This window comes from Flavobacterium xueshanense (assembly GCF_900112975.1).
Taxonomy (GTDB): domain Bacteria; phylum Bacteroidota; class Bacteroidia; order Flavobacteriales; family Flavobacteriaceae; genus Flavobacterium; species Flavobacterium xueshanense.
Genome location: NZ_FONQ01000011.1, coordinates 1 through 57,671, shown reverse-complemented (window position 1 = coordinate 57,671; position 57,671 = coordinate 1). Strand labels below are relative to the sequence as shown.

Genomic DNA, 57,671 nt, shown 5'->3' with positions numbered 1-57,671 from the left:
TGATGCCAAAATTGACGGCATGATTTTATCCATGCAACAATTAGCGAGCCAGGAAGATCCTATTGGAGTGGAGCGTTTTAATTTCGATCATGAAAACGGAATGAAAATAATCAATAAAACAGCGGCTTTTGGAACCATAATGATTATTTATGAATCCAGACCTGATGTTACTGTTGAGGCTGGTGGAATCGCTTTTAAATCCGGAAACAAAATTCTACTAAAAGGCGGAAAAGAATCCTTACAATCCAACTTGAAAATTGTGAAATTGTGGCATCAAGCCTTAAAAGAAAACAATGTATTAACTAAATGGGTGGAATACTTGAATTACAATCGGGAGGAAACACAGGCATTTTTGGAGAAACCGACACAAAAAGTGGACTTAATCGTTCCTCGTGGTGGAGAGAAATTAATCGCTTTTGTAAAAAAACACGCCACTTGTCCCGTAATAATTAGTGGTCGCGGGAATAATTTTGTCTATGTGAATAAAGAAGCCGATTTAAAAAAAGCGCTTAACATTATTATTAACGGAAAGACCTCAAATATATCGGTTTGCAATGCTTTAGATAAAGTTTTAATTGATACTAATCTTGAAAATTGGAAAGGTTTTGTTATCAAAATAGTTGAGGAATTACAACAAAGAAACGTTACCATTTTAGGAGATGAAAATATTTCAAAAGTAACAAATGTTTCTCAGATCGAATCGGAGTTAATTTGGTACGAAGAGTTTTTAGATTATAAAATTGTTATTGGAACAACCAATTCGGATCAGGAAGCGATTGACAAAATAAATAAATATTGCGGTGGACATTCGGCTTCTATAATCACAAAAAGTGATGCAATTGCGCAGGAATTTATGGAAAATGTAGATACAGCAGCCGTTTATCAGAACGCCTCTACTCGATTCACTGATGGAGGACAATTTGGTTTAGGTGGAGAATTGGCGATCAGCACAGACAAATTACACCAGCGTGGACCCATTGGTTTGCAACATTTAGTTACTAATAAGTGGTATATTTACGGAAATGGACAAATCAGGTAAAAAAAGAATTTTATTAAAGTTAGGAAGCAATACTTTAACTAAGGAAACTAATCACATTTCAAGAGGAAAGATTGAAGATATTGGGATACAAATAGCCGCTTTACAAGACGATTACGAGTTTATTATTGTGAGTTCTGGTGCGATTGCCGCAGCCAAACAATTTGTAAAACTGGAAAATCAAGATAAAGATGTTTTTGTAAAACAAGCATTGGCCTCTATTGGTCAGCCCCATTTGATGCGGATTTATCATGAAAATTTTAGCGATTTAGGATTACTGATTTCGCAGTGTTTGCTTTCTTACTCTGATTTCGAAAAAGAGCAATCCAAAGTAAATATTGTGAACACCATCAATGTGTTAGTCAAAAATAATTACATTCCGATTATCAATGAAAATGATACTGTGGCTACGGATGAGATTCGGTTCGGTGATAATGATAAATTAGCCGCTTTAACGGCCGTTTTATTAAATGTTGACATTCTGATTATTGCAACCAACACGAACGGGATTTACACCAAAGCATCCATTTATAATGTGGTTCCTGAAACCATTTCTCTGGTAACCGATTTAAAAATATTGGAAAAAGAGATTGGAGATTCTAAATCTTCTCATGGAACTGGCGGAATGCAATCTAAAATTGAAGCATCGGCAATTGCCAAAGCCGCCAATATCGAAACCTGGATTGTCAATGGCCTGAAAGACAACTTTATTTTGAAAGCTTTAAAAAACGAAATACCTTTTACTAAAATAATTTAATTCGAATATTGGATTTTAGATTGTTAGATTTTTGGACAATTTATAATTCATAATTCATAATTCGCAACTACAATGAACTACATCTCCATACAAAACATAGATTCACTCGATAAATGGGTGAAACAAGCCTTGAAAATCAAGAAAAAACCACTTAAAAACAAAAAACTGGGTAAAAACAAAACCTTGGGAATGTTGTTTTTTAATTCTAGTTTGAGAACGCGTTTGAGTACTCAAAAAGCAGCTATAAATTTAGGAATGAACGTCATGGTAATGAATTTTACCAGCGAAGGTTGGACATTAGAATTTGAAGACGGAGCTATTATGAATTCCGGTGCTTCGGAACATATTAAAGAAGCGGCAGCAGTAGTTTCTCAATATTGCGATATTATTGCAATCAGGGCTTTTGCCGGATTGGTAGACAAAGAAAAAGATAATGCTGAAACCGTTCTTATGGGTTTCTTAAAATATGCCACTGTGCCAATTGTTAATATGGAAAGTGCTACCGGACATCCATTACAATCGCTAGCCGATGCAATAACTATGGCCGAACACAAAACAGAACACCGTCCAAAAGTAGTTTTGACTTGGGCTCCACATCCTAAAGCTTTACCTCAAGCGGTACCCAATTCCTTCGTGGAAATGATGCAGTTACAAGATGCAGACTTTATCATTACGCATCCTGAAGGCTACGAATTGAATCCTGAAATAACGAAAGACTCCAAGATTGAATACGACCAAGACAAAGCTTTCGAAAACGCCGATTTTATTTATGCCAAAAACTGGAGTAATTATACCGAGTATGGTCAGATAACAAATTCCGACCCAAATTGGACTGTAACTGCCGACAAAATGAAACTGACCAACAATGCTAAATTCATGCACTGTTTGCCGGTAAGACGTAATGTAATTGTTACGGATGAAGTGCTTGACAGTGAAAATTCAATTGTTATCGAACAAGCCAATAATAGAACCTATGCCGCACAATTAGTGTTGCAAAAAATATTGGAAAATGGAAAATAAAAAACCGGTAACCCTAATAAAAATTGGAGGAAACATTATTGATAATCCAACGGAATTAAAACAATTTTTATCTGATTTTTCTAAAATTAAAGGCTACAAAGTACTCGTTCACGGCGGTGGAAAATCAGCTACCAAAATGGCGGAAAGCATTGGTTTAGTTCCTCAAATGATTGAGGGAAGACGCATTACCGATGCCCCTATGCTTGATGTAGTTGTGATGATTTATGCAGGTCAAATCAACAAAAATATTGTTGCTCAATTACAAGCAAATTCGACAAATGCGATGGGGTTTTCTGGTGCTGATGGGAATTTAATTCAATCGGATAAAAGAAACCACCCAACTATCAATTACGGTTTTGTGGGCGATGTGAAAAAAGTGAACACCCAATTATTGGAAACATTGCTTTTAAACGGTATTGTTCCAGTATTTTGTGCGATAACACACGATGGAAAAGGACAATTATTAAATACGAATGCCGATACTATTGCCAGCGAATTAGCGATTGCTTTATCGGAAATTTTTGATGTAACTTTGAATTATTGCTTCGAAAAATCCGGTGTTCTGTATGATGCCGAAGACGATTCTTCGGTAATCGAGAACATCAATCAAGAATTATATTCCAAATTAAAAATCGAAAAAGCCATACATTCCGGTATGATTCCTAAATTAGACAACTGTTTCAATAGCTTATCAAAGGGAGTTCAAAAAATAAAAATTGGTCATCACAGGATGTTGCAAGACGCGAGGGCTATTTGCACTAGTATAGAACTATAGTTAATTTGCCACAAAGGCACGAAGACGCAAAGAAATAATTTAAAGTACACTTAAAACTTTCTTAATTTATGGCTTTGTGACAAAAAAGTAGATAACAAACTTCGTGACTTAGCGCCTTTGTGGCAAAAAAATAGTGCCATCGTGGCAAAACAAATAAAATATGAAGAGTATAGAAATCCTTACACAAGAAGCCATTGCGTTATTAAAAGCACTGATTGAAACGCCTTCATTTTCAAGTGAAGAAGATAAAACAGCTCTTTTAATCGAAAATTGGTTTACACAAAATAACATCCCTTTCAAAAGAGAGAATAATAATGTTTGGGCTTTCAATAAACATTTTGACAAGAATAAACCAACCCTATTACTAAATTCACACCACGATACCGTAAAACCAAACCAAGGTTACACAAACAATCCATTTGAAGCCATCGTAAAAGACGGGAAGTTATTTGGACTAGGAAGCAATGACGCGGGAGGTTGTTTGGTTTCACTTTTAGCCACTTTTGTATATTTTTATTCGAATGAAAATCTGCCTTACAACATTGTGATGGTCGCTTCAGCCGAAGAAGAAAGCAGCGGAAAAAATGGATTAAACAGCGTATTAAAACATTTACCGGAACTGGAATGTGCCATTGTTGGCGAACCGACTTTGATGCAATTGGCCGTAGCCGAAAAAGGGTTATTGATATTGGATGTCATCGTTAAAGGTACTGCCAGTCACGCCGCCCACAATAATCCAGACAATCCTATTTACAATGCGATACCCGTTATCGAATGGTTTAACAGCTATCGATTCGAAAAAATATCGGAGGTTTTAGGTCCCGTAAAAATGACAGTAACACAAGTCTCTGCGGGAAAACAACACAACGTAGTTCCTGCCGAATGTCATTTGGTTGTCGATATTAGAGTAAATGATTGCTATAACAATCCCGAAATTTTAGATATTGTAAAAAAACATCTGACTGCTGAAGTCAATCCGCGTTCGATGCATTTAAACGCGTCTTCGATTCTTGTTGCACACGGTTTAGTACAAGCTGGAATCGCACTGGGAAGAACCACTTACGGCTCGCCTACCCTTTCGGATCAATCCGTTTTGAGTTGTCAATCCTTGAAATTAGGACCTGGCGAAACCCTGCGGTCACACTCGGCGGACGAATTTATATTTATAAATGAAATAGAAGGAGGAATTCAATTGTATGTCAAAATACTAACTGATTTTTTCAAACAATAAAATAATTTGGAGCTAATCCCGCTATCCGCTATATCTTTTCCTGGCTAAAGAAGCCAGAAAAAGGATGTCGCTTCCATCGGGGCTAAAAATCGAACAGTCTAAAAATCTAATTATTCATATATGAAACTTTGGGAAAAAGGAATACCAACCGATAAACAAATAGAACATTTTACCGTTGGAAACGACAGAGAACTGGATTTAGTTCTTGCCAAATATGATGCTTTAGGTTCTATTGCACATGCAAAAATGTTGGGACAAATCGGGCTTTTAACAGACTCCGAAACCGTTTCTTTAGTTTTGGCTTTGGAAGAAATAATTGCAGCTGTTGAAAACGGAAAATTCGAAATCGAAGACAGCTTTGAAGACGTACATTCCAAAATCGAATATCTGTTAACTGTAAAATTAGGCGATGCTGGAAAAAAAATCCATACCGCTCGTTCCCGTAACGACCAAGTTTTGGTAGACGTTAATTTATACCTAAAAGATGTCGTTAAAGAATTGAAAGAGCAAGTAAAAAGCTTGTTCGATTTGCTAATGGAATCAGCCGAAAAATACCAAAATGTATTGTTGCCAGGATACACACACCTTCAAATTGCAATGCCATCTTCTTTCGGAATGTGGTTTTCTGCTTACGCTGAAACTTTGATTGATGACATTACAATGTTAAATGCTGCTTTAAAAATTGTGGATCAAAATCCATTAGGTTCGGCCGCAGGTTACGGAAGTTCTTTTCCTATCAACAGAACATTCACCACGTTGGAATTAGGTTTTGAAACCTTAAAATTCAATTCGGTAGCCGCTCAAATGAGCCGTGGAAAATCAGAAAAAACAGTTGCTTTTGCGATGAGTAGCGTGGCTGCTACCCTATCGAAATTCTCGATGGATGTTTGTTTGTACATGAGTCAGAATTTCGATTTTATCACTTTGCCTTCGCATCTTACAACAGGTTCGAGCATCATGCCTCACAAGAAAAACCCCGATGTTTTTGAGTTGATCCGTGGAAAATGCAACAAAATTCAAGCGTTACCTTATGAAATTACTTTAATCACCAACAACCTTCCAAGCGGTTATCACAGAGATTTACAATTGTTGAAAGAAGGATTGTTTCCAGCGATTCAAAACCTCAAAGCGTGTTTGGATATTGCGATTTTTGCGATTAAAGACATCAAGGTAAAAGAGCATATTTTAGACGATAAAAAATACGATTTTTTGTTTACGGTAGATTCCTTAAACGAAATGGTGGTTGCCGGAATACCTTTTAGAGATGCCTATAAAGCGGTTGCCGAACAACTGGAAAACGGTACATTTCAATCTCCGAAAGAAACTAAACATACGCACGAAGGAAGCATTAATAATTTGTGTTTAGATCAAATTAAGAAAAAAATGAGCGATTCTTATTAAATCAAAATAATTTGTTTAGTCCTGAAAAAATGCAGTAAGATTAATAAAAATAAAAAGTACAGTTAAAGCCATATTTAAAACACTTTATTAAATATCAAACTTGTTTCACAGGAGATACATTGCTTTAATTTAGATTCATTCTCTTATAACTTTCCTTATAATAAATACTAATAGCAAACAAGCGATTGTTGAATAGAATTACATCTATTCAACAATCGCTTGTTATTTAATCTTCAAAATATCTAATCTATACTTTTCCTCAACTATAATTAAAATATTTGTTCGCATACGGTAGATCAATGCTGCTCTTTTTCATAAAATACTGAATCTATCTCAGTACAAAACTTGTTTTAGAAACCAATATATCTCTATCAAAAATATTGATGTAATAAGTTCCTTTAGCAAAATCTTTTCCTCTTAAATCTTCAGATACTTGGATTGTTTTATTTTCATATTTTACATTAGTTAAAAAACTATATGTCAAAGTGTTTTCTCCAAAATTTTCTGATTTCTTATCTCCTAAAACATTGTTCTTACTGTCAATCACTTGAACGTAATATGTTTTATCACCTGATTTAGCAATAGCATTTTCAGCAATTGTAAAGTTTACTCTAAGTACATCAGCTCTGCTTGCTTTATCGGTTTCAATTTGTTTCCCTGAACTTCTTAATCTGAAAGCCGATCCTCTTGTGTTTAAAACAGTTAATTTTGAACCAATTTCGACTGCTTTTGCTAATTCTTCATTTTGACCTGTCAATGCTTCGACGTTCCTTTTGGTCTCTCCTAATACCACCACGGTACTGTCACGTTGCGTAGTTAAAGTTGTGTTTTGCTTTCTTAACCCATCATTTTCAGCCATTAATACTTTCATATTGCCCTGTAAAGCATTGAATTGCGTTCTGTATTTTGATAAAGAATTAACATCTCCTTTGGATTTACTTAGATCAGACATTAAATTAACTACTTTGTCTCTTTCCAAAATTAACTCATCGGACATGGAAGTATTCTCTGCGATGGCAGCATCATAAGTCGATTTTAGTTCTTGTAAATCTTTCATCACCGATTCTTTCTCGGTTAAAGTACTTTTTAATTCGGTTTTTACTACTTCAGCATCGGAGGTCATTTTAAAAATGTATATCAAACTACCTACTAATAAAATAGCTAATACAGCTATTACCGCTTTAAGACTCGAACTGCTTTTTTGATTTTCCATCTAGTTTTAATTTTTATTTATTTACAAATTTAACAATATATAACCATCTACTAACGTAAGTTGACACAATTATATTATTTTTGAAAAAAATATTTTTTTAATGGAAAAGATTATCCCGTTCACAATTAAAGATCTCTCAAAAATAACCAACCACAGAAATGGCGAAATAAAATTTGGAGAAAAAATGATAACTGTTCCAAAAGACGCTGATCCTGTTGAATTTTTAAAAACCTGCGATGCTAAATATGTACTGTTTGGGATTCCGGAAGATATTGGCGTAAGAGCCAACTACGGCAGACCGGGAACTGCATCAGCTTGGGATAGTGCCATAAAAAGTATTGCAAATATTCAACACAATCGTTTTTGTAAAGGCACTCAGCTTGTTGTTTTAGGTCAACTGGATGTAACTGAACTTATGAAAAATGTGGAGCATTTAGACTTTAATGACATTGATGATCGCTCAAAATTGAGTCAGCTCGTTGATAAAATTGACAAGGATGTTTCCCATATTATTTTTAACATCATAAAATTAGGCAAAATTCCAATTGTTATTGGTGGCGGACACAATAACTCCTACGGCAACATAAAAGGAACCGCTCTTGCAAAAGGCAAACCTATTAATGCAATTAATTTTGATGCCCATTCGGATTTTAGAATTCTGGAAGGACGTCATAGCGGTAATGGTTTTTCCTATGCTTTCGAAGAAGGTTTTTTGAAAAAATATTTCATTTTTGGCTTGCATGAAAATTACACTTCCAAAAGTGTTTTGGATATTATCAAAAAAATAGAAGACCGAGTGCGTTATACCACTTATGATAGTATCAGTATCCGCAGAGAAAAGGATTTTGAGAAGGAAATGTCACAAGCATTAGAATTTATAAATGATGACTTCTATGGAATTGAAATAGATTTAGATGCCATTCCAAACATAGCCTGCAGTGCGATGACAATGAGTGGTTTCTCCGTTGAACAACTCCGTCAATTTATTTCGTTTTTTGGAAAAAATAAAAATGCTTCCTATTTGCATATTTGCGAAGGCGCACCGGATTTAGCAGAAGAAAAAAACAATCATCTTATAGGTAAACTTATAGGTTATCTAGTGACTGATTTTATTAAATCCAACACTATTCAGCCCGTTCAAACTGTAATTCCCTCCCTTAAAACTTTCTAAATTTAGCTCCCAAATAACATAAAAAGAACCATCAAAAATATTAATACTATCTTTGCGATACTATCTATGTACTTAATACAAGATATTTAATATCCAAAATATGTTATTCGAAGATTTATCACTTTCAAAAAGTATACAAAAAGCCGTATTTGAACAAGGCTACCTTAACCCAACTCCTATTCAAGAACAATCTATTCCATTAGTATTAGCGGGACGAGATTTAATAGGTTGTGCGCAAACAGGAACAGGAAAAACAGGCGCATTTGCAATACCAATTATACATCAGTTACACCGAATTGTAGGTTCATCCAAAAAAGCCAAAGTAATTCGGTCCCTAATCGTAACTCCAACTCGAGAATTAGCCGTTCAAATTGGCCAAAGTTTCGACACATACGCAAAATATACAAACCTTACACAGCTTACCATTTTTGGTGGAGTTTCACAAAATCCACAAGTTGATACCTTAAAAAACGGTGTCGATATTTTGATCGCAACGCCAGGAAGACTTCTTGATTTACACAAACAAGGTTTTATCGATCTAGATCATCTGCATACATTAGTCCTTGACGAAGCCGATCAAATGCTGGACATGGGATTTGTAAATGATGTTAAAAAAATTGTAAAGCTTACGCCAAAAAACCGACAAACATTATTTTTCTCTGCAACAATGCCGATTGCGATCAGAGAATTAGCCGAAATTTTTCTGACAGATCCTGCAACAGTAACCGTTTCGCCTGTTTCGTCAACTGCTGAAAACGTAGAACAACGCGTTTATTTCGTTGAAAAAGGCGAAAAAAGAAACTTATTATACCATTTGATTAAAAATGAAAATTTAACAGATGTATTGGTTTTTTCCAGAACAAAGCACGGTGCCGATAATGTTGTTAAGGCATTACGAAAAAATAATATCGCCGCGGAAGCCATTCACGGTGACAAATCACAAAATGCAAGACAACGTGTTTTGGATGCTTTCAAAAACAAAGAAGTCGGCATTTTAGTAGCAACTGATATAGCAGCCAGAGGAATTGATATCGATCAATTACCGTTTGTAATTAATTTTGATTTACCCAATATTCCTGAAACCTACGTACATAGAATTGGTAGAACCGGTCGTGCCGGAAACGGTGGAATTGCTATTTCTTTTTGCAGTAAAGACGAGCATACTTATTGGAAAGACATACAAAAATTAATAAAAGTTGACGTTAAAACAGTAAATGATCACCCCTACCATTGGCACTCGGGCAGTCCGGAAACGGCTACAGCATCTGCAGTTCAAAAGAACTCTAACAGAAGTGGTGGTGCTCATAAATCAAGAAAATCAGAAGCATCAAAACTAAATAAAAAACGCTGGTACTAATTGTTTTGATGTAAATTATTAGCTTTAAGAATTGCCCTTTTAACAAAAATAAGAACAAGTAATTAAACATTAATGCATTGTTTTTCAATATTTTAAATTTTAAAAACTGTTTTTAAAATCATTAAATTTGATTTAAGATATTATAAACATCTTTAAACAAAAAATTACGAAAACCTTAGTTAAAAGAAACGGCTTTTTCCCATCAATGAATACTATGTGTGATGATCTTTTCACAAAAGATGTATTCGATTGGACTGACAAAAATTTTTCTGGTATTGGAACTAATTTACCTTCGGTGAACTTGAAAGAGACAGAAAATAAGCTAGAAGTTGAATTGGCTACACCTGGTATGAAAAAAGAAGATTTTAAAGTTGAAATTGACAACAACATGCTTATGATTTCTTCTGAAAAACAAGAAGAAAAAGAAGAAACAAGAAAAAAAAGACAATTACGTTCGAAAAGAGTTTAGTTATCAATCTTTCTACAGATCTTTCTATTTGCCTGAATATGTAGATGAGAGCAAAGTTGAAGCCAGTTATAAAGATGGAATTCTGCATATAACAATTGGTAAAAAAGAAAATGGAGAGAAAAAAGCACCTAAATCAATTGCCATTAAATAAAAAAATGTTTAGTATAACAGTATCGTAAACAAAACTTTAAAATTGTTAAATCATTGAGGCTTGCAAGAGGCTTAATGATTTAACGATTTTAAAGTTAGCAGCATACTGAAATCATAATGCAATCTAGTTTTTAGAAATCAAAATTGTAATAATACTAAACAATTTAACCGAATCAAAAGGTTTTATGATGATATCATTAATTCCGGCTGAGAGCGCCTCTTCAGTAATTTCAGCTTTATCGAACGCCGTAAGTGCGACAATTGGCGTTTTGATTCCCATTAACCGTATCTTTCTAGTAGTTTCAAAACCATTTATCAAAGGCATGTTGATATCCATTAATATGACATCAAAATATTCTTTATCAAGTATTTCCAGCGCTGCATATCCGTTATCAACTACACTGCACTTATAATTGTTCTTTTCTATTGTTTTTTTAGTAACCAATTGATTAATATGATTGTCCTCGACTACCAAAACATTTATGGTTTGAGGCGAAGTAATATCGACTTGAATATTATTGATAATCTCAATCGTTTTCTCCGGATTATATTCGAATGCAATTACAAATTTGAATGTTGTTCCTTCACCAATCGCGCTTTGGATTAAAATAGTACTGTTGAACAACCCCAACAATTGTTTCACGATCGAAAGTCCAAGACCTGTTCCCTGATAATCAGTTTCTTTTCTGCCAATTTGCACAAATTTATCGAAAATTTTTTCCTGATCATCCAACGCTATTCCTATTCCGTTATCTTGAATTTTAAACTTGATAAAATAAGACTTATCTTCTTTTTTTTCTAAATTTAAACTTATCGTTACTTTTCCATTTGTGGTAAATTTCAACGCGTTACTAACTAAATTCATAATGATTTGAGAAAGCCTCAACTTGTCACCAATTAAATATTCTGGAATTTTTGGGTCAATTTTGACTACAATAGAATTATTATTATTTTTTGCCAAAAACGATAGCGCATTTTTAACCATATTAATTTCATCTGAAATATTAAAAGTCAGATTCTCTAATATCATTCTGTTATCTTCAATCTTGTTGATTTGGAGAATATCATTCACGAGTGAAAGTAAATACCTAGCTGAGAATTTCAGTGAACTCAAATGTGGACTGTTAGCTAATTCTTTGTGCTCGTCAAGCAACATATTTGTAATTCCTACTACGCCGTACAAAGGAGTTCGCAATTCATGGCTGATGGTAGAGACAAATTGAGATTTCAATACCGAAGCTTCTTCGGCTTTTTCTTTTGCAAGTGTTAACTGTCTATTAGTTTTGGAAAGTTCTGCATTTAATTTTTTCCTAAAATTATTATTTTTGAATAAAGTGTAAAGCAACAGCAACATTACAAAAGATATTATCATAAACAAAAACACAATCGTTTTAGATTTCTGAACTATTTGAATCTGCGCTTCTTTTTCGCTTTCAAATTTATCAATTTCTCTTTTGTACTCATCTAATTCTACATTGATTCCGGCAACATTTGCTTTTTTAAGTTTGTCCTTATTATAAAGCACTTCTGTAATTTCATTATATTTGGAAAGATTCTCATACGCTTTTTTATAATCGCCTTTGCTCAATAAATATTTGGAATATTCCAAATGAGCAAATGATAAATCTGACTTTTCATTAGTTTCATTTACGGACTTAATTGCATTCAAAAAATAAGTAGTAGCTTTTTTATCATTCCCATGGTGTGCATAATACATTCCATTAAGCATGCTGATAGCAACTTCAGTTGATTTATCGCCATACTTTAGATTATTTCTGTTTATGAATTCCAGATTTGGATACCCTTTTTCGAAATGACCAACGTCAAAATACGCCCAGGCTATATTCAGTTTAATCATGAAAATCTGACTGGTATCCGCTATTTTACTACTGTATTTAAGAGCGTTTTCATAAAAGTTTATCCCTTTTAAATATTGCTTTTTTTCAAAACAATAAATATTGCCCAAATTGTTGAAAATCCTATTCTTTAATGTGTCGTTGTGCGTTTTATTGGCGTAGAGCAATCCTCTGTTATAGAAAAAAATAGCTTTGTCAAATTCAGCTAGTTCAGCGTAATTTGCAGCAATAGTAATGTAGGAAATTGTTGTTGAAGAACTGTCATTAGCTACAATTGCTTTATGCAAAGCTGATTTTGAAATTTTAAGTGATTTTTCAAAATTGGCTTCATTCAAATATTGAGAAGCCTGATTGGTTAGTTTGGTGAGTTCTTTTTTAGTGTAAAGCTTTGTCTGTGCAAATAAATTATTAAACGAATTTAACGTCAGAAATAACCAAAAAATTACACGTATCTGATACATACTCAATTATAGTTTATCAAATATACATTTTATTAATAAAAAAAAGAGGAAAAAAAGTGAATTTTGTATTAAAATAGGATAAAATATAGAAATAATTTAAAACAGGGAAAACTTTTTATTATTAAAATAAAAAAGACGTCTCAAGTTCTATTTTGGGACGGCTTCTTAATTATGTTAAAAACAAATAGTAATTTATTATTCGATACCAACATTTTCTGTTTCTTCATCACCTTCCCATTGTCCCACAACTGAAGTCGCTAAAGCATTTCCTAAAACATTTGTTGCACTACGAAACATATCACAAAAATGGTCAATTGGCAAGATCAAAGCAATTCCTTCAATTGGAATATCAAACATACCACATGTTGCAGCAACAACAACTAAACTCGCTCTAGGCACCCCTGCAATACCTTTACTGGTAAGCATTAAAACCAAAAGCATGGTCATTTGGGTTCCTAAATCTAAATCGATACCATAAGCTTGTGCGATGAAAATACTGGCAAAAGTCATGTACATCATACTTCCATCCAAGTTGAAAGAATATCCCAGCGGTAACATGAAAGAAACAATTCTGTCCTTTACACCAAAACGTTCTAATTCTTCTGTCAATTTTGGAAAAACAGCTTCACTACTGGTTGTTCCAAAAGCAATGATTAATGGACTGACAATTCTTTTAAGCAAAACAGTCATCCTGCTTTTTAGAAAAATATACCCTACAACAATCAATACTATCCAAAGTGACGAAATTCCGATCAAGAAAGAACCAAAAAACTTAAAATACGTAATGGCTAATTCCTGAAAGTCTCTAACAGCAAATACTCCCGCTATAGCCCCAAAAACTCCGATTGGTGCAAACTTCATCACGTAGTTTACCATTTTAAGAACAATGTGAGATGTTTTATCTAAAGCATTTATAACTGGCTTTACGTAATCTCCCAAAGCGGCAGCTGCCAAACCAAAGAAAATAGAAAAAATTACAATTTGTAAAATCTCATTGGTTGCCATAGCCTCAAAAATACTTTTCGGCACAATATGTTCGATAAAGTTTTCAAATGAAATGTTTTGTGTTTTTGCAGTAACTTCCGAAACTGAACCCATATCAACATTTGATAAATTAAGACCAACTCCAGGTTCCAATACGTTTACAAAAAACATTCCTAATAATAATGAGATAAATGAAGCCGTAAAAAACCACCCCATCGCCTTCCCGCCTATTCGCCCTACTGCCTTAATATCGCCAAGTTTTGCTATTCCAACAACTAAAGTTGTAAAAACTAATGGCGAAATAATCATTTGAACCAGTCGAATGAAAATTGTCGCGAGGATTTTAATTTTATTACTAAAATTTTGAGCCGCTTCCGGACTTATAGAGTTATGTATGATAATGCCCAAAGCGGCACCTAAAACCATAGCTATTAATATTTGTCCTGTTAATCCTGAAAAAAAAGATGGCTTTTTATTTGTATTGGTATTCATTAAAAGTGGTTATTAGGTTTAGTACCCGCGTAAATTAAAACAATATCTTTTTTTTGAGAGCAACCAAGTAAAAACTATATGTTGAAAAATACGAAAAGTGCCAAAATTAGTATTAATATGTTTTGTTTATTAAATAAAAATCAGCTAAAACAATGGCTGCCATTGCTTCAACGATAGGCACAGCACGCGGTACAACACAAGGATCATGACGTCCCTTTCCGGTCATTTCCGTAATATTACCTTCGTTGTCTAATGATTCTTGTTTCTGCATAATGGTTGCCACCGGTTTGAAAGCGACGCGAAAATAAATGTCCATTCCGTTACTGATGCCACCTTGTATTCCACCTGAAAGATTGGTTTTGGTTGTTCCGTCAGGATTGTATAAATCATTGTGATCGCTGCCTTTCATTTTTGCCCCGCAAAAACCACTTCCATATTCAAAACCTTTTACAGCATTTATAGAAAGCATTGCTTTACCAAGTTCAGCATGTAGTTTATCAAAAACAGGTTCTCCTAAACCTATAGGTACATTTTGAATCACGCAGGTTACGGTTCCACCTACGGTATCGCCTTGCTTGCGAATATCGCGTATGTACTTCTCCATGATTACAGCTGATTCCTCATCAGGACAACGAACCGGATTATTTTCTGTTTTCGAAAAATCCAAATCTTGGTATGGCTTTTCTAAAAAAATTGGCCCAACTGAAGAAACGTAAGCATTAATTTTTATTTCTGGCAACATTTGCTTTGCAATAGCTCCCGCCACTACTCTGCTGGCCGTTTCACGAGCTGAACTGCGCCCGCCTCCGCGATAATCACGAACGCCATATTTTTTTTCATACACATAATCTGCATGACTAGGTCTGTAATTATCTTTTATATGGGAGTAATCGTCAGATTTTTGATTCGTGTTGGGAATAATAAAACCGATTGGGGTTCCTGTGGTTTTACCTTCAAAAATCCCGGAAAGGAATTGAACAGCGTCCGGTTCTTTACGTTGGGTTACAATGGCTGATTGACCTGGCTTTCTGCGTGACATTTCGAATTGAATTGCATCGAAATCTATTGTGATTCCAGGAGGACAACCGTCTATTATTCCGCCCAAAGCGTCACCGTGAGATTCTCCAAAAGTTGTTATCCTAAATAGTGTTCCGTAGCTATTTCCTGCCATTATAATTAGTTTTGAACAAAAGTACCATTTTAGTTTAAAGTTCAAAATTTTAGCCTTTAAAGTTTTGACCAACATTCCACATTTATTGTTATTAAATTAATCTTGTGTTACATTTCTTAACCTTTTATTCGATTTCGTTAGTTAATATTTCGATTATTTTGGTAAACTTCAAATTCAAATACCTTGAAAAAAAGAAAAGTCGAATTAGTGGTGATTTCAGATGTGCATCTTGGAACTTTTGGTAGCCATGCCAAAGAACTTTACAATTATCTATCAGCCATAAAACCCAAGACTTTAGTTTTAAATGGGGATATTATTGATGTCTGGCAATTTAGAAAATCCTATTTTCCAAAAACGCATTTAAAAGTCATCCAAAAAATTATCAGTTTTGCTTCAAAGGGAACAAAAGTGTATTACATAACTGGAAATCACGATGAAATGCTCCGAAAATTTAGCGACATGCGCATGGGTAATTTTGAATTGGTGGATAAATTAGTGTTGCATTTAGATGATAAAAAAGCATGGATTTTTCACGGCGATGTTTTTGATGCTTCCGTACAACATTCTAAATGGATTGCGAAAATGGGTGGTTTGGGTTATGATTATCTGATTCTTTTAAACCGATTAGTAAATTGGTGTTTGTTAAAAATAAGAAAGGAACCCTACTCTTTTTCCAAAAGAATAAAGGCTAGCGTGAAAAAAGCCGTAAAACACATTTCTGATTTTGAAAAAACAGCCACTGAATTAGCTATCGAAAACAAATATGATTATGTTATTTGTGGTCATATTCACGAACCTAAAATGATTCAAAAAGAAACCAAAAATGGCAACACATTGTATTTAAATTCTGGAGATTGGGTAGAAAATCTAACAGCATTAGAATACAATAAAAAACGTTGGAAACTATTTCGCTATTCCGAAATGAATTACGTAGAAGAAGATAATTTTTTTGAAATGGAAGATATTTTGAGCAATCAAATCATAGCTTCTGTACTATTTTCAAAACAAAACATTTTAATGTAATTCTCTATTTTAAGCTTTCCAATTCCGAAATAAGTAAATTATATAACTTTTCATTGAAATTTTATAAAAATCATGTCCAACTAAATTATACATTTGTAACAATAAAAAACTTACTTATGAAAAAAATTATTTTATCGGCAATCATGTTAATTGGATTAGCATTTACCGCACAAGCTCAGGATATTTCAAAAAACGCATTAGGTCTTCGTTTTGGGGATAGCGGTGGTTTTGGTGCTGAACTTTCTTACCAAAGAGCATTAGGAAGCAACAATAGACTTGAACTTGATTTAGGTTGGAGAAACAGAACTAACTTCAACGACAATAACTACGATGATAGTGCTATCAAACTTACAGGTTTATACCAATGGGTATGGAACATTGATGGTGGTTTCAACTGGTATGCAGGTATTGGTGGTGGTGTAGGTAACTACAGCTATGATAACAACAATACTTCATACAATGATACTTTTGCATTTGCTGCTGGAGATATCGGTATTGAATACAACTTTGACTTTCCTTTATTAGTGTCTTTAGATTTCAGACCTGAATTTGGTGGAAGTGGATACTACAAAAATAACTATGGTTCTGATGTAGCTTTAGCGCTAAGATATCAATTCTAGTATTACCATGTAATACATTAAAAAAGCCACTAGAAATAGTGGCTTTTTTTTGTTTAATTAATCTTCTTATTATTTAATTATAATTTCTTTTTTAGAATTTATTTTTACTACACAAAAAGGAGTAGTAAACGCTTGTGTAACCATACTTCCCGGTTCAGGATTTGTTTCCTTCACCGTTATGATTATATTTTTATCGGTTTCAACTATATTATCAATACCTATATTGTAACCGCCGGTTGATTTCTCTCCCATATTCAAAACAATGAAATTAGATTTCTGAACATCATTAGCACTAATTTTATTTTTTAAATTTTCATCATTCTGCAACATTTTAATTTCGTTTGGTTCCGAAAGAATCTCAAAAAAGCGAATATTAGCACCGCCAGTCGTTTGTTGTGTCAAAACTTCATACAACTTATTTGTACCTGAACTTTTCGAAGAAGTAGCACCGCAAGATGCCAGAGCTATAGCAAATACTGATAGAATTACTTTTTTCATTTTTTATATTTTTTAATTAAATGGAATAGATTCTAAAACTCATTCTCATTTAAATTTACAAATTCTAAAATTTATAAAAATTTATTAAGGGCTTTTTTATACAACTCTTCGTAAAGTGGCAAAATGTTTTTAATATCAAATTGTTTTGCAACTGTCAAAGCGTTTTCTTTAAATTGTTGAAGAACCGCATCATCCTTCAGGATTTTCAGGGCATTTTGAGCCATTTCTTCTATGTTTCCAACATCACTTAAGTAACCGGAAATACCATCATGATTCACCTCTGGCAAACCTCCGGAATTACTGGAAATAACTGGAACTTTACAAGCCATAGCTTCCAAAGCAGCAAGTCCAAAACTTTCTGTTTCTGAAGGAAGCAAAAACAAATCTGTCAAGCACAGTATTTTATCAATTTCATTACTGTTACCAAAGAAAATCACCTTGTCTAAAATCCCCAATTCCTGACATAAATATTCCGCTTTTTCTTTTTCAGGACCATCTCCGACCATCATCAATTTCGCAGGAATCTCCTTCTGAATGTTATAGAAAATTTTAATGACATCAGGAATTCGTTTTACTTTTCTAAAATTACTGATGTGCGTTATGATTCGCTCATTTTCCTTCGCCATAACCGAACGTTGACAAGGAATACTCGGGTCGTTACTATTTTTATTCAATTCGATAAAATTTGGAATCACCTCAATTTCATTTTTTATATTAAATAATTTTAAGGTATCGTCTTTCAAACTTTGGGAAACCGAAGTAACAAAATCTGATTTGTTGATACTAAAAGTTACCGCTGGTTTATAAAAAGGGTGATTTCCTACCAATGTAATATCAGTTCCATGCAGCGTTGTGACCATTGGTATATTAATTCCTTCATCTTTCAACATTTGTTTTGCCATATATCCCGCATACGCATGTGGAATAGCATAATGAACGTGAAGCAATTCTATTTTATATAATTTTACCATATCGACCAATTTGCTCGATAAAGCCAATTCATACGGTTGATAATGGAACAATGGATATTCTGGAACATTCACTTCATGGTAATGCACATTGGGGTTCAAAAGCGCCAAACGCACAGGCTGACTGTAGGTTATAAAATGTATTTCATGACCTCGACGAGCCAATTCCAGTCCCAGTTCTGTAGCGACAACACCACTACCTCCAAAGGTAGGATAACAAACTATTGCAATTTTCATGTATGTAATTTAATAAAACGAAATTAAGAAAAATAGGAATGGGTTTTATGGAATTTTAAGTTAAATACCATCGGATTTTAAAATTTCATCCGCTGGATTCGTACCGCATTCAATATTGCTAACAAGGCAACGCCCACATCTGCAAAAACAGCCTCCCACATCGATGCCAGTCCGCCAGCTCCCAGAATCAGAACTATTAGTTTTACTGAAAAAGCCAATCCGATATTTTGCCAAACGATTTGTTTTGTTTTTCTCCCAATGGTGACAGCGGTGAAAATTTTAGTGGGTTGGTCATTTTGAATTACAACATCAGCGGTTTCAATAGTAGCATCGCTTCCTAAGCCACCCATTGCAATTCCGACATCCGCCAAAGCGACTACCGGAGCATCATTGACTCCATCTCCAGCAAATGCAACTTTTAACTTTTGTCGCAATAGCGCTTCCACTTTTTCGACTTTATTTTCCGGCAATAAATTCCCAAATGCTTCATCGATATTCAATTCTTTGGCTACAGCCATAACTACAGCTTCATTATCTCCGGAAAGCAATATTGTTTTAATATTTATTTTATGTAAACTTTCAATGGCCGATTTTGCATCTTCTTTTATTTCGTCAGCTATTAGAAAATAACCTGCATATTTTTGATTGATGGCAACGACAATAATAGTGTACGGAATCGAATCAAGTTTCGTGTCATAATCGATATTGAATTTTTTCATCAATTTAGGGCTTCCTACCAAGATTTCGTTTCCATTTACAAAACCTTTTATTCCGTGACCAGCGATTTCGGTAACTCCGGTAACAACAGTTTCGTTTTTAGCATTATTGGCGAATTCTACTATTGCTGAACCCACAGGATGTGTAGATTTAGCTTCAATCGCTGCGGTATAATTAACTAAATCGGTCTCTGAAATCTCTATAGCAACTACTTTTTGAACTCTAAAAACTCCTTTGGTCAGCGTTCCTGTTTTGTCCAAAACTACAACTTGAATAGCTGCCATAGTATCTAAAAATGTAGATCCTTTAAATAAGATTCCGTTTTTACTAGCTGCCCCAATTCCGCCAAAATAACCCAACGGTATAGAAATAACTAAAGCACATGGACATGAAATTACCAAAAATATCAGAGCACGGTACAGCCACTCTTTAAAAACATAATTATCGACAAATAACAGTGGAATCAAACAAATTCCGATAGCCAAATAAACAACTATTGGCGTGTAAATTTTAGCAAACTTTCTGATAAACAACTCTGTTGGTGCTTTCTTGGCCGTAGCTTCTTGCACCATTTCAAGAATTTTAGATAATTTACTGTCGGTAAATGCGGTAGTTACTTCTATTTGCGCAATAGAATTCAGATTAATCATTCCGGCAAGAATAATATCCCCTTTTAATTTAGAATCTGGTTTGCTCTCTCCGGTTAATGCGGCAGTATTGAAAGTCGCATGATCCGAAAGTAATTTTCCATCTAATGCTAACTTCTCTCCCGGTTTTAATTCTATTATTTCTCCAATAGTTACTTCCGAAGCTTTTTTGGAAACAACATTCGCGCCGTATAATACATTTGCTGTATCAGGTCTTTGGTCTAATAATGATTTGATATTTGATTTGGCTTTTTGTACAGCCATCATTTGAAACAGTTCTCCAATTGCGTAAAAAAGCATTACAGTAACGCCCTCCGCGTATTGACCAATTCCAAAAGCACCAATTGTAGCAACACTCATTAAAAAAAATTCGGAAAAAAAAGCTCCTTTTATGATACTTTGAAAAGCATCTTTCAGAACTGGAAAACCTACGGGAAGATAGGCTACAACATACCATGCAATTCGAACCCAGCCGTTGAACCACGATTGCGGAAAGTAATTATCAAATAACAACGCCACTATTAATAATACAAAACTGATTAAAGAGGGCGAAAATAATCTGAAGACACTTTCGCTTCCGTTTCTATCATCATCATCGTGTCCGTCGTAATTTTCAGCATCATTATCTGCGGTACAACATCCATTTTGATCATTATCTGATTCCTGTTTGTTTTGTTCCATTGCGCAACAAGCAGTTTGATGATTAGCGTTATTTTTATGTTTGTGTGCCATGATTAGAATAGATTAAGAATTCTAAAAGTACAAAATTTACTTCCAGAAAGAGAGAAGTTCAACTGTTTCTTAACCTGGATAATGCTAAACTAATGTGTCTTTTAATCTGTAATCGCTTCATAAATTATCTTCTGGATGTCTTCCCGAATGTTTGCTTTGGATAATCTATTTTCAGCAGCTACCGGAAAAGTTCTATTGGATAAAAACACATAAACAATCTGTGTTTCAGGATCGGCCCAAGCCATCGTTCCTGTGTAGCCGGTATGTCCAAAACTGGTCATAGAAGCACAACCGCATGTTGGGCCTTCGGAACCCAATTGAGGTTTATCAAAGCCAACACCTCTCCTATTTCCTACCGCACAAAAATAGCAGGTATTGAAATCTTCAAATGTCTTTTCAGAAAAATACTGCTGATTGCCATAATTTCCTTTTTGTAAATAAAGTTCCATTATTTTAGCCACATCCATTGCATTCGAAAAAACACCTGCATGACCCGAAACTCCACCTTCTAAAGCAGCTGACAAATCATTGACATAGCCTTGTAGAAGTTGACGACGGAAATAAGTATCCGTTTCTGTTGGAGGAATTCTGTTTTTATCAAATTTCGTCAACGGATTAAAACTTGAATTATTCATACCAAGCGAACGATAAAAATTCTCTTGAATTAAAACATCTAATGTTTTACCTGTAGTTTTTTCCAAATAATCCTTCAAGATCATGAAAGTAAGATCACTGTATTTGTATTCTTTTTTTACTGCAATTTTACTTTCAACAATCATTTTCATAATCGTATCACTAAAATTATTTCTGATAAAAAGACTGTCGCCCAGTTTTTTAGAAAACTCCTGTTCAGCTACTTTTCTAAAATAAATATCCGAAGGTAATTTGGATTTATCCATTGCCGCTTTGTAAAATGGAATCCCGGCAGCAAGTCCCGCATAATGAGACAATAAATCCTTAAAATTAATATTTGCCTTATTCGAATTTTTGAAAATTGGAGACATTGTTCCTAATGCTGTTTCCAAATTTATATTTTGCTGATCGTACTGCAACATAACATTGGGCAATGTTGCTAAAATTTTTGTTAAAGATGCTACGTCGTATATATCTGAATCTTGAACTTTAATCGTTTCATCATAGGTATGATGTCCGAATGATTTTTGATAAATGACTTTCCCTTTTCGGGCTACAAGAACCTGAATTCCCGGTGTCATTTTTGCGCTAATAGCTTTGTTAACAATAGCATCAATTTTTGATAAAATAGCTGAATTCATACCAACATTCTCCGGAATCGTGAATCCTAAACGATTCAATTTTTCCGTAGACAAACCGTCATTTATCTTAAAACTGTTATTAATAGAAACCGGCAATTTCCCTTTGGCTGCAATCGAACCAAAAATTAGTTCCGCCGAAACGATTTGAGCAATGGTACTATTTTGATAAGAAACGACCAATCCTTCGACATCATCGAAATTTGTAATAGGTAATAAAGCGTATGGTTTTGCAAAAATATTGAGAATTACATTATTATTCTTGACTAAAAAATTGATTTTAAATACTTCATCCGATTTTAAATCGTCGTTTTTGAAAGCTACATCCGATTTGTGATAGCCAATAATCACTGTTGTAAAAGCTTGCAACTTTACCTGAAGACTGTCCAGATTCGTGTCTGAAATCACCGTAACTTCGGCATATTTTTTCAAAGTCGAAACAAATGCATCATTATTGTCTTCTCCTATTTTGACATAAGCGATTTTTTGTTTGTCCAAATTTTTAATTGGTAAAACAGTTCCCGTATTTTTTAGAACAGTAATCGCATTTTCATACAATTCATACTCTAAAGCATTATTTTCAACTGAATTTAAATCTTTGTATAAACTTTCAGTCACAATTGGTTTGTAACTGTTCAAACCAGCTTTGTACTTAAACTTTAGAATTTTCTTTACGGAAAAAGCCAATCGTTCATCAGTAAATAAATTCAGAGAATACGCGAGTTTAAATTTATCAATCGCAGCTGGAACATTTTCAGGAAACAACAGCACGTCATTTCCGGCCATAAAAGCTTCAAAGTTTATTTCGCTTGGTAAATTGAAATCACTTACACTTCTCATATTTAGGGCATCTGTAAAAATAAGCCCTTTGAAACCCAATTTTTTTTGGAGAATATTAGTAACTATATTATAAGAAATCGAAGAAGGAAAATTAGGTCTTGATTCTAAACTGGGAACGTTTAAATGTGCCACCATAACAGACGAGAGTCCTTCATGAAACATTTTTTTATAGGGATAAAACTCTACATCCGATAATTTTTCTTTTGAGGAATTTATAGTTGGTAATCTTTTATGAGAATCCGTTTCCGTATCTCCATGACCCGGAAAATGTTTACCGGTAGAAAACACACCTTGGCTCTGAACGCCTTTCATTATGGCAATGGCGCGCTCGGTAACTTTAAATTTATCTTCGCCAAAAGAACGAAAACCTATAATCGGATTATCGGGATTTGAATTGATATCCAACACTGGGGCAAAGTTAAATTGCAATCCCATTCGTTTGCTTTGTTGTCCCATTTGAACACCTACTTTCTCCAAAAGTTGCATATTTTGGATGGCTCCAAGTGTCATATTCCAAGGATAACTGTAGGTCGAATCCAGTCGCATACCCAAGCCCCATTCTGCATCATTACCAATAAATAATGGAATTTTTGATTTGGATTGATAACGATTGGTCAATTTTGCTTGGCGTTGCGGACCGCCTTGAAAGAAAATTAATCCGCCAATTTTATGATCTAATATAAGTTTATCAATAGCTTTAATATGCGCTGAATCTTTATTGGAATAAGCAGCAACCATAAATAATTGCCCTAATTTTTCCTCTAAAGTCATTGCATTGTAAACACTATCCACCCATCTGTTGCCTTGCGGAGATAATTCAAAAAGATGCGGAATATTAGTAGAATTTATACTGTCGAAATTTTCTATTTTGGACGGAATATTGGTTACAATTGTTTTATTCTTATTCACTTTTGTACCAACACAACCCGCAGCAACAAAAATAAATAAGACATAAAAAAAAACAATTTTAATTCCTATTTTTTTCATTGAACTATTTTGTTTAAAAAAAGCGGCTATGCCAGCTATCAATAGCCGGAACTTCCCAAGATTCATTATATTCTTCTATATTATTAACTAAATTATTGAAAACTATAGTATTTTCAGTAACAGCTTTATCTTTCACCATTTTCTTGAAATCAATCAATGGCTTGTGTGCAATATGCTCCCCAAGTTTGAAAGTGACATTCATTTTATCCAATAAATCAACGGTATATTTTTGTTCCAGGCTTTGAATAAATTCTACTGAGGAATCAATCGAGCACCCTGTTGCAGCTTGAACATCTTGATTAACGGCAATAATTATAAATCGGTTGTATTTCAATTGATACGATGATTCTAAACTGGTACCATGCGCAGCCCAACTTTCCAGAAAGCTTTGTAAAGCAGTTTCTATTTCAGAAAATTCCGCATCCGAAAACTTTCTGTTCGATTGATAAATCCAGATTTTAGATTCTTCGGGTAAATTTTCAAAAGGAACGTACATCTTAAGTATGAGTTATGAGTTATAAATTTTGATTTAGAAAATCAAAATTCGTAATTTTTAATTGATTATAAATCTTGAGCATTGGCGATCAATTCCGCAATATCCATGACTTTCACTTCGCCTTCCTTTTCTTTATTTTTAATACCGTCAGTCATCATAGTGTTACAAAAAGGACAACCCGCGGCAATTATTTCTGGTTTTGTTTCTAATGCGTCTTCGGTTCTTTCAACGTTGATTTCCTTGTTCCCTGGCTCAGCATCTTTAAACATTTGTGCACCACCGGCACCACAGCACAAACCGTTTGCTTTGGAACGTTTCATTTCCACTAATTCAGCATCCAACTTTAGAATCAAATCTCTAGGTGCTTCATAGACATTATTGGCTCTGCCTAAATAACAAGGATCGTGAAAAGTAATTCGCTTTCCTTTGAATTGTCCTCCTTCAATAGTCAATCTTCCATCATCTAACAACGATTTTAGAAATTCCGTATGGTGAACTACTTCATATTTCCCGCCTAATTCCGGATATTCATTTTTTAAAGTATTGAAACAATGCGGACAAGCTGTAACAATTTTTTTTGCCTCGTATGCATTCAAAACCTCAATATTCATCATGGCCTGCATTTGAAATAAAAACTCATTTCCAGCTCTTTTTGCAGGATCACCGGTACAACTTTCTTCAGTCCCTAAAACGGCAAAAGAAACGTTGGCACGATTCAAAATACGAACAAATGCCTTAGTTATTTTCTTTGCTCTATCGTCAAAACTTCCTGCACAACCTACCCAAAATAAAACTTCTGGCTGTTTCCCTTGAGCTAACATTTCGGCCATTGTTGGCACTATTAAATTCTCTGACATACTATTTGTGATTCGGTTATTCGTTAATTTGATTATTCGAGCAAACGGAAAATTGTTATTTCACTTTACTAAATGAAATTTAAACAAATAAACAATTATTCATTTTTCCAATTCAATCGATCTTGTTGATTGTATTGCCAAGGTGCTCCATTATTTTCTATATTGGTCATCATGGCATTCAAAGGCATTGGAGCCGCACTTTTTTCCATAACTAAATAGCGACGCATATCCATAATGATAGAAAGCGGACTAATGTTTACAGGGCATTCCTCCACACAAGCATTACAGGAGGTACAAGCCCAAAGTTCTTCTGGTGTGATATAATCGTTTAATAATGTTTTGTTGTCCGGAATAAAAATACCTTTATTAGCATCTATATTTCTACCCACTTCTTCCATCCTATCTCTGGTATCCATCATGATTTTACGCGGAGACAATTTTTTACCTGTAATATTCGCCGGACAAGATGAAGTACAACGACCACATTCTGTACAAGTGTAAGCGTTCAATAATTGTACCCAGTTTAAATCCTGAATATCACTGGCGCCAAACTTGCTTGGAACCGCATTTTCATCCACTGGTGCTGCGGCGAAAGGATCAGCATTAGGATCCATCATTAACTTCACTTCTTTAGTGACTGACTCCAAATTATCAAATTGACCTTGAGGATTCAGATTTGCAAAATAGGTATTTGGAAAAGCTAACAGTATGTGTAGGTGTTTTGAAAAATAAAGGTAATTCATAAAAATCAAAATCCCCACAATGTGCAACCACCAAAATATTTCTGAAAGCAACATTACCAACTCATTTGACATTCCATTGAAAATGGGTTCAATAAATTGACTTACCGGAAAAAAACCTGCTTTTATAAAATGAGAAAAACCTCCAGATACATTTTGCAAATGCAAATCAGATGCATTCATCAATAAAAATAAAGTCATCAAAACTACCTCGAAATACAAGATATAATTTGCATCACTTTTTGGCCAACCTTTTAAGTCCGAACTTACAAATCTTTTTAATTTGATTGCATTTCTTCGGCTCCAAAAAGCAACAACAGCAACTAAAACTAAGAGTGCTAAAATTTCGAAAGAAGCAATCAGCACATCATACGTAGTTCCTAAAAAAGCAAAAACACGATGTGTACCAAAAAGTCCGTCAATTATAATTTCTAGTAATTCAATGTTTATAATTACAAAACCAACATAAACTATAATATGAAGCATTCCCGCAATAGGCCGTTTTACCATTTTTGACTGACCAAGAGCAATCATGGCCATATTGGTCCAGCGGGCTTTTGGATTGTCGGAACGATTTACATCAGTTCCAAGATTGATGTTTCGTCTGATTTTTTTAACACTTGTAAAAAAATATCCAAAACCAATTACCAGTAGAATGGCAAATAAAATATTGTCTAAGTAGCTCATATTTGCTATTTAATTTGATTAGATACAGAATCATTTACAGGACCCGTATACGGTTTATTTTTTTTTCCAAACACAGAAATGTTAACATATCTAGTTGGATAAAGTCTAATATCTTGCAATAATAATTCTAATTCTTTTGTAGAACTTCTAATGTTTTGGTAGAAAGCTTCATCGTTTAACAATTTGCCCATAGAACCTTTACCAGATTCCAAACCGCTCACAATACCATCGACTCTGGCTAAAGATGCATTCAAATTTCTGGCTGTTTTGCCTAAATCAGCTTTATCCAACGAATCTGAAATTTTAGAAAAATTTCCTGATATTTTATTAAAATTAGTAACCACTCCGTTTATTTGACTTTTATTGGTACTCAATAAATCGTTAACGCTCATGGATACTTTATGGAATTGCTCAACAGTCCTACTTAATTCAAACAATGTGAGTTTTAAATCCTGTTGCCCCTTTTGATCCAAAACATTGTTAAATCCTGAAATTAATTTTTCAGTACTTCCCAATAATTTTTCCAATTTCTCTTGAAGAGGTGCCAATTGGTCTCCTACTTTATCCGTTAGACCCATTTTTATACCACCTTGCAATTTCTGACCGTCAACAGCTAAGGTTTTATCATTGAAATTAGGGATAATCGCAATTTGTTTTCCTCCAATAAATCCTGGCTCATAAATAGAAGCGATACTGGATTTAGAAATTGGAAAATCAGTTTTTAATTGCAATTCAACTAACAATACGCCCGTATTTTCATTTATGGCAATACTACTCACCTTACCTATAACTAAACCGTTAAGGGTTACTGGCGCTGATGTTGCTAAACCTTCAACACTTTTATACTCTACAAAAAAAGTTTTGTAATTGGTAAAAAGATCTCTTCCTTTTAAAAAACTGTAGCCCCAAATAAATAATAAAATAGATGCAATTACTAAGATGGCAGTTTTAATTTCTCGTGTTATTTTCAAAATTTAAGTATTTTGTACAAATTTAATATAAAATATTTGACTTGTTATAATTATTTCACCGCTTCTTTAACACTAATGTTTTTTACGTGTCTAAATTCGATTATTTACGCAAAAGAATATCCTTTGGATTTAACCTCTTTCAAATCTTCTTTTGCACTATTATAATCTAATGTTGAACTATATGGATATTTGTAAAAATAACCATCATTTATCTCAAGAGCAACATTTTTTAATCCTCTAAAATTAGGTGGATTTAGTTTATTGTTTTTATTCCCGGCTTCAAATTGAACTTTGAAAACCACATCGGAATTTTGTCTTCTCAGCTCGCCTTTTTGGGCAGGTTGTTTTTCAACAATACGTTTTAATTTAGAGTTCTTTGAAGAATCTTTTATTCCATTTTCAGTTGTTTTTCTTGATGGTAGCTCATCAGAATTCCATTGGATTGTGTTCTAAAATATTCCTTTTTGTAAACAATAATAGCTGATGAAATAGCTGATGCCATATTGTTTTGTCCGTCTTTTCAATTGAGATAAAGTCCTTCTTCGTTATTAGATAAAAAACACATTCAATCAAGACACTGGACATATAAGCAGCATCCAAAACCCATAATGTAGTCTGCTTAAAACCCCTAGATTTTCGATGTAATTTATTTCTAAAATTATTTTCAATTTTTGCAGCCATATTTATACTTTTATCCAAATAATCTTCTTGTAGGATTTTTAAACCTCTCAAAGTTTCAGGATTTTTTGGGTCAAATCCTTTGTAGGTTTGATTGTAATGTTTTTCGAGTTGTAGTACTGATTTTTCTCATTTAACAATTTCTAAGTTTCCTTTACTTCTTGCCAAACACACTACAAAAGTTTCTGTGTCGCAGGAAACTGAATTTTTATTGAATTACAATGTACAGAAACAAATAAATTAGAATCGATAGAATTTGCTTTTTTAGGTCTGTCTTTTAATTCTCTAAAAACATCTGATTTTCTGGTGTAAACCACTTTAATATCATTGTCTTTAGACAGATATTTTTCTAATGTTAACGTCGTTTTTAATGCAATTTCCTTTTTGACAAAACCATGATACAAATTACCGGGCTCTCTACCTTCATGAACTGCATCTAAAATAACAGTAATTTTTTGATTAGATTTAGAAAAAGTATTCCATCAAAATAATAAAAATGAAGCAATAATAGTGGTTTTTAATTTTTTGGAAATATTCAAAATATGAGTTTTTTTTTAATTTAATAGCAAACGGATGTCTTAATACTATTTAATAACGTCTTGAATATTGATTTTCGTTCCATTTTTAAATGCTATCAAAAATGCAGAATTATAACCTTTTTCTTTTGCCTCTCTTAATTGCTTTTTTGCTTCATCATAATCAGCGGTTTCTCCATACATATATTTGTAAACTCTATTTTCATAAGCTACAGAAATATTTTTAAGTCCATTAAAATTTTTTGGAAGTAATTCTAATCTTTTACTACTGGCTGAAAGTTGCACTTTGAAAACAGGTTTAGAATTCTCAACCACTTTTTTTGACTGAATTGATTCTGCTGATTGAGAAATCATCTTTGGTTTCGCAGGAATAACAGTATCACGTAATGGTTTTTCATTAATTTTTTGGGAAGGTCTTTCCTCAAAAAGCTCCACTTCGCCACTGCCATAATATTCTTTTTTATAACTGATGACAGCATCGGCAATCGCTTTAGCAATTTCGTCTTGGCCTTCTTCGGTATTTAATTTATTCCCTTCGATTGTATTAGATATAAAACCCATTTCTATCAGCACTCTGGGCATATATGCTTTGTGAAGTACCATAAACGGAGCTTGTTTCACTCCGCCTCCTCTTATTTTTTTACCCAAGTCTTCAAAAGCATCTTCTACTTTACTGGCCAGCGAAATACTGTTATCCAAATATTCTTCCTGCATCAGCGTCATTCCAATCATCGTTTCCGGAGAGTTAGGATCAAATCCTTCGTATTTTTGTTTGTAATCTTTCTCCAAAGTAATTACGGAGTTCTCTTTTTTGGCCGCTTCTAAGTTTGAAGCCACTTTGCTCAAACCCATTACATAGGTTTCGGTTCCATCTGCAGCAGTATTTCTGTTGGCATTGCAATGAATGGAAACAAAAATATTTGCGTTAAATCTGTTGGCGATATTAGCTCTTTCAATTAAATCTATAAATACATCTGTTTTTCGAGTGTAATTGACTTCCATTTGTGGTGTTGCCGCAAGTATTTTTCCAACTTTCAAAACTACAGCTAAAGCAATATTCTTTTCTATACGTCCTTCATAAACAGCACCAAAATCATGTGCGCCGTGGCCCGCATCTAAAGTTACCTTAAAGTTATTGGACTGACTGTATCCAGCCAATGAATTGAGCATCAAAATAAAAGTTACAATTATTTTAATTTTACTTGTACTACGCATAAAGCTATAAGTTAATTTAATTAAAAGACTACCGCTATAAAATTATTTATTTGCCTATTTTTGACAAATAATAATATGTAAGTTTGACATGTCAAAAAACAGGCCATAATTTTACAAAAATAGCATTTAAACCTTTGCATACAAACTTATTTAATATCGTTTTATTATCAATTTTCCTTTCTCTGGGTTCTGGTAAATTATATTCTCAAGATATAACAAAAAAAAAGGCTGCGGTATCCGTTAAGAGTCAAACAGATAGCGCTAAACCAAACTTAAACAGAGTCAAAACTCCCGTCTTAACGGTTGAAAAAGAAACTGACACCATCAAAATGGACAGTATTAAACCTAAAAAAGCATTTCTGGACGGGAAAGTAAGATACAAAGCAGATAATTATGCTAAAATTGACCAGAATAAAAAAATTATTACTCTTTACGACCAAGCGGAATTATACTATCAGGACGTTGAACTGAAGGCTGGCATAATTGTCATGGATTATGAAAAAAATGAAGTCTATGCCGGACGTATCAAGGATTCAACGGGCACTTATACTCAATATCCAAATTTCAAGCAAGGTGCAAATGTAATTGAACCTGACTCTATTCGTTTTAATTTTAAAACGAAAAAGGCTTTGATTTGGAATTCAAGATCCGATCAAGGAGAATTTAAAATAAAAGCGGCGATCACCAAAAAAGAAAATGATTCAGTTTATTTCTTAAAAGGAGCTCGTTTTACTACTTCAAAAGACGTAGATAATCCCGAATATTATTTTCAGACTAACAAAGTAAAATTTATTCCCGGTAAAAAAGTAGTGACCGGATTAACTAATATGGTTATCGCTAACGTGCCAACGCCGATAGCTTTACCGTTTGCTTTTTTTCCAATGAGTAAAGAAACCAGCATCTCCGGTTTGATATTACCCAGCTATAACGATTCCAATAACAGAGGATTTTCACTTCAAAATTTAGGTTATTATTTTGCGCTGAGCGATAATTATGATTTAACCGTTTTGGGGGATTATTACACCAATGGGAGTTATGGATTGCGTTTTGAATCCAGTTATGCTAAACGGTATTCGTATAGAGGAAACCTAAACGTTCGATTTGAAAATTTAATAAGCAGCGAAAGAGGTTATCCGGATTATTTAAAACAAAACATTTATAACATCCAATGGTCACATTCCAAAGACTCTAAATCAAATCCGAATTCCAGTTTTTCAGCATCCGTGAATCTTGGAAGCAGTAAATATTTCCAGCAATCCATCAATCAGGTGAATATTGGTTCAAATCTTAATAACACATTAAGCTCATCGGTTTCGTATTCTAAGACATTCACTTCCGTGCCGCAAGTTAGAATGTCGCTGACGGCAACTCACTCACAAAATACACAAACTGAGGAAATCAACATGACTTTGCCAACTTTACAATTGAGCGTTGACCGGATTTATCCATTTGTTGGGAAAGACGGAGTTAAAAAAGGATTTTTCAAGAACATCAACTTACAATATAATTTAAACGGAAGAAACAGCATTGTTACCTCTGATTCTTTATTTTTCAAACCGCAAATGTTCAGAGATGCAAAAGTTGGTTTCCAACATAGCATTCCATTAAGTACCAATTTTAAAATATTCAAATATTTCAGTGCTTCATCATCTATGAATTATGAGGAAATTTGGTATACGAAAACAATCGAAAGAAGTTATGATGTTGACCAAAGCAAAGTAGTTGATAAAACCATTAACGGATTTGACGCTTTTAGAACCTATTCCTTCTCCTCTAGCGTAGGAACAACTATTTATGGAACTTTTAATTTTGGTGATGATAAAAAAATAAAATCGATAAGACACGTCATGAGGCCTTCTGCATCATACGGTTACACGCCTAGTTTCGAAAAATATTATGATACATACGCAGCTGACGCCAGCGGATCGATGATTAAACAATATTCCCGATTTGAAAATGGAATTTTTGGTGCTCCGGGTTTAAATAATTCCAATACGTTAGGCTTTCTTTTGAGTAATACTTTTGAAGCCAAAGTAACCGATAAGGACAGTACGAAAGTAGAGCCTAAAAAAATAATGCTGCTTAATAATTTAAACCTTTCCACTTCCTATAATCTGGATGCGGACGGTGTCACTACTCTTGCGTTTTCTCCTATTAGAGTTAGCGGTGGGACAACATTGTTGGATAATAAAATGAATGTCAATTTTGGAGCTACCTTAGATCCGTATGCGATTGACAATTCCGGAAACCGAATTAATGTTTTTAATATTGATAATGGCGGAAGTCTTTTTAGAATGACCAGTTCTAATATGACGTTAAATTATTCTATTTCGAGCCAAGGAAAAGACGACGATAAAAAAGATAAAAATGTTCAAAGTCAACGAAATGGTGGTCGTGAAGATGATTTATTTGGAACAAATACTGACTTAGGCGACAGCAGAAGAAGCCAGTTTGAAGATGAAGAAGAGACTGAAGACGAAGATAAAATTTCAGAGTTTTTCAACTCAAAATTACCGTGGGACATGACTTTTGCCTATTCATTAACGTACGGGAACAATAATAGAGAAAATAAAATCATAGGCAATTCGATTATGATATCTGCTAATGCGGACATAACTCCAAAATGGAAAGCGGGGGTTTCTACCGGTTACGATTTTGTTCAAAAAGGGGTAACTTTCACACAACTTCGTTTTGAAAGAGATTTGTTAAGCTGGAGAATGGATTTTAACTGGTCTCCTTTTGGTACCAATGCCAACTGGGGTTTCTTCATTGGAATAAAATCTGGTGTATTGAGCGACATCAAATGGGACAAAAGAAGCACCATTAACCGATAATTCTAAATATTAAATAATAATTTCCTACCTTATTAGTTCTAAAAAAAACTCCTTCATATGAAAAAGATAATTTTCACAGAAAATGCTCCAGCACCAATAGGACCATACAATCAAGCGGTTCTTTATGGAAATACACTTTATACTTCGGGACAGATTGCTATTAATCCCACAACGGGAGAATTAGTTACAACTACTATTGAAACCGAAACGAAACAAGTGATGCAAAACATGAAAGCGGTACTAGAAGCAGCTGGAATGACATTTGATAATGTGGTAAAAACAACAATCTTTATAATGGATATGAACGATTTTGCCAAAATAAACACTGTTTACGGTTCTTATTTTAATGAAACAATTGCTCCGGCGCGAGAAACGGTTCAAGTTGCTTGTTTGCCAAAAAACGTAAATGTCGAAATTTCGATGATCGCAATTCTGTAGCAAACAATATTCGTCATTACAATATAAAAGTAAAAGCTACTTTTTTTTCCATAAAAAAAATCACTGCTAATTTACTTGCTTAAAGTAAACTGGTAGTGATTTTTAATTTAAAGTAAGCTTTAAAAAACTATTTATTGGCAATATGATAAGCAATCAAACCGTCAATAGGTCTTCTTAAAACATTCCCTAATTGTAATTCGTATTTTTCGAATGTTTCTTGTAGTTCTTCTTTTAGATAAAAAGCAATAGAACCTACAAAATGTACAGGAACCTCTTTACAATTATCGTATTGTTTGATATAATTTTTTACAAAAGATTTCATTCCTTTGAAAATAATTTTTCTGCAAAACTCTGTTTCTTTATGTTGAATCAAGAACTTGGCAAAAGTTGCTAAATAAGCATTTGGATTTGGTTCTTTATACAATTTGCTTTTAATAGCATCCGGATCTAAATCGTATTGTTTTTCAAATTCAACGGCCAGTTCTTTTGGCATTTTATTAAAATAATACTTTCTGATTAATTCTTTTCCAAAAACATTTCCACTGCAATCATCCATGGCGATGTAACCTAAAGATTGTACTTTTTGGTGCAACTCTTTACCGTCAAAATAGCTACAGTTTGATCCTGTTCCTAAAATGGATACAATTGCTTTCTCACCTTTTGGAGTTGTTGCATAAACTGCTGCATACGTATCTTCTTTCACGTCAATAATCGCATTAGGAAAATACGTTTGAAAAACTTGTGAAAGTGTAATTTTCATTCTATCGGTACCACAACCTGCTCCATAAAAAAATAAATGGGTTGCATTTTTTTTATTTTGTAAAATATCAAAACGATCGTTTAGACGTTCAATAATTTCATCTGCTTCAAGAACTTCAGGATTTAATCCTAAAGTTTGTGTTGTAAATAATACTTTGCCATTGTCATCTATTGAAATCCAATCAGCTTTTGTAGAACCACTGTCAACTATTAATCTCATCTTTTTTTGGTTTTTTGGTTTCGGGGTTAACTGAATTTAAATGGAGTTTAACAGAAAACATCTATTTTAAAAAAGTAACAAAAAATAAGATCCCGTTAAAACAAAGATAACGGGATCTGTAAATGTAAAAAATTATTTTAAACCTGCAATGTGCACAGATAAATCAATTAATTTGCTGGAATACCCATATTCATTGTCATACCAAGAGATGATTTTGAAAAAAGTAGAGTTCAAACCAATTCCAGCATGAACATCAACAATTGAAGTTCTTGAATCAGAAATAAAGTCTTGAGATACAACTAAATCTTCAGTATATCCTAAAATACCTTTCATTGTAGTTTCAGAAGCATTTTTCAAAACTGCCATAATTTCTTCATAAGAAGTTTCTTTCGCCACTTTTACAGTTAAATCGACTACAGAAACGTCAGCTGTAGGAACACGCATTGACATACCTGTTAATTTTCCGTTCAATGATGGTATCACTTTTCCTACTGCTTTTGCAGCACCAGTTGATGATGGAATAATATTTAAGTTTGCTGCACGCCCACCTCTCCAGTCCTTTTTAGAAGGACCATCAGTAGTCATTTGCGTTGAAGTTGTTGCGTGAACAGTGGTCATTAAAGCTTCAACAATTTCAAAATTATCGTGAATAACTTTTGCCAAAGGAGCTAAACAGTTTGTTGTACAAGAAGCATTAGAAACTACAATATCCGAAGCTTTTGCTGTTTCATGGTTTACTCCCATTACAAACATAGGCGCATCAGCAGAAGGAGCAGAAATAATTACTTTTTTAGCACCACCTTTGATGTGTTCGTTTGCAGTTTCGATAGTTGTAAAGAAACCAGTACATTCTGCAACTACATCAACATCAACTTCATTCCATTTTAAATCTGCTGGATTTTTTTCAGCTGTGATACGGATATTTCTTCCGTTTACAAAAAGTTGTCCTTCTTTTACTTCTACGGTTCCGTTGAAACGTCCGTGAACTGAATCATATTTTAATAAGTATGCCAAGTGATCTACATCTAATAAATCATTGATTGCTACTACTTCTACGTTATCTCTGTTGATAGATTCTCTGAAAACGATTCTTCCAATTCTACCAAATCCGTTTATTCCTAATTTTACTTTTGACATTTTACTTTAATTTTTTTGTTTATTTTATATTAACTCAATATAAAGTCTAATTTCCTCACAATAAACTTTAACCATTTATGTAGACATAATGTCTGAAACTCTTAATAATTCTCTGTCAATTTCCGTTTTTCCTTTGATTGCTTGTTCCAAAGGAGTTAACGTTACTTTATCATTTTGCAATCCAACCATATAATTTGATTTTCCTTCTATCAATGACTCAACGGCTTTCACACCTAATCTACTGGCTAAAACTCGATCAAAACAGGAAGGTGAACCGCCACGTTGCATGTGACCTAAAACCGAAACTCGCACGTCATATTCAGGCAAATTCGCTTCTACATAATCTTTCAATTCGAATACATTTTTACCTATTTTATCGCCTTCCGCTATGACTACTATGCTGGATGATTTACCAGAAGCCTTACTCTTTTGTAAAGATTCTAATAATCGGTCTAAACCTAAATTTTCTTCAGGGATTAGGATTTCCTCTGCTCCTGCTCCAATACCTGCATTTAATGCAATATGACCGGCATCTCTACCCATAACCTCTACAAAGAACAATCTGTTGTGCGAACTGGCAGTATCTCTAATTTTATCAATTACATCCACGACAGTATTCAATGCGGTATCGTACCCTAAAGTATGACTTGTTCCAAAAATATCATTGTCTATAGTTCCCGGAATTCCCATTACTGGAAAATTAAATTCAGTATTGAATAACAAACCACCGGTAAAAGTTCCGTCGCCTCCTATTACCACTAAAGCATCAATTCCTGCTTTAGTAAGGTTTTCGTATGCTTTTTTTCTTCCTTCTGGAGTTTTAAACTCTAAAGATCGAGCCGATTTTAAAATGGTCCCTCCTTTATTTACAATGTTGTTTACACTTCGAGGCCCCATTTCTTTAAAGTCACCTTCAATCATTCCCTGATACCCTCTGTAAATTCCTATACATTCTATGTTATGATAAGCACAAGTACGAACAACTGATCGAATTGCTGCGTTCATTCCCGGCGAGTCTCCGCCCGAAGTCAGAACACCAACTTTTTTTATTGTTTTTGGCATTATTTAAGTATTAAAGTGTAAAATTAACAAACATTAACCACTTTCAAGACTGTGTTTTCAATAAATTAGTATAACTATATGAATTCAAACGTTTTCGTTGATAAGTTTTTGGAAAACAAAAATAAATTGAGTTTTATTTAACAAAATTAAAAAATAAGCAACTTTTATTTAACAATTAACAATTTGGTTGTTTTTTAATTGTTAAAAAAGTGCATTCACTGTATTATTTCTGGATACTAAATCAGGTAAAGAACAACAGGAAACAACATAATAAAAAAAGCTTTGGAATAAAATTAATTCCAAAGCTTTTTTCTAAATAAACCTTTTTCTAAATGCCTTTAGGTAAACAAAATTGTAAAGACTTAATTATAATAAGTATTGTAATTAGTTTTCTTCAGGAGGTAATCCTTCCTGATTTTTTTTGATTTTTTCAGTATTTGTTTTTTTTGATTTAGAAAAATTAATATACGCCGGAGATAAATTCGAATCTTGATCTTCAGAAACACGAGCGGGAAGATCATCAAATTTAAGATTTTTGAAAATCTTATTGACAAACTCTTTAAAAGTTTCAAAATCAACCTCGTATGAAACCCCTAAACCTTGTGTATATCCAATTCCTTGACCAACGTAATTAATGTCATTTTCTTTATTAAACAGGCGTAAATTAAGTGTTCCGTCCGCGTTCACTCTATATAAAACTTCAACATCGCCCACAATAGCCGATTCATTTATCCCTCCAAAAGGAACTCCCAGCTTACCATTAATAGTAACTCTTTCATTAATTTTTGACGAAATTGTGGCAATAAATCGTCCATCAGTTTCTTTTCCTATTCTTCTATCAGCGCCAATAAAATTAAGTCCTACTTTAAATTTCTCATCATCTGATTGAATGATTCCACCTAAAATACTCGAAGCAGTTTCAAATAAACTTCCGGAAAAATCAGACTGACTAACTCCTTCCGGACTTAAAAATCCACCAGAAGAGAGCAAATATAATGCCTGCGTTTGACGAACATCTTTATCATTTAATTTATATTGAATTTCCGATTTTAATACATTACTGACGGTTGGGAATTCAATATTAAAATCAGGTTCCGGACTAGTCAAATCGCCTCGAAGGCCTATCACAACTTCAACTGGGACTTTAGTATTAAAAGAAGAATTATCTAATAAAACCGCTGGATTTGCCGATGTTTTGTATATCGCTTCTAGGTTGAGCTGCGCTTTCATAGGGTTACCTTCCCATGTGATTGAACCTCCTTTTTTAACCTCAAATTTCTTATCAATAAGTCCACCGTATTTGAAATTATAAGTTCCTTCATACGCCTGGAAATCACCCCACATGTTGAATCGTCCTAAAGTGTTGATTTTAAACAATAACGATCCAAACCCTTTTCCTTTCATTCCGTGACCAGTATTTCGATCCAAAATAACCTCCACTTCGGCATCCGGTGTAATATCAAAATCAAATTCTAATTCCAGTCCGTTATAATTCCTTGCATTTCCAACGATACCATTCTTTACGTTATATTTTTCCTGAGCTGTGACAAAATGAATGAAGATATTATCACTCACACTCTCGGCATTATTAATTGGTATTTTAACAGCAGTTCCTTTCTCGGATTTAGCCTCTACTTTTATAAACAAGGCATTAGTTGGACCTTTAATTGTTGCTCTACCATCAATAAATGCAGTACCATAATAGGCTGCATCTTCGCTATCTTTAGTATCTAACGCTAATAATCTTTTTGAACTAATCGCTAAATCTAATTTCCAATCCGTAAAATTATTGTGTTCAATACTACCGTTTAAGTTTCCTACTGTTCCGTACTTTGTATCCTTCAACGTATTGTTTCTGAATAGAAATTTCTCATCTGTTAAATCAATAATGGTGTTGTCACTTAATTCATAATCAACATTTAGATACGGAATTGTAATACCTGCATTGTCTAAATAAAGTCGTCCGTTAATATTTGGTTTTTTAAGATTACCTTCAATGGTAGAATTCCCTGAAATAGAACCTCTAATATTAGACAATACTTCTCCACCAAGCGAGTTTAATGTGGCGATATTAAATTTGTCAAATTTAAGTTTCAAATCAAGAATAGTTTCTTTGTTAACGATTTCAAAACTTCCGTCAGCATTAAATGATTCTAGATTTTCATTTTCTAAATCCGAATTTATAGTAAACTTTCTCAGGCTTTCATCTCCTTCAATATCAAAATTCAAAGTCCCCAAATCGGTTTTATTCACGTTTAGCTTATCAATTATTATTGAAGCTGTAGGTTGATAAACGTCCTTATTTTGCTTGAAATTGACTTCTCCATTTATATTTCCATGTACGACAAACTTGTTATTGGCAGGCGTAATCTGATTTAAATCAACATCCTTAAAACTCAGCTTTATATCCTTAATGGTTGTGTCCTTAAAAATTCCATCTAACGAAATCGACTGATCTTCATGCGATAATATGATATTATCGATGTCAAAATTCTTAAATGATTTATCAAAAACAATCTGGTTGTCTGGTGTTTCAATTTCGTTTAAAAACCAAAGATAATCCTTGAATTTCACCTCCGATTTACTAATTCCTACCACATTGTTATTATCCTTATTTATAGTATGGTATAAATTCAGATTAAAATAATCCTCTGCGTTTGGACCTCCTTTAAATTCTGATCGAAAGAATAAGGTATCTTTCATCGTAACATTTATCAAACTAAAGTCACGTATTTTATAGTATTTTGTTTTGATGCTATCCAATTCTATAAAAGCATTATAAAGTGGATTTTTATTATCAACCGAAATTCTGATATTGTCAAATGTATTGCTGGAAGCCACAATTTGCGGAGAATTAAAGTTGAGTTTAAACTCCTGATTATCGGAACTGATATTTCCTTTGACAATAGTATTGGAACCAATTGAAATTTCCGGATAAAATATTTCAATAATTTTATTGTAAATAGAAAAATTAAATTTCAAAAACTGTCCTTTCTTTACCTTACTCGGTTTGAAATTGGTGTAAAGACTTCCCAGAGAATTCTTAACCAAATTCTCCAATTGATTAAATTCATATTTACCCACAATTTCACCCTGAACAATATCTGGCGAATTTACAGTTATCGTTCGAATTCTGTTATTATCAAAAGTTGAATTTATGGCAAAATCATCAAAATTATAAGTGTCTTTCGCATTTTGATAAGACGTTTTATTGATATACACATTTCCTTGAAAATTCTCAATATTATTTCCTGAAGCCTGAACCACAACATCTCCTCTAAATACAGAAACGGAATCTTTTATCAGTTTCAATTTATTCAAATCGGCATTTTCAACATTAATATGAAAATCGTAACGACTGTCTTTCTTGCTTAAATCCAATAAACCGTCAAAAATCATACTCAAATTGGGGTCATTAACAGAAATTTGACCTTTGTAATGAGGACTTTTAAGCGTACCGTCGACAACAATATTGGTGTAATTATAACTTTTATACTCTATTTGACTAATGTCTCCTTTGATAGCTGTGTTTAAATATTTTTGTTTAAAACCTTTTCCGTCCACATCAATATTCAAACTTACCCTGCCCAATGCTTTTTGATCTAATAAAGTCGCAATGTCAAAATTTTCTAGAATTACATTTCCTAAATAAGAAGCCTTATCAATTTCATTGATGTTTTGTATCTCTAAATTTGAAGTGACTCTTCCAAGTGCAGTAATCATAGAAAAATCAGCTTCTACGGCAGTGGTTGAAACAGTCGCAGTTCCCGATGCTGAAAATCGTCCTAATTTTTTTAATGAAGTAGGTAATTTAGTTCCCAGAATATTCGGCAGAATAACCACTAAATCTCCGTAAGTGGACGTTAACTTATCAAACTTAGCATACATGGAGAATTTTTGACCTTTTTTGGCAAACAGATTCTTAAAATTAATATCTCCGTTGATTTGTGTTTTGCGGTCATCAACTAACTCCAAGTTTTTAAATTTCAAGTCGTTTAGTGTACCTTTAATAATTGCCTTTGTGTAAAAATGTTGGTTTTTACCAATTTCTTTATAAAAATAACGAATATCATTTGATGCTACAGAAGCCGAATTCAATTGGATATCAAACAGTACTTTATCAGTAAAATTAGAAAAATCTTCAATTTTATAATTCAATAAAACAGTTCCAACCAGCGTTGATTCCTTGGTCAATAAATCAAGATTTTCAAGCTTTAAATTTTTCTTGGAATATGTGAATTTTGATTTCAAATTTTTAACATATAATCCGCGAAAGTCAAGAAAAGACATTTTATTTATATTGGTAGTCACGTCCGGACCATATATCAAAAAATCGGTTACGGAGGCATTCAGTTTCGTAAAATCTAAGTCTTTTGGATTTTCGCGATTTTGGTCCGTTACAATAAAACGTCCATTGTAAATTTGCAACTTATTTGCTTTGAGCAAGAATTTTCTAGTGGAAGTTTTACCGGTTTCAAAAGCTTTAATAAATTTATCAAGATTAGATTCTTTTTCGTTTTTATACGTTTTCAAATCTAAAAGCAATCCATGCAAATCTAATCCATCAAAAATCAAATCGCCATCAAGTAATTTTGTACTTTCTAAAATTGTGGTAGCAATTCTCTCTGAATAAATTAAAGTGTCTTGGTGATGATCACGAATCAAGACTTTCTTAAATTTCACGCCTCCAAAAACGGAAACGGCAACTCCGTCAATAGCAATATTAGTTCCAAAATCTTTATTGATGCTGTTCATGAAGTAGTGTGCAATTTTCGTCTGAACAACTGGCATAGTAAGCGCAATAGCAAGTACCAACAAAAGCAGGATTAGTCCCAGCAACAAGCGCAGCGCTATTTTTATAACTTTTTTGATACCTATTTACTATTTAATGTTCGAAAATTTGATTTTGCCATGAGAAACTGGGTGCTTTTGATAAAAATTTTTTAATTTTGGTTTTTGACAAAAAAATTTTTCTATAATTGACCCGTCAAATGTAATTCAAAATTTGTGCCTTTTTATGCAAAATCCTGAGGTTTTTATTCTTGCTATCGAAAGTTCCTGTGACGATACTGCTGCTGCCATTTTACAAAACGACAAAGTGTTGTCAAATGTTGTGGCAAACCAGCTCATTCATAGTCAATATGGAGGCGTGGTCCCGGAACTCGCCTCTCGTGCGCACCAACAAAATATAGTTCCCGTAGTCGATGCAGCGTTACGTAAAGCAAAGATACAAAAAGAACAACTCTCCGCAATTGCATTCACGCAAGGTCCAGGACTTATGGGTTCGCTTTTGGTGGGAAGTTCTTTTGCTAAATCAATGGCTGTTGCGCTACAAATTCCACTGATTGCCGTAAACCACATGCAAGCCCATGTTTTAGCTCATTTTATCGATGAAGATGGTTTTGAAAAGCCTAGTTTTCCGTTTTTGGCGCTGACCATAAGTGGTGGACATACTCAAATTATTAAAGTGGACGACTTTTTTGATATGACGGTGATTGGCGAAACTACTGATGATGCGGTTGGAGAAGCATTTGATAAAAGCGCAAAAATTTTAGGTCTTCCTTATCCCGGAGGTCCTTTGATTGATAAATATGCGCAACTGGGAAATCCAAAAGCATTTGCATTTACAAAACCTAAAGTTCCCGGTTTGGATTTTAGTTTTTCGGGCCTAAAAACAGCTATTTTATATTTTATTCAAAAGAAAAAATTAGAAAATCCAAGTTTCGTTGAAGAAAACCTAAATGATATTTGCGCCTCAATTCAACATACAATTATTGAAATTTTAATGGACAAGTTAAAATTAGCTGTAAAAGAAACGGGAATAAAACAAATTGCCATTGGCGGCGGCGTTTCCGCCAATTCCGGAATTAGAAGTACATTGAAAGAAACGGAGAACAAATACGGTTGGAAAACCTTTATCCCAAAATTTGAATATACAACTGATAATGCTGCAATGATTGGGATTGTGGGTTATCAAAAATTTTTAACACAAACATTTGAAACTTCCGCTGTAGTTTCTAAAGCAAGAATACAATTATAAATTATGCAATTATTTTACAATCCAACTATTACGGAATCCACTGAAGTTTTTTCTTTCGATAAAGAAGAAAGCAAACATATCATCAAAGTATTGCGCAAAAAAGATACTGACCTCTTATATGTGACCAATGGTTTAGGCCTTTTATTTAAAACTGAAATCACATTAGCTTCCGACAGTAAATGCACGGTTAGAATTATTTCTTTTGAAAAAGCAGCTCCTTCAAAATTCAAGTTGCATCTGGCTGTTGCGCCAACTAAAATGAATGATCGTTACGAATGGTTTTTGGAGAAAGCAACCGAAATAGGTGTACATGAAATCACACCAATTATCTGCGATCACTCGGAACGAAAAGTCATTAATAACGAGCGTTTTGATAAAATTCTATTGACCGCCATGAAGCAATCCAATGAATTATATCTTCCTAAATTGAATCCGGCCACTACTTTTAAAGAATTTATAAAACTAAAGAATGAAGGCGTTAAATTGATTGCTCATTGTGAAGAAATGGATAAAATAACACTGAAATCAATTTTGAAACCAAATGAAGATATTACAATATTGATAGGTCCTGAAGGGGATTTTTCCGAAAAAGAAATTGCATTGGCTCTAGAAAATAACTTCACAGCAGTTTCATTGGGGAACACAAGATTACGAACAGAAACTGCTGCAATAGTTGCCTGTCACAGTGTAGTATTTGTCAATGAGGAATAACTGATTCAATTATGAGGCAACTATTTTATCTTTTGTTAATCCTTTCAACACACTTGTTTTCTCAAGAGATTGCATTGGTAAAATACAGTGGCGGTGGCGATTGGTATGCAAATCCGACATCACTGCCAAACTTAATAAAATATTGTAATGCTAATATCAACACCCGAATAAAAACCAAGCCAGCAACAGTTGAACCAGGAAGTCCTGATTTATTTTCATACCCTTACGTTCACATGACAGGACATGGAAATGTTGTTTTTAATGATACGGAAGTAAGTAATCTTAAAAACTATTTACTGGCCGGAGGATTTCTCCATATTGACGATAATTATGGTATGGATCAATACATACAAAAAGAAATAAAAAAAATATTCCCAAAAAATAACTTAGTAGAAATTCCTGCCAGTCATGCGATTTTTCAAAAACCGTATTCTTTTCCAAATGGCTTACCCAAAATACATGAACATGATGGCAAACGACCACAAGCTTTCGGAATTTTTATAGAAAACAAATTAGTCTTGCTTTACACGTACGAATGCGATTTAGGTGACGGCTGGGAAGATCCAGAAGTCAACAATGATCCGATTGAAGTTCGTGAAAAAGCACTAAAAATGGGTGCCAATATCCTAAATTATATTTTTAATAATTAAAGAGTTGCATTTTCAGGGTTTCAATTTAAAACGGCCTATTCAATTTAAATTTGAATAGGCCGTTTCCATTTAAATATTTTCGTATTTGTTCAATATAAATAATTTAAGAAAAAGAAGAATTCGGATGAAAATTAAAACATTTCAATAAGCAGATTTTACACTTGTAAATACTTAAAAATAGAAACAACAACTTACTGAAGTTTGTGTCCGGCAAAATCAAAAAAATTAATTTGATAGATATTTATGACACCTATTTATTTGATGATAAAATATATCTTAATTGACCTCATTATAACTATCATTTCCAGCAAGAGGATTTGCATTAAATTTTTTGTATGAAAGTACTTGTAAATTAAAGATGCCAGCAATTAATTAAAAGCAGTTAAACCACTAAAATGATTTTTTTTGTTTTTTTTTATAATATAAATTTTTTTTTTGAAAAAATTGTTATAGAATTGTGAAATAATTAACCATATCTATTAATTTATAACAAAACTTTTATGAAAAAAATTCTTTTATCTGCTGCCGCATTACTAATGCTTTTTTCTTGTCAAAATGACACTACAGAAACAGCACCAGAAACTAATGCTTTAACTCAACGTGGTTGTGCCTCTCAAGACGTTCTTGTAGCACAAATGAAAGCTGACCCTACTTTAGCCTTAAGAATGAACGAAATAGAAGCATTTACTCAAAAAGCAATGCTAACTGGTCGTTTAGTAAATGGGAAAGTTGAAATTCCTGTTGTAGTGAATGTACTGTACAAAACAGCGGCAGAAAACATATCTGATGCTCAAATTCAATCTCAAATCGATGTATTAAACAACGATTTTAATGCTACTAATTCAGATTTTAGCAGTACACCAGCTTTATTCTCCGGAGTTGCTGCAAATGTTGGAATTACTTTCGTTTTGGAAACAATAAACAGAAAATCTACTACTAAAACTTCATGGGGCACAAGAGATGCTATGAAAAAAACAAAACAAGGCGGTTTAGACCCCACTTCACCAACAACAACGCTTAATATGTGGGCTTGTACTATTGGTGGCGGAATCTTAGGTTATGCGCAATTTCCTGGAGGATCAACAACTACTGATGGTGTTGTAGTTGATTCAAAATATTTTGGATTATCCGGATCAGGTGCTTATCCTTATAACTTAGGAAGAACAGCTACTCATGAAGTTGGTCACTGGATGAATTTACGTCATATTTGGGGTGATGCAACTTGTGGAAGTGATTTAGTTTCTGACACTCCTACACACAATACTGCAAACTATGGTGTTCCAGCATACCCACATTACAGCACTTGTACTGGAACTCCAGTAGAAATGACTATGAATTACATGGATTACACAGATGATAGAGGTATGTACATGTTCTCTAACGGCCAAAAATCAAGAATGGCTGCAATTTTTGTTGCAGGTGGAGCAAGAGCAGGTTTTGGAGTATAATTCCTAAATAAACTTATAATATAGGCGACCTAAAAAGTCGCCTATTTTTATTTATAAGAACAATGACTTTATTTTTCTTCATTACGATAAATAACCTATTAACAGCACAAATTTTTTTTAAACATATATACTGTTCTTATCCAAAAAGCATAATTTAAACTATTTTATAAATAAGTAATAATAAAATTTTTTTTTAAGAAAAATTGTTATAAAATTGTAACATAATTAACCAAAACTATTAATTTATAACAAATTCATTATGAAAAAAATTTTTTTATCTGCCGCTGCATTTTTAATGCTTTTCTCTTGTCAAAATGATGCGACAGAAACTGCTCCGGAAGCAAGTGCAACATTACGTCGCGGTTGTGCTTCTCATGAAGTATTGACTGCTCAAATGAAAGCTGATCCATCATTAGTTTTAAGAATGAATAAAATTGAAGCTTTTACTGAAAAAGCAATGTTATCTGGACGTTTAGTGAACGGTAAAGTAGAAATTCCAGTTGTAGTAAATGTATTGTATAGAACTACAGCTGAAAATATTTCGCTGGCACAAATCCAATCCCAAATTGACGTATTGAATAAAGATTTTAATGCTGCAAATTCTGATTATAATTCAGTTCCAGCAGCATTTTCAGGAGTAAAAGCAAATGTTGGAATTACATTTGTATTACAAAGTGTAAAGAGAAGATCTACTACTACAACATCTTGGTCCACAGACGATTCGATGAAAAAATCAGCACTTGGAATCGTTCCTACTACACCAACAACTGTATTAAACATGTGGTCTTGTAATATGGGTGGTGGTATTCTTGGCTACGCACAATTTCCCGGAGGTGCATCGTCGACCGATGGGGTAGTAATGGATAGCAATGCATTCGGGACTACCGGGACGGTAACAGCGCCATTTAATCTAGGAAGAACAGCTACTCACGAAGTAGGTCACTGGATGAATTTACGTCACATTTGGGGTGATGCAACTTGTGGAAGTGATTATGTTTCTGATACACCTACGCACAACACTTCGAACTATGGTGTTCCAGCTTATCCTCACTACAGCACTTGTACTGGAACTCCGGTAGAAATGACAATGAACTACATGGATTACACGGATGATAGAGGAATGTATATGTTCTCTAACGGACAAAAATCAAGAATGGCTGCTATATTTGTTTCAGGTGGAGCAAGAGCAAGTTTCGGAATATAATTTTTTTTTAGTTTTTTAGAATTTAAAACTCGCTACTTGTTAGCGAGTTTTTTTATATTTACAATCTAAAATAGAAACATGATTACATCAAAAACCATTTCAAATGGGATTCTTAGAGCATTAATGACACTAACTTTATGTGGTATAATCTTGTTCTTTTTTTATCAAATTCAATCCGTATTGATTTACCTTGTTGTATCGTTCATACTTACATTAGTAGGAAATCCTATTTTAGACTTTTTTAAAAAGCGGTTAAAGTTCAATCATATTTTTGCGACCATAGCAACTTTGATTATTTTCGTATTAATCATATCCGGGTTTATAATGATGTTCGTTCCTTTGATTTTATCTCAAGGGCAAAACCTGTCACTTCTTAACACTGCTGAAATTGAAAAAAACATAGTCCAGTTAATCAATCAAATCACTGTGTTTTTAGACAATCACCAAATTGATTCTGCACAGGTTTTAAAAGATGCCAACATTACCTCTAAAATAAATTTTAATTTCATTCCTAACTTCTTAAATACAATTTTAGGCACAATTAGTAGTTTGGGTGTAGGATTAGGTTCCGTACTATTTATTACTTTTTTCTTTTTAAAAGACCGACTAATGTTCATTTTAGGAGTAAAAAAACTAATTCCAAACAGCCATGAAGAACAAATATTACATTCTTTGGGAAAAATAAACCGCTTGTTATCGCGTTATTTCATTGGATTATTACTTCAATTATTCATTGTATTCCTATTATACCTAATTGTATTATTCATTTTTGGAGTTCCTAATTCCCTTGTGATAGCATTTTTATGTGCAGTACTAAACATTATCCCATACATTGGTCCACTTATAGCATCTTTTTTAGCTGCAATTCTAACCATGTTGAGCAATTTAGGAAGTGATTTCCAATCTGAAATTTTGCCGACCACCATTTATGTTTTAATAGGTTTTTGGATTGTTCAAATAATTGATAACAATTTATCTCAGCCATTTATTTTTTCTCAAAGCGTAAGATCACATCCGCTGGAAATATTTCTTGTAATCTTAATTGCAGGTTTCCTTTTTGGAATATTAGGAATGATAGTGGCAGTGCCGCTTTACACAATAATAAAAGTTATGGGTAAAGAATTCTTCCCGGAAAACAAAATTATCATGCTATTAACTAAAGATATTTAATTTTGGATTCAAGGATTTTAAATGCCAAAATACAGGCGTATATCAATGACAATATTGGAAAAAGTATATCGAAGCTAGCACTTCAAAAAAATCCCTTTGAAGATTTGGATTGGATTTCTGTTTTGAATCAAATAGAAGCCAAAACAAAAGCAAAAGATAAATTGCCAAATTGGTTTTCGACTAAAAATATTATTTATCCAAGTAAAATTTCGATAGAACAAACATCATCCGAAAAAACAGCTTCATACAAAACTTCCATAATATCCGGTGAATCTCTAATCGATTTAACGGGAGGTTTTGGTGTCGACGATTATTATTTTGCAAAAAAAATAAAAAAGGTAGCCCATTGCGAAATTAATCCAGTTCTTTCTAATCTTGTAAAACACAATTTTGAACAATTAAATGTTACAAATATCACTTGTTATTCAGGAGATAGTTTAGATACTTTAAACACTTTAAATACAAAATGGGATTGGATTTATATTGATCCTTCCAGACGAAATGATGCCAAAGGGAAAGTATTCATATTGAAGGATTGTTTACCAAATGTTCCTGAAAATCTTGATTTTTATTTTCGAAATTCAGATGCCATTCTAATAAAAACTGCACCACTTCTTGATATTACCGCGGGTTTATCCGAATTGAAACACGTTAAAACGATTCACATAGTAGCTTTAGAAAATGAAGTAAAAGAATTAATGTGGGAATTGCACAAAGATTATTTTGGAAATGTAAACATCAAAACCGTTAATATTGTAAAAGATAAAATGGAAACATTTCATTTTAATTTGAACGATAATTTTACGTTACCAAACTTCAGTTTACCTCAAAAATATCTTTACGAGCCTAACAGCTCCATTATGAAATCAGGTGGATTTGATGAAGTAGGTTCCTTTTACAACTTAAATAAACTACACAAACATTCCCATTTATACACTTTGAAAGATCTTATACCCTTCCCAGGACGCATTTTTGAAATTCAGAATACAATTACTTATAATAAAACGGAAATGAAAACTTATTTAGAAAAAACACAAGCAAATATAACCATCCGAAATTTCCCCGACAGTGTTGAAATTATTCGAAAAAAATGGAAAATAAAAGACGGTGGAAATGTGTATTGTTTTTTCACAACCGATATAAATAATCATAAAATTGTTTTAATTTGCACCAAAATATCATAAAAATGAAACATCTGATTGCACTGACTTTATTTCTTTTCAGTTTTAATTTATTCGCTCAAAAACCATGTGATTACAGCGCTAACGTAAATGATTCCATTGGGACTTATAAATCAACCAAAGAATACATGATTAGCGAGAAGAATTTTGCAGGGAATTCGAGTTATATTTTTTATTCTTTGGCATTAACAGATGGCTTACCAACATTGAACGTTCAGAGTATCAATAAAAGTAAAGACTTTTTGAAAGCCAATTGTTTTGATAAAAATTCTAAATTGTTTTTACAGTTAAACAATGGAAAAATAATTACGCTAATTCACATCGATCAAGAAAATTGCGGCACCATGATACGCGATGAGAAAGGATTTGATAATAGAGTTAATTCCGGAATTTTTATGTTTGTGAAGGGTAGTTTTGAAGAATTAAAAAACTCGCCCGTATTCATGATGCGAATTAAATATTTGACTGATACAGAAGATTACGTCTTCAAAAAAGAGTTCAAATCTGAATTAACAAATGAAATTTACTTTCCGGAAAACTATTTCATTGACAACTTAAAATGTATTGAATAAAAACTATTTGCAATCCCATTTAACATTTGAAACCTTATCATATAAACCGGATTTCAAATTGTAATGCCACCATTCTGAATCGAAAGAATTAAATCCACTGCTGGTCATAATTGTTTTCAATAATAATCTGTTTTGTTCTACTTTTGCTGAAACATTCGGATAATTGTGACTTGCTTCTATTCCAAAAAAATCGAAATCTGTTCCCATCGGCAATTCTTTTCCCTTGCTGTCAACGAGCGTAATATCTACCGCTCCGCCTCTATTATGAATGGAACCTTTGGCCGGATTGGCAACATATTTCGGGTTAGAGACAATTTTCCACATTTTTTTTTGAATATCCAAAGGGCGATAACAATCAAAAATTTTGATTTTATATCCGTTTTTCATGAATTTTATGTTGGCTTCCAAGAGTGCTTTCACGGTTTTCAAACGTAAAAAACATTCGGCGCAATCATACACTTTTGCTTTTAAAAAATTATCATTTGTGGCATACTTCATATCATAGACAAAATCTTGGCTGTACTCTTTTAAATTTACAAATACAGTATCATTGATAATTGGAGCATTTTTTTCTTGTACATCAAAAATGATGATTTGTGATGTACAGGAAAAAACACAAAAAAGTAAACAAAGTAATAAAAGAGATTTAAAATAAGAAGTCATAACTGCTATTTTTTTATAAAAATAGAATAATAAAAGGGATTTCAAATTATATGTTGAATCAAAGAGTTGCATTTGCAACTTGAATCCAGCATTTTTATTCTTCTACATTTTTCATTTTCATTAAGAGTGAATATGAACCTTTAATCACAATAGTTGCTTCATTCAAATCTTCTGAAATAATTTCAGTAAATTCATTTTCTATAATTCCTACTGTAACTTCTTTCATTTCAAATTGTTTGTTTTTTTTGGCAATAAAAACATAATTCTTGTTTTCATAATTCACAATAGCATCAGATGGCAATACATTTGACTGCTGACTTTTTAATTCAATTTCTGCATTCATATACATTCCAGGTAAAAGCGATTTGTCAAAGTTTGTAAAATGGCAATGCATCTCGGTGCTTCTGTTTTCGGTAAAATCTTTGCCGATTAGAATAATTTTGCAATGATATTTTTTGTCGGGATTAGTGTTAGTATATGCCAATACCGATTGACCAATAGCCAATTTATTGATGTCTTTTTCAAATACGGTTAATGCCAAATGAATATCAGATGGATTAACAATTTCAAATAAGATATCACTTGGGTTTACATATTTGCCAATATTTACATTTACTTTAGATACATAACCGCTTATTGGCGAATATATATTGATGCTTTTTGAAATGTTCTTTGTAGAAACATTATTTGGATTAATCCCTGCAAATTTTAATTTCTCTCCATACGATTGCACCATTACCGATAGTGAGTTGTATTCTGATTGTGCTTGTTGATACACTTTGTCGCTGCTGGCTTTGCTTCGGTTGAGTTCTCTTTGTCTTTCGAATTCGGCTTTTGCGTACCCTATTTTTGCTTTCGCCAAAAGGTAATCTTCCTGCAGTTGAATGTATTGTTGATCTTCTACAACACACAAAACTTGTCTTTTGGTTACATACATTCCCTCTAAAAGTTTGGTATATTTTAAATAACCACCCATCGGCACACTTATAGACACTAAGCTTTGAGGCGGTACATCTATCGCACCATTTAATTTTAAGGTAGATGATACTTCTTTTTGCTCAATTTTTCCCGTTACAATACCTGCATTTTTTATTTGTGCATCAGTAAGAGTTGTAATATTTCCGACAGTTGAAGTGGCTTCCGTTTCGCTTTCCGTTTTCTTGTTTCGACAGGAAGAAAGAAATACTATTGCCAGTATTATAATGATTATGTTTTTACTCATGATAGTATTTATATTTTGGTGTTTGCAAATTTGCGATTTTATTATATTTATTTTGAAAATTAATATTTGGCTTAAAAATAATAACGTGAAAATGCAAAGTGTGAATTATACACTTTTTCCCCACTGATCGTTTGTGCCATCTAAAACTTTGCAAAGGTTTTGCTTTCTAATAGTTTAAAAGGTTCAATCAATATTTGTTTTAAAATCATTATTAATTAGAAAGATAATTAAGTTCAACAACACTTATATTTAATTTTTTAACCGCGTCAATATAATTACTTTGAATTTCGGTACCTTGATTAATTAGCATTACCCATTCCAGATAATTAATGTCACCATTAAAAAATTTATCATTAGCAGCTCTCGTTACTAAATTAACATTTTTCAAAGCTTGACTCTCGTAATAAGCAATAGTTTCTTTGTGTTTTTTAAATTCCTGAAGTAATTCCTGATTCTTGCTTTCTAGTTTTAGTTTTTCATTATTTAAATTATTTTCAGCTATTTGAGTGTTTATCTCTAAAGCTTTTTTCCTGTTGTTTATCGCTGTATTGAATAATGGAAGCGCCACTCCAAATTGTCCGTAAATACCATTAAAACTGTCTTGAAACTCCACATTTGTTTTCAAAGTCTGCCAATATACACCGCCGATTAATTCAGGCAATTTTTTTGATTTTTCAAGAGCAATTTCCGCTTTGCTGCTATTTATTTCTTGCTCAAATAGTTTTATAATGGGTTGATTGCTAATAACATTTTTATTTAAATTTTCGGTAAATTCCATTTTAAATTTATCTGATATCGGAATAAAGTCTTTATCAGAATTAAGTAGATACTTGAATTGATATTGAATTATTTTGTAATCACTTTGTAATCCCAAAAGCTGAATTTTTATTTGTCCGGATTGGTTTTCAGCGGTTGCTTTTTCTAAAATATTGCTTTCACCTTTGTCAAAACGAAGAGCTGAGATTCTTAAAAAATCAGAATATATACTATCGCTTTTAAGCAACAGCTTTTCCTTTTCTTTTAAATACAACATTTCGTAAAACACAACTGTTACTTGTCTGATTAGATCCTTTTTTTGCAAAGCTTCGTTCCACTGCCCCTTTTTGGCTTCTTCTATTAAGAGTTGTTGTTGCCTTTTGTAGACGGTCGGAAATTTTATGCTTTGCGAAATACCAATTTTCATATCATTTGCATTGCTGTTAAACTGACCATATTCGCTTATAATTCCCGTGTTGGAAATATCATAACCCGTTTTGGTCATTTTTTGCAAGTACTCTGAATTTAGTTTTTCGTTTTTAATTTTAATATTATTTGAAAGAGCCGTTTCAATCGCTCTTTCTATTGAAATTTTTTCTTGAGCAGCTGCATTTTGAAAAGAAAAAAACAATCCTAGTAACAGAACTGTTGTAATTGATTTTATCTTTTTTGGTTTTAATTTAATTCCTTTTTCAAACATGATATATAAAATTGGTAAAACAAATAAAGTTAAAAATGTTGCAACCAACAGACCTCCGATTACGACAGTTGCCAATGGCTTTTGTACTTCTGCACCAGAACCATTGCTCAATGCCATCGGTAAAAACCCCAATGATGCTACAAATGCAGTCATTAAAACGGGGCGTAATCGTATTTTGGTTCCTTGCAGGACAATCGCTTTTAAATCGGTTTCACCTGATTTTCGAATATTGTTGAATTCTGCAATTAATACCAAGCCATTCAGAACCGCTACACCAAATAACGCTATAAAACCAACTCCGGCACTGATGCTAAATGGCATTCCCCGCATCGCTAAAAAGAAAATACCTCCAATTGCCGAAAGTGGAATTGCCGAATAAATCAACAGTCCTTGTCTTACGGAATTGAATGCAAAATAAAGCAAAATAAATATTAATAGTAGTGAAACCGGAACAGCGATCATCAAACGGTTTTTGGCCTCATTTAAGTTTTCAAAAGCACCGCCATACGTTGCATAGTAACCCGCAGGAAATTTTATTTGAGTTTCAACTTTACCTTGCAGTTCTTTTACAATACTTTGCACATCACGTCCCCGCACATTAAAACCAACTACAATTCTACGTTTGGCATCTTCTCTTTGTATCTGATTTGGGCCTTCAGTAATTTCAACTTTTGCTAATTGTGATAAAGGAATTTGCGAACCCGTGGACGTTGGTATTAATAAATTTTGAACATCTGCCAAATCCTGCCGTTTTTCTCCTTCTAAGCGAACCACTAAATCAAATCGTTTTTCGTCTTCATAAACAACCCCAGTGCTTTGTCCTGCAAATGCGGTATTTACTATTCGATTAATATCCTGAATGTTTAAGCCATACTGAGCAATCGAAGCTCTATTATAATCAATTACAACTTGTGGCATTCCGGTGACGGTTTCTACATAAAGATCAGAAGTTCCTTTTACGGTATTTACAATTTTACCTAATTTATTGGCGTACAAAGCCAACGTATCTAAGTTTTCTCCAAATATTTTACAAACTACATCTTGCCTGGCACCTGTCATCAATTCATTAAAACGCATTTGAACCGGATATTGAAAACCAAAGGAAACCCCAGGAACAGCTTCCAATTCCTTTGCCATTTTTTCTGACAGTTCATCAAAAGTTTTGGCAGAAGTCCATTCTCTTTTGTTCTTTAAAATGATCATCATATCGCTTGCATCAATGGGCATTGGATCGGTAGGAACTTCGCTACTTCCTGTTTTGCCTACAATTTTCTCTACTTCGGGAAATTTCTCTATTAGTATTTTTGCACCCTGTGAAATCGCAGTCATTGAAGTTTGCAAATTACTACCCGGCAAAACTCTTGTTTCTACAGCAAAATCTCCTTCTTCCAATGAGGGCATAAATTCGCCACCCATAAACGAAAGTATAATCAGCGCTAAAACAAATAAACCCAAAGTTGCGCCAATAATTGTTCGTGGAATTCCCAATGCTTTGTTCAGAAGGGGTTGATAGAAATTTTCTAGTTTTTCCATCATTCTGTCTGAAAAAGTTTTTTTATGAGATATTTTTTTATTTAAAAATAAAGCAGTCATCATCGGAACATAAGTCAGCGACAAAACAAAAGCACCAAACAGAGCAAATGCAATGGTTTGCGCCATAGGTAAAAACATTTTCCCTTCAATACCGCGTAAAGTAAAAATGGGAATGTATACAATTAATATAATCAATTCCCCAAAAACGGATACATTACGCATTTTTATTGACGTTTTTAATACGGTGTTGTCCATTTCTTGTTGTGAAATTTGAGCAGTTTTTCTGCTGTGTAAACTAAACAAACACGCTTCGACAATAATAACGGCACCATCCACAATCAATCCAAAATCTAATGCTCCTAAACTCATTAAATTACCGCTCACCCCAAACATGTTCATCAATATGACCGCTATCAACATAGCCAAAGGGATAACTGAAGCCACAATTAATCCTGCTCGTATGTTTCCTAAAAAGAAAATAAGAACAAAGAGAACGATTAATGCACCTTCCAATAAATTTTTTTCGACAGTCGAAATAGAATTATTCACCATTTTAGTACGGTCTATAAAAGGTTCCAGAATAACGCCTTCGGGTAGTGTTTTTTCGATTTGTGCAATACGATCCTTTATGTTTTTAATAACCACATTGCTATTGGCTCCTTTTAACATCATTACTACTGCACCTGAAACTTCGCCGGATTGCACTCCTTTTTTATTGAAAGTCATTGCTCCGTAACGAATAGCACTACCAATACGAACATCAGCGACATCACGGATGAATAAGGGGCTTCCGTTACTAGTGTTTTTAATGGAAATCTCTTTTATATTTTCGATAGTATTAATTAATCCTTCACTGCGGATGTATAAAACTTTAGGCCCTTTTTCAATATAAGCGCCGCCTGTATTTTGATTGTTTTTTTCTAAAGCCGTAAAAACATCAGTAATAGTGATATCATAGGATTGCAATTTATTGGGATCAATCGCTATTTCAAATTGTTTCAATTTTCCACCAAAACTACTTACTTCCGCCACACCCTCAACGCTCAATAACTGCCGGCGAACAATCCAATCCTGAATGGTTCTTAATTCAGTTATATCGTATTTTTTTTCGTAACCGGGTTTAGTTCGTACAACATATTGATAAATTTCGCCTAGACCTGTTGTCACCGGTGCAAGAACTGGATTTCCAATACCGTTGGGAATTTGGTCTTTAACAGCACTTAATCGTTCTGTTACTTGCTGTCTTGACCAGTACACATCGGTTGCATCATTAAAAACAATGGTAACCACTGATAAACCAAAACGAGAAAAACTACGAATTTCTTTCAGTCCAGGAATATTACTGTTGGCTTGTTCAATTGGAAAAGTAATCAGTCGTTCAATATCGGTCGCACCTAGTGATGGCGCTGAAGTAATTACCTGAACTTGATTATCTGTAATATCAGGGACGGCATCAATTGGTAATTTGGTAAATTGATAACTCCCATATCCGATGAGCGCAAAAATAAACAGTCCAATAATGAGTTTGTTTTTGATTGAAAACTCAATAATTTTATTTAGCATAATTTGTTTTATAAATGAATGTTCATTGCGTATAATGTATACTGGCCTTTAAACTTTATTGTAACTGTACTGGCTGTCTTTTCATTATTTCTGAAAAACAACCATGTCTTAAGAAACTGGATTTGTTGCTTTTGTTTTATTAAAAAATGTAAAAACAGCCGAGCCGGTAATTTTTTTATTTGAAACCATTTTTCCTTTCGCATTCAGTACGTAAAAACTAATATTGTTTTCTCTTGCGACCATTTCAATTTTGTATTCGCCTGAATTTTGTATTATTACACCATGTGACGTTTTAACAGTATTGATACTTACTTGTTCATGCGAAATTGTTGTTGATACAACTAACAAAAATATGACTAATGCGATTGATTCAATTGTTTTGATTTCTGATGTTTTAGTGTTAAAAATAATTGAGCATGTCTTTGACATTCCTAAAAAGTCAATTCATAGCGTATGCGGCTAAAAAATGATTCTAGTTATTCATATGCATTAATTCACTAAAAAACTTATTTTTTAATACATAATATTAGTGAAATTCATGCAAAGAAAGATTTGCTACAATTATATAGCAAAGTACTTTTTAATACTTAATTAGAAATATTCACAATATCATTCATTAAGCATTGAAAAATTAATTTAACTTAATTTGGGAGGAAGCCAGATGTATGAAAAAAAATCCGAATTGTAAAATTCCGGAGCAAACGGAACAGTACTATTTACAGAAATAGTAATTGGTTTGCGAAATGAAAATTCGGTTATGTTTTCAAAAGCAAGAACAGTACTAACAGATTGGTTAATAGTCTTAAAAGGTAAATTTTGATGATTATCTTTTTCCTGATCAGAATGATGTTGAGTATCATTGTAATGAATAACTATGAAATCAAGTAATGAAATATTCTGGCTATTGTAGTCCTTTTGATGATTTGAAAAGTGTTGTATAAAGTTGGGTAATTTCAATAATTGTCCCATCTCTGTGTTAGCACACAAAAAAACAAAAAGGTATGATATGGCAATTATTTTTTTCAAGATTGTAAAAGTAATAAATTTTATTGATTGCCAATAATTTGTAAAATAAATATTATATGAATCTTAACATCCCGAAACTGTGAGCTAATTTTGATAATAGCGAATCAATTTTGCTGACTTTTAGATTATACTGTTTTCTGTCAAAGAATAAACAGATATATTATATTTCGTTATTTCACATTAAGCTAATTTTCAATCAATTATAAATAAGAATATCTTTTCTTTCAAATTGTAATCTGAAGCTGCCAGCACTAAATAATTTGGCTTGTATTTTTAAAAAGATCGGTAAAATATTAGTAGGAATGGTGATCGTTATATGGACGGAATGAAAAAGTGATAAAACTGTACTGGTTTGATGACATTAATCATTCCTGTAACATGATGCATCTTATTTAGGGAAATAAAAAAATTAAAAATTCATGGTGGATATGCAAATAAAACCCGCAGTATTAGTTAAGCAACATTTTTAAAATTATTTTTCTGTTTCCAGAATTCTTCTATTGTTTTGTAATCTAAGG

General features: G+C 33.2%; 46 protein-coding genes and 1 pseudogene (1 of these 47 running past the window's edge). 22 read left to right on the top strand and 25 right to left on the bottom strand.

Features of this window, described 5'->3' with window-relative positions:
* From BMZ76_RS11000 to argH, 6 genes are all read left to right on the top strand, one after another.
* Window positions 1-1,039, top strand: partial view of a glutamate-5-semialdehyde dehydrogenase gene (locus tag BMZ76_RS11000; protein ID WP_091206149.1) — the 3' portion only. The gene continues 158 nt to the left of window position 1, outside the view; 1,039 of the gene's 1,197 nt are visible here — the last part of the coding sequence; its start codon lies beyond the left edge, outside the window; its stop codon occupies window positions 1,037-1,039.
* Entirely contained in the window at window positions 1,023-1,793 is a 771-nt protein-coding gene (gene proB / locus BMZ76_RS10995; RefSeq protein ID WP_091206145.1) for a glutamate 5-kinase, read from the top strand. Before BMZ76_RS11000 ends, proB begins: the two co-directional genes overlap by 17 nt.
* A gap of 72 nt (window positions 1,794-1,865) precedes the next feature.
* Window positions 1,866-2,813 carry an N-acetylornithine carbamoyltransferase gene (locus tag BMZ76_RS10990; RefSeq protein WP_091206141.1) on the top strand — a complete coding sequence of 316 codons (948 nt, stop codon included), beginning with the start codon at window positions 1,866-1,868 and terminating at the stop codon, window positions 2,811-2,813.
* Window positions 2,803-3,588, top strand: coding sequence for an acetylglutamate kinase (argB, locus tag BMZ76_RS10985; protein ID WP_091206138.1), 786 nt, complete (start codon window positions 2,803-2,805; stop codon window positions 3,586-3,588). The genes BMZ76_RS10990 and argB overlap by 11 nt, the downstream gene beginning before the upstream one ends.
* 160 nt (window positions 3,589-3,748) lie before the next feature.
* The gene (locus BMZ76_RS10980; protein WP_091206134.1) at window positions 3,749-4,819 is read left to right on the top strand and encodes a M20 family metallo-hydrolase; all 1,071 of its coding nucleotides are present in this window, start codon (window positions 3,749-3,751) and stop codon (window positions 4,817-4,819) included.
* 120 nt (window positions 4,820-4,939) lie between these two features.
* A complete protein-coding gene (gene argH / locus BMZ76_RS10975) occupies window positions 4,940-6,220 on the top strand; it encodes an argininosuccinate lyase (RefSeq protein ID WP_091206131.1) in 1,281 nt (426 codons plus the stop codon).
* Between the two features lie 328 nt (window positions 6,221-6,548).
* Here the strand turns inward: argH and BMZ76_RS10970 are convergent, their stop codons facing one another.
* Window positions 6,549-7,433, bottom strand: coding sequence for a hypothetical protein (locus BMZ76_RS10970; RefSeq protein ID WP_091206127.1), 885 nt, complete (start codon window positions 7,431-7,433; stop codon window positions 6,549-6,551).
* Window positions 7,434-7,533: 100 nt separating this feature from the next.
* On the opposite strand from BMZ76_RS10970, the gene BMZ76_RS10965 reads away from it, so the two are divergent.
* From BMZ76_RS10965 to BMZ76_RS16490, 4 genes are all read left to right on the top strand, one after another.
* Entirely contained in the window at window positions 7,534-8,604 is a 1,071-nt protein-coding gene (locus BMZ76_RS10965) for a formimidoylglutamase (protein ID WP_091206124.1), read from the top strand.
* Window positions 8,605-8,704: 100 nt separating this feature from the next.
* The gene (locus BMZ76_RS10960) at window positions 8,705-9,961 is read left to right on the top strand and encodes a DEAD/DEAH box helicase (RefSeq protein ID WP_091206121.1); all 1,257 of its coding nucleotides are present in this window, start codon (window positions 8,705-8,707) and stop codon (window positions 9,959-9,961) included.
* A gap of 205 nt (window positions 9,962-10,166) precedes the next feature.
* Window positions 10,167-10,430 (top strand): Hsp20/alpha crystallin family protein, encoded by a 264-nt coding sequence (locus tag BMZ76_RS16195; RefSeq protein WP_244281797.1) that lies wholly within the window; start codon window positions 10,167-10,169, stop codon window positions 10,428-10,430.
* A gap of 28 nt (window positions 10,431-10,458) precedes the next feature.
* On the top strand, window positions 10,459-10,581 hold the full coding sequence (locus BMZ76_RS16490; RefSeq protein ID WP_396230407.1) for an Hsp20 family protein: 123 nt from the start codon (window positions 10,459-10,461) through the stop codon (window positions 10,579-10,581).
* 123 nt (window positions 10,582-10,704) lie between these two features.
* On the opposite strand, the gene BMZ76_RS10950 is transcribed toward BMZ76_RS16490, so the two are convergent.
* From BMZ76_RS10950 to aroC, 3 genes are all read right to left on the bottom strand, one after another.
* Window positions 10,705-12,897 carry a response regulator gene (locus BMZ76_RS10950; RefSeq protein ID WP_091206119.1) on the bottom strand — a complete coding sequence of 731 codons (2,193 nt, stop codon included), beginning with the start codon at window positions 12,895-12,897 and terminating at the stop codon, window positions 10,705-10,707.
* Window positions 12,898-13,092: 195 nt separating this feature from the next.
* Window positions 13,093-14,373 (bottom strand): dicarboxylate/amino acid:cation symporter, encoded by a 1,281-nt coding sequence (locus tag BMZ76_RS10945; RefSeq protein WP_091206116.1) that lies wholly within the window; start codon window positions 14,371-14,373, stop codon window positions 13,093-13,095.
* Window positions 14,374-14,485: 112 nt separating this feature from the next.
* Window positions 14,486-15,544, bottom strand: a complete 1,059-nt coding sequence (gene aroC / locus BMZ76_RS10940; protein ID WP_091206113.1) for a chorismate synthase — start codon at window positions 15,542-15,544, stop codon at window positions 14,486-14,488.
* A gap of 183 nt (window positions 15,545-15,727) precedes the next feature.
* Between aroC and BMZ76_RS10935 the strand changes: the two genes are divergently transcribed.
* The gene (locus BMZ76_RS10935; RefSeq protein WP_091206110.1) at window positions 15,728-16,567 is read left to right on the top strand and encodes a UDP-2,3-diacylglucosamine diphosphatase; all 840 of its coding nucleotides are present in this window, start codon (window positions 15,728-15,730) and stop codon (window positions 16,565-16,567) included.
* Between the two features lie 116 nt (window positions 16,568-16,683).
* Window positions 16,684-17,187, top strand: coding sequence for a hypothetical protein (locus BMZ76_RS10930; RefSeq protein WP_091206105.1), 504 nt, complete (start codon window positions 16,684-16,686; stop codon window positions 17,185-17,187).
* A gap of 69 nt (window positions 17,188-17,256) precedes the next feature.
* Here the strand turns inward: BMZ76_RS10930 and BMZ76_RS10925 are convergent, their stop codons facing one another.
* The 12 genes and pseudogenes from BMZ76_RS10925 to BMZ76_RS10870 all read right to left on the bottom strand — a co-directional run bounded on the left by BMZ76_RS10925 (window position 17,257) and on the right by BMZ76_RS10870 (window position 30,264).
* A complete protein-coding gene (locus BMZ76_RS10925; RefSeq protein WP_091206102.1) occupies window positions 17,257-17,685 on the bottom strand; it encodes a protease complex subunit PrcB family protein in 429 nt (142 codons plus the stop codon).
* A 71-nt stretch (window positions 17,686-17,756) separates the two neighbouring features.
* Complete coding sequence (gene bshA, locus BMZ76_RS10920) at window positions 17,757-18,890, bottom strand: N-acetyl-alpha-D-glucosaminyl L-malate synthase BshA (RefSeq protein ID WP_091206099.1); 1,134 nt, start codon at window positions 18,888-18,890, stop codon at window positions 17,757-17,759.
* 77 nt (window positions 18,891-18,967) lie between these two features.
* Complete coding sequence (locus tag BMZ76_RS10915) at window positions 18,968-20,986, bottom strand: heavy metal translocating P-type ATPase (RefSeq protein ID WP_167547454.1); 2,019 nt, start codon at window positions 20,984-20,986, stop codon at window positions 18,968-18,970.
* Between the two features lie 101 nt (window positions 20,987-21,087).
* The gene (locus tag BMZ76_RS10910) at window positions 21,088-24,084 is read right to left on the bottom strand and encodes a serine hydrolase domain-containing protein (RefSeq protein WP_091206094.1); all 2,997 of its coding nucleotides are present in this window, start codon (window positions 24,082-24,084) and stop codon (window positions 21,088-21,090) included.
* A 13-nt stretch (window positions 24,085-24,097) separates the two neighbouring features.
* Entirely contained in the window at window positions 24,098-24,580 is a 483-nt protein-coding gene (locus BMZ76_RS10905) for an ABC transporter ATPase (RefSeq protein ID WP_091206091.1), read from the bottom strand.
* Between the two features lie 65 nt (window positions 24,581-24,645).
* Window positions 24,646-25,437 carry a (Fe-S)-binding protein gene (locus tag BMZ76_RS10900; protein ID WP_091206088.1) on the bottom strand — a complete coding sequence of 264 codons (792 nt, stop codon included), beginning with the start codon at window positions 25,435-25,437 and terminating at the stop codon, window positions 24,646-24,648.
* A 95-nt stretch (window positions 25,438-25,532) separates the two neighbouring features.
* On the bottom strand, window positions 25,533-26,864 hold the full coding sequence (locus tag BMZ76_RS10895) for a 4Fe-4S dicluster domain-containing protein (RefSeq protein ID WP_091206084.1): 1,332 nt from the start codon (window positions 26,862-26,864) through the stop codon (window positions 25,533-25,535).
* A gap of 5 nt (window positions 26,865-26,869) precedes the next feature.
* Window positions 26,870-27,835 (bottom strand): MlaD family protein, encoded by a 966-nt coding sequence (locus tag BMZ76_RS10890; protein WP_091206081.1) that lies wholly within the window; start codon window positions 27,833-27,835, stop codon window positions 26,870-26,872.
* Between the two features lie 104 nt (window positions 27,836-27,939).
* Entirely contained in the window at window positions 27,940-28,137 is a 198-nt protein-coding gene (locus BMZ76_RS10885; RefSeq protein WP_091206077.1) for a hypothetical protein, read from the bottom strand.
* A 265-nt stretch (window positions 28,138-28,402) separates the two neighbouring features.
* Window positions 28,403-28,570, bottom strand: a pseudogene (locus BMZ76_RS16485) (N-acetylmuramoyl-L-alanine amidase); the annotation flags it as partial.
* Between the two features lie 116 nt (window positions 28,571-28,686).
* The gene (locus BMZ76_RS16310; protein ID WP_262987284.1) at window positions 28,687-28,956 is read right to left on the bottom strand and encodes an N-acetylmuramoyl-L-alanine amidase family protein; all 270 of its coding nucleotides are present in this window, start codon (window positions 28,954-28,956) and stop codon (window positions 28,687-28,689) included.
* Between the two features lie 141 nt (window positions 28,957-29,097).
* Window positions 29,098-30,264 carry an N-acetylmuramoyl-L-alanine amidase family protein gene (locus BMZ76_RS10870; protein ID WP_091206066.1) on the bottom strand — a complete coding sequence of 389 codons (1,167 nt, stop codon included), beginning with the start codon at window positions 30,262-30,264 and terminating at the stop codon, window positions 29,098-29,100.
* A gap of 83 nt (window positions 30,265-30,347) precedes the next feature.
* Here BMZ76_RS10870 and BMZ76_RS10865 point away from each other — a divergent pair, with 83 nt between their 5' ends.
* Both BMZ76_RS10865 and BMZ76_RS10860 read left to right on the top strand, forming a co-directional pair.
* Window positions 30,348-33,098, top strand: a complete 2,751-nt coding sequence (locus BMZ76_RS10865; protein WP_091206062.1) for a putative LPS assembly protein LptD — start codon at window positions 30,348-30,350, stop codon at window positions 33,096-33,098.
* A gap of 57 nt (window positions 33,099-33,155) precedes the next feature.
* Window positions 33,156-33,536 carry a RidA family protein gene (locus BMZ76_RS10860; protein WP_091206058.1) on the top strand — a complete coding sequence of 127 codons (381 nt, stop codon included), beginning with the start codon at window positions 33,156-33,158 and terminating at the stop codon, window positions 33,534-33,536.
* 127 nt (window positions 33,537-33,663) lie between these two features.
* Here the strand turns inward: BMZ76_RS10860 and BMZ76_RS10855 are convergent, their stop codons facing one another.
* From BMZ76_RS10855 to BMZ76_RS10840, 4 genes are all read right to left on the bottom strand, one after another.
* Entirely contained in the window at window positions 33,664-34,515 is an 852-nt protein-coding gene (locus BMZ76_RS10855) for an N-acetylglucosamine kinase (protein ID WP_091206056.1), read from the bottom strand.
* Window positions 34,516-34,647: 132 nt separating this feature from the next.
* Window positions 34,648-35,652 carry a type I glyceraldehyde-3-phosphate dehydrogenase gene (gap, locus tag BMZ76_RS10850; protein WP_091206053.1) on the bottom strand — a complete coding sequence of 335 codons (1,005 nt, stop codon included), beginning with the start codon at window positions 35,650-35,652 and terminating at the stop codon, window positions 34,648-34,650.
* A 75-nt stretch (window positions 35,653-35,727) separates the two neighbouring features.
* On the bottom strand, window positions 35,728-36,714 hold the full coding sequence (gene pfkA / locus BMZ76_RS10845; RefSeq protein WP_091206050.1) for a 6-phosphofructokinase: 987 nt from the start codon (window positions 36,712-36,714) through the stop codon (window positions 35,728-35,730).
* Window positions 36,715-37,098: 384 nt separating this feature from the next.
* Window positions 37,099-41,469, bottom strand: a complete 4,371-nt coding sequence (locus tag BMZ76_RS10840) for a translocation/assembly module TamB domain-containing protein (RefSeq protein WP_244281796.1) — start codon at window positions 41,467-41,469, stop codon at window positions 37,099-37,101.
* 262 nt (window positions 41,470-41,731) lie between these two features.
* Between BMZ76_RS10840 and tsaD the strand changes: the two genes are divergently transcribed.
* From tsaD to BMZ76_RS10800, 8 genes are all read left to right on the top strand, one after another.
* Window positions 41,732-42,754: a tRNA (adenosine(37)-N6)-threonylcarbamoyltransferase complex transferase subunit TsaD gene (gene tsaD, locus BMZ76_RS10835; protein ID WP_091206043.1), complete on the top strand. Its 1,023-nt coding sequence runs from the start codon at window positions 41,732-41,734 to the stop codon at window positions 42,752-42,754.
* Window positions 42,755-42,757: 3 nt separating this feature from the next.
* Window positions 42,758-43,465 carry a 16S rRNA (uracil(1498)-N(3))-methyltransferase gene (locus BMZ76_RS10830; protein WP_091206040.1) on the top strand — a complete coding sequence of 236 codons (708 nt, stop codon included), beginning with the start codon at window positions 42,758-42,760 and terminating at the stop codon, window positions 43,463-43,465.
* Between the two features lie 11 nt (window positions 43,466-43,476).
* The gene (locus BMZ76_RS10825; protein WP_091206037.1) at window positions 43,477-44,115 is read left to right on the top strand and encodes a DUF4159 domain-containing protein; all 639 of its coding nucleotides are present in this window, start codon (window positions 43,477-43,479) and stop codon (window positions 44,113-44,115) included.
* Between the two features lie 500 nt (window positions 44,116-44,615).
* Complete coding sequence (locus BMZ76_RS10820) at window positions 44,616-45,563, top strand: zinc metalloprotease (protein ID WP_091206034.1); 948 nt, start codon at window positions 44,616-44,618, stop codon at window positions 45,561-45,563.
* 259 nt (window positions 45,564-45,822) lie between these two features.
* A complete protein-coding gene (locus BMZ76_RS10815; RefSeq protein WP_091206031.1) occupies window positions 45,823-46,767 on the top strand; it encodes a zinc metalloprotease in 945 nt (314 codons plus the stop codon).
* Between the two features lie 78 nt (window positions 46,768-46,845).
* Window positions 46,846-47,937 carry an AI-2E family transporter gene (locus tag BMZ76_RS10810; protein ID WP_091206027.1) on the top strand — a complete coding sequence of 364 codons (1,092 nt, stop codon included), beginning with the start codon at window positions 46,846-46,848 and terminating at the stop codon, window positions 47,935-47,937.
* Window positions 47,938-47,939: 2 nt separating this feature from the next.
* The gene (locus tag BMZ76_RS10805) at window positions 47,940-49,121 is read left to right on the top strand and encodes a class I SAM-dependent methyltransferase (RefSeq protein ID WP_091206023.1); all 1,182 of its coding nucleotides are present in this window, start codon (window positions 47,940-47,942) and stop codon (window positions 49,119-49,121) included.
* Window positions 49,122-49,123: 2 nt separating this feature from the next.
* Window positions 49,124-49,690 (top strand): hypothetical protein, encoded by a 567-nt coding sequence (locus tag BMZ76_RS10800; RefSeq protein WP_091206020.1) that lies wholly within the window; start codon window positions 49,124-49,126, stop codon window positions 49,688-49,690.
* 3 nt (window positions 49,691-49,693) lie between these two features.
* Here BMZ76_RS10800 and BMZ76_RS10795 read toward each other — a convergent pair whose 3' ends face one another.
* The 5 genes from BMZ76_RS10795 to BMZ76_RS10775 all read right to left on the bottom strand — a co-directional run bounded on the left by BMZ76_RS10795 (window position 49,694) and on the right by BMZ76_RS10775 (window position 57,153).
* On the bottom strand, window positions 49,694-50,353 hold the full coding sequence (locus tag BMZ76_RS10795; protein WP_091206015.1) for a M15 family metallopeptidase: 660 nt from the start codon (window positions 50,351-50,353) through the stop codon (window positions 49,694-49,696).
* Between the two features lie 94 nt (window positions 50,354-50,447).
* A complete protein-coding gene (locus BMZ76_RS10790; protein WP_091206012.1) occupies window positions 50,448-51,575 on the bottom strand; it encodes an efflux RND transporter periplasmic adaptor subunit in 1,128 nt (375 codons plus the stop codon).
* Window positions 51,576-51,786: 211 nt separating this feature from the next.
* Entirely contained in the window at window positions 51,787-56,127 is a 4,341-nt protein-coding gene (locus BMZ76_RS10785) for a CusA/CzcA family heavy metal efflux RND transporter (protein ID WP_091206007.1), read from the bottom strand.
* A 108-nt stretch (window positions 56,128-56,235) separates the two neighbouring features.
* Window positions 56,236-56,556 (bottom strand): hypothetical protein, encoded by a 321-nt coding sequence (locus BMZ76_RS10780; protein ID WP_091206003.1) that lies wholly within the window; start codon window positions 56,554-56,556, stop codon window positions 56,236-56,238.
* Between the two features lie 207 nt (window positions 56,557-56,763).
* Complete coding sequence (locus BMZ76_RS10775) at window positions 56,764-57,153, bottom strand: hypothetical protein (RefSeq protein ID WP_091205999.1); 390 nt, start codon at window positions 57,151-57,153, stop codon at window positions 56,764-56,766.
* Window positions 57,154-57,671 lie beyond the last annotated feature (518 nt).

What these genes read in the sequence shown, in the direction of transcription:
- proB (WP_091206145.1), top strand. Translation starts at nt 1,023, where the DNA reads ATGGACAAATCAGGTAAAAAAAGAATTTTATTAAAGTTAGGAAGCAAT.
- BMZ76_RS10990 (WP_091206141.1), top strand. Translation starts at nt 1,866, where the DNA reads ATGAACTACATCTCCATACAAAACATAGATTCACTCGATAAATGGGTG.
- argB (WP_091206138.1), top strand. Translation starts at nt 2,803, where the DNA reads ATGGAAAATAAAAAACCGGTAACCCTAATAAAAATTGGAGGAAACATT.
- BMZ76_RS10980 (WP_091206134.1), top strand. Translation starts at nt 3,749, where the DNA reads ATGAAGAGTATAGAAATCCTTACACAAGAAGCCATTGCGTTATTAAAA.
- argH (WP_091206131.1), top strand. Translation starts at nt 4,940, where the DNA reads ATGAAACTTTGGGAAAAAGGAATACCAACCGATAAACAAATAGAACAT.
- BMZ76_RS10970 (WP_091206127.1), bottom strand. Translation starts at nt 7,433, where the DNA reads ATGGAAAATCAAAAAAGCAGTTCGAGTCTTAAAGCGGTAATAGCTGTA.
- BMZ76_RS10965 (WP_091206124.1), top strand. Translation starts at nt 7,534, where the DNA reads ATGGAAAAGATTATCCCGTTCACAATTAAAGATCTCTCAAAAATAACC.
- BMZ76_RS10960 (WP_091206121.1), top strand. Translation starts at nt 8,705, where the DNA reads ATGTTATTCGAAGATTTATCACTTTCAAAAAGTATACAAAAAGCCGTA.
- BMZ76_RS16195 (WP_244281797.1), top strand. Translation starts at nt 10,167, where the DNA reads ATGAATACTATGTGTGATGATCTTTTCACAAAAGATGTATTCGATTGG.
- BMZ76_RS10950 (WP_091206119.1), bottom strand. Translation starts at nt 12,897, where the DNA reads ATGTATCAGATACGTGTAATTTTTTGGTTATTTCTGACGTTAAATTCG.
- BMZ76_RS10945 (WP_091206116.1), bottom strand. Translation starts at nt 14,373, where the DNA reads ATGAATACCAATACAAATAAAAAGCCATCTTTTTTTTCAGGATTAACA.
- aroC (WP_091206113.1), bottom strand. Translation starts at nt 15,544, where the DNA reads ATGGCAGGAAATAGCTACGGAACACTATTTAGGATAACAACTTTTGGA.
- BMZ76_RS10930 (WP_091206105.1), top strand. Translation starts at nt 16,684, where the DNA reads ATGAAAAAAATTATTTTATCGGCAATCATGTTAATTGGATTAGCATTT.
- BMZ76_RS10925 (WP_091206102.1), bottom strand. Translation starts at nt 17,685, where the DNA reads ATGAAAAAAGTAATTCTATCAGTATTTGCTATAGCTCTGGCATCTTGC.
- bshA (WP_091206099.1), bottom strand. Translation starts at nt 18,890, where the DNA reads ATGAAAATTGCAATAGTTTGTTATCCTACCTTTGGAGGTAGTGGTGTT.
- BMZ76_RS10915 (WP_167547454.1), bottom strand. Translation starts at nt 20,986, where the DNA reads ATGGCACACAAACATAAAAATAACGCTAATCATCAAACTGCTTGTTGC.
- BMZ76_RS10910 (WP_091206094.1), bottom strand. Translation starts at nt 24,084, where the DNA reads ATGAAAAAAATAGGAATTAAAATTGTTTTTTTTTATGTCTTATTTATT.
- BMZ76_RS10905 (WP_091206091.1), bottom strand. Translation starts at nt 24,580, where the DNA reads ATGTACGTTCCTTTTGAAAATTTACCCGAAGAATCTAAAATCTGGATT.
- BMZ76_RS10900 (WP_091206088.1), bottom strand. Translation starts at nt 25,437, where the DNA reads ATGTCAGAGAATTTAATAGTGCCAACAATGGCCGAAATGTTAGCTCAA.
- BMZ76_RS10895 (WP_091206084.1), bottom strand. Translation starts at nt 26,864, where the DNA reads ATGAGCTACTTAGACAATATTTTATTTGCCATTCTACTGGTAATTGGT.
- BMZ76_RS10870 (WP_091206066.1), bottom strand. Translation starts at nt 30,264, where the DNA reads ATGCGTAGTACAAGTAAAATTAAAATAATTGTAACTTTTATTTTGATG.
- BMZ76_RS10860 (WP_091206058.1), top strand. Translation starts at nt 33,156, where the DNA reads ATGAAAAAGATAATTTTCACAGAAAATGCTCCAGCACCAATAGGACCA.
- BMZ76_RS10855 (WP_091206056.1), bottom strand. Translation starts at nt 34,515, where the DNA reads ATGAGATTAATAGTTGACAGTGGTTCTACAAAAGCTGATTGGATTTCA.
- gap (WP_091206053.1), bottom strand. Translation starts at nt 35,652, where the DNA reads ATGTCAAAAGTAAAATTAGGAATAAACGGATTTGGTAGAATTGGAAGA.
- pfkA (WP_091206050.1), bottom strand. Translation starts at nt 36,714, where the DNA reads ATGCCAAAAACAATAAAAAAAGTTGGTGTTCTGACTTCGGGCGGAGAC.
- BMZ76_RS10840 (WP_244281796.1), bottom strand. Translation starts at nt 41,469, where the DNA reads ATGAACAGCATCAATAAAGATTTTGGAACTAATATTGCTATTGACGGA.
- tsaD (WP_091206043.1), top strand. Translation starts at nt 41,732, where the DNA reads ATGCAAAATCCTGAGGTTTTTATTCTTGCTATCGAAAGTTCCTGTGAC.
- BMZ76_RS10830 (WP_091206040.1), top strand. Translation starts at nt 42,758, where the DNA reads ATGCAATTATTTTACAATCCAACTATTACGGAATCCACTGAAGTTTTT.
- BMZ76_RS10825 (WP_091206037.1), top strand. Translation starts at nt 43,477, where the DNA reads ATGAGGCAACTATTTTATCTTTTGTTAATCCTTTCAACACACTTGTTT.
- BMZ76_RS10820 (WP_091206034.1), top strand. Translation starts at nt 44,616, where the DNA reads ATGAAAAAAATTCTTTTATCTGCTGCCGCATTACTAATGCTTTTTTCT.
- BMZ76_RS10815 (WP_091206031.1), top strand. Translation starts at nt 45,823, where the DNA reads ATGAAAAAAATTTTTTTATCTGCCGCTGCATTTTTAATGCTTTTCTCT.
- BMZ76_RS10810 (WP_091206027.1), top strand. Translation starts at nt 46,846, where the DNA reads ATGATTACATCAAAAACCATTTCAAATGGGATTCTTAGAGCATTAATG.
- BMZ76_RS10800 (WP_091206020.1), top strand. Translation starts at nt 49,124, where the DNA reads ATGAAACATCTGATTGCACTGACTTTATTTCTTTTCAGTTTTAATTTA.
- BMZ76_RS10795 (WP_091206015.1), bottom strand. Translation starts at nt 50,353, where the DNA reads ATGACTTCTTATTTTAAATCTCTTTTATTACTTTGTTTACTTTTTTGT.
- BMZ76_RS10790 (WP_091206012.1), bottom strand. Translation starts at nt 51,575, where the DNA reads ATGAGTAAAAACATAATCATTATAATACTGGCAATAGTATTTCTTTCT.
- BMZ76_RS10785 (WP_091206007.1), bottom strand. Translation starts at nt 56,127, where the DNA reads ATGCTAAATAAAATTATTGAGTTTTCAATCAAAAACAAACTCATTATT.
- BMZ76_RS10780 (WP_091206003.1), bottom strand. Translation starts at nt 56,556, where the DNA reads ATGTCAAAGACATGCTCAATTATTTTTAACACTAAAACATCAGAAATC.